General features: G+C 55.8%; 49 protein-coding genes (1 of these 49 running past the window's edge). 29 read left to right on the top strand and 20 right to left on the bottom strand.

What is annotated here, in order from left to right; translation table 11 throughout:
- The 3 genes from nrdR to CSQ89_RS01985 all read right to left on the bottom strand — a co-directional run.
- Positions 1-2: a 2-nt sliver of a transcriptional regulator NrdR gene (gene nrdR / locus CSQ89_RS01995; protein ID WP_099404520.1), read on the bottom strand. The gene continues 451 nt to the left of window position 1, outside the view; only 2 of the gene's 453 nt are visible here; its start codon straddles the left edge of the window (only 2 of its three bases are visible, at positions 1-2); its stop codon lies off the left edge, out of view.
- Between the two features lie 269 nt (positions 3-271).
- Positions 272-1351 carry an aminopeptidase gene (locus CSQ89_RS01990; RefSeq protein WP_099404519.1) on the bottom strand — a complete coding sequence of 360 codons (1080 nt, stop codon included), beginning with the start codon at positions 1349-1351 and terminating at the stop codon, positions 272-274.
- A gap of 38 nt (positions 1352-1389) precedes the next feature.
- The gene (locus CSQ89_RS01985; protein ID WP_199065147.1) at positions 1390-2631 is read right to left on the bottom strand and encodes a benzoate/H(+) symporter BenE family transporter; all 1242 of its coding nucleotides are present in this window, start codon (positions 2629-2631) and stop codon (positions 1390-1392) included.
- Positions 2632-2802: 171 nt separating this feature from the next.
- Between CSQ89_RS01985 and CSQ89_RS01980 the strand changes: the two genes are divergently transcribed.
- Together CSQ89_RS01980 and CSQ89_RS23055 are read left to right on the top strand one after the other, a co-directional pair.
- A complete protein-coding gene (locus CSQ89_RS01980; protein WP_233202935.1) occupies positions 2803-5166 on the top strand; it encodes an esterase-like activity of phytase family protein in 2364 nt (787 codons plus the stop codon).
- Complete coding sequence (locus tag CSQ89_RS23055) at positions 5129-5299, top strand: hypothetical protein (protein WP_233202934.1); 171 nt, start codon at positions 5129-5131, stop codon at positions 5297-5299. Before CSQ89_RS01980 ends, CSQ89_RS23055 begins: the two co-directional genes overlap by 38 nt.
- 240 nt (positions 5300-5539) lie before the next feature.
- Here the strand turns inward: CSQ89_RS23055 and xdp1 are convergent, their stop codons facing one another.
- From xdp1 to tssJ, 5 genes are all read right to left on the bottom strand, one after another.
- On the bottom strand, positions 5540-6352 hold the full coding sequence (gene xdp1 / locus CSQ89_RS01975; RefSeq protein ID WP_099404518.1) for an exosortase-dependent surface protein XDP1: 813 nt from the start codon (positions 6350-6352) through the stop codon (positions 5540-5542).
- Between the two features lie 82 nt (positions 6353-6434).
- On the bottom strand, positions 6435-9254 hold the full coding sequence (prsT, locus tag CSQ89_RS01970; RefSeq protein ID WP_158228867.1) for an XrtA/PEP-CTERM system TPR-repeat protein PrsT: 2820 nt from the start codon (positions 9252-9254) through the stop codon (positions 6435-6437).
- 91 nt (positions 9255-9345) lie between these two features.
- Positions 9346-10125 (bottom strand): type IVB secretion system protein IcmH/DotU, encoded by a 780-nt coding sequence (gene icmH / locus CSQ89_RS01965; protein ID WP_099404516.1) that lies wholly within the window; start codon positions 10123-10125, stop codon positions 9346-9348.
- Entirely contained in the window at positions 10122-11471 is a 1350-nt protein-coding gene (tssK, locus tag CSQ89_RS01960; RefSeq protein ID WP_099404515.1) for a type VI secretion system baseplate subunit TssK, read from the bottom strand. Before tssK ends, icmH begins: the two co-directional genes overlap by 4 nt.
- Before the next feature lie 117 nt (positions 11472-11588).
- The gene (gene tssJ / locus CSQ89_RS01955; protein ID WP_099404514.1) at positions 11589-12155 is read right to left on the bottom strand and encodes a type VI secretion system lipoprotein TssJ; all 567 of its coding nucleotides are present in this window, start codon (positions 12153-12155) and stop codon (positions 11589-11591) included.
- Between the two features lie 160 nt (positions 12156-12315).
- Here tssJ and CSQ89_RS01950 point away from each other — a divergent pair, with 160 nt between their 5' ends.
- From CSQ89_RS01950 to CSQ89_RS01895, 12 genes are all read left to right on the top strand, one after another.
- Complete coding sequence (locus CSQ89_RS01950; protein WP_099404513.1) at positions 12316-12969, top strand: tetratricopeptide repeat protein; 654 nt, start codon at positions 12316-12318, stop codon at positions 12967-12969.
- A 30-nt stretch (positions 12970-12999) separates the two neighbouring features.
- Positions 13000-13509 (top strand): type VI secretion system contractile sheath small subunit, encoded by a 510-nt coding sequence (tssB, locus tag CSQ89_RS01945; RefSeq protein WP_099404512.1) that lies wholly within the window; start codon positions 13000-13002, stop codon positions 13507-13509.
- On the top strand, positions 13510-15000 hold the full coding sequence (tssC, locus tag CSQ89_RS01940) for a type VI secretion system contractile sheath large subunit (protein ID WP_099404511.1): 1491 nt from the start codon (positions 13510-13512) through the stop codon (positions 14998-15000).
- A 372-nt stretch (positions 15001-15372) separates the two neighbouring features.
- The gene (locus CSQ89_RS01935) at positions 15373-15876 is read left to right on the top strand and encodes an Hcp family type VI secretion system effector (protein ID WP_099404510.1); all 504 of its coding nucleotides are present in this window, start codon (positions 15373-15375) and stop codon (positions 15874-15876) included.
- Positions 15877-16222: 346 nt separating this feature from the next.
- A complete protein-coding gene (gene tssE / locus CSQ89_RS01930; protein ID WP_099404509.1) occupies positions 16223-16726 on the top strand; it encodes a type VI secretion system baseplate subunit TssE in 504 nt (167 codons plus the stop codon).
- A gap of 5 nt (positions 16727-16731) precedes the next feature.
- Positions 16732-18564, top strand: coding sequence for a type VI secretion system baseplate subunit TssF (gene tssF, locus CSQ89_RS01925; protein WP_099404508.1), 1833 nt, complete (start codon positions 16732-16734; stop codon positions 18562-18564).
- Positions 18528-19544 (top strand): type VI secretion system baseplate subunit TssG, encoded by a 1017-nt coding sequence (gene tssG, locus CSQ89_RS01920; protein WP_099404507.1) that lies wholly within the window; start codon positions 18528-18530, stop codon positions 19542-19544. The genes tssF and tssG overlap by 37 nt, the downstream gene beginning before the upstream one ends.
- A gap of 69 nt (positions 19545-19613) precedes the next feature.
- Positions 19614-22268 carry a type VI secretion system ATPase TssH gene (tssH, locus tag CSQ89_RS01915; protein WP_099404506.1) on the top strand — a complete coding sequence of 885 codons (2655 nt, stop codon included), beginning with the start codon at positions 19614-19616 and terminating at the stop codon, positions 22266-22268.
- Positions 22269-22416: 148 nt separating this feature from the next.
- The gene (tssA, locus tag CSQ89_RS01910; protein ID WP_099404505.1) at positions 22417-23493 is read left to right on the top strand and encodes a type VI secretion system protein TssA; all 1077 of its coding nucleotides are present in this window, start codon (positions 22417-22419) and stop codon (positions 23491-23493) included.
- Between the two features lie 104 nt (positions 23494-23597).
- A complete protein-coding gene (locus CSQ89_RS01905) occupies positions 23598-26417 on the top strand; it encodes a type VI secretion system Vgr family protein (protein ID WP_099404504.1) in 2820 nt (939 codons plus the stop codon).
- A gap of 32 nt (positions 26418-26449) precedes the next feature.
- Positions 26450-27901, top strand: a complete 1452-nt coding sequence (locus tag CSQ89_RS01900; protein ID WP_099404503.1) for a hypothetical protein — start codon at positions 26450-26452, stop codon at positions 27899-27901.
- A gap of 9 nt (positions 27902-27910) precedes the next feature.
- On the top strand, positions 27911-28843 hold the full coding sequence (locus tag CSQ89_RS01895; RefSeq protein ID WP_099404502.1) for a hypothetical protein: 933 nt from the start codon (positions 27911-27913) through the stop codon (positions 28841-28843).
- Between the two features lie 156 nt (positions 28844-28999).
- Here the strand turns inward: CSQ89_RS01895 and CSQ89_RS01890 are convergent, their stop codons facing one another.
- The 4 genes from CSQ89_RS01890 to CSQ89_RS01875 all read right to left on the bottom strand — a co-directional run bounded on the left by CSQ89_RS01890 (position 29000) and on the right by CSQ89_RS01875 (position 33088).
- Positions 29000-30523, bottom strand: coding sequence for a methyl-accepting chemotaxis protein (locus CSQ89_RS01890; RefSeq protein ID WP_099404501.1), 1524 nt, complete (start codon positions 30521-30523; stop codon positions 29000-29002).
- Between the two features lie 276 nt (positions 30524-30799).
- On the bottom strand, positions 30800-31531 hold the full coding sequence (locus CSQ89_RS01885) for a DUF1353 domain-containing protein (RefSeq protein ID WP_158228866.1): 732 nt from the start codon (positions 31529-31531) through the stop codon (positions 30800-30802).
- A 42-nt stretch (positions 31532-31573) separates the two neighbouring features.
- A complete protein-coding gene (locus CSQ89_RS01880) occupies positions 31574-32362 on the bottom strand; it encodes an ABC transporter substrate-binding protein (RefSeq protein ID WP_139023005.1) in 789 nt (262 codons plus the stop codon).
- A gap of 216 nt (positions 32363-32578) precedes the next feature.
- Complete coding sequence (locus tag CSQ89_RS01875) at positions 32579-33088, bottom strand: substrate-binding domain-containing protein (protein WP_099404498.1); 510 nt, start codon at positions 33086-33088, stop codon at positions 32579-32581.
- Positions 33089-33414: 326 nt separating this feature from the next.
- On the opposite strand from CSQ89_RS01875, the gene CSQ89_RS01870 reads away from it, so the two are divergent.
- Positions 33415-34500, top strand: coding sequence for an MBL fold metallo-hydrolase (locus CSQ89_RS01870; RefSeq protein WP_233202933.1), 1086 nt, complete (start codon positions 33415-33417; stop codon positions 34498-34500).
- 28 nt (positions 34501-34528) lie between these two features.
- Here CSQ89_RS01870 and CSQ89_RS01865 read toward each other — a convergent pair whose 3' ends face one another.
- Both CSQ89_RS01865 and CSQ89_RS01860 read right to left on the bottom strand, forming a co-directional pair.
- A complete protein-coding gene (locus CSQ89_RS01865) occupies positions 34529-35002 on the bottom strand; it encodes an Lrp/AsnC family transcriptional regulator (RefSeq protein ID WP_099404497.1) in 474 nt (157 codons plus the stop codon).
- Positions 35003-35638: 636 nt separating this feature from the next.
- Complete coding sequence (locus tag CSQ89_RS01860; RefSeq protein ID WP_099404496.1) at positions 35639-36421, bottom strand: hypothetical protein; 783 nt, start codon at positions 36419-36421, stop codon at positions 35639-35641.
- A 208-nt stretch (positions 36422-36629) separates the two neighbouring features.
- Here CSQ89_RS01860 and CSQ89_RS01855 point away from each other — a divergent pair, with 208 nt between their 5' ends.
- Complete coding sequence (locus tag CSQ89_RS01855; protein ID WP_158228865.1) at positions 36630-37610, top strand: substrate-binding domain-containing protein; 981 nt, start codon at positions 36630-36632, stop codon at positions 37608-37610.
- An 87-nt stretch (positions 37611-37697) separates the two neighbouring features.
- On the opposite strand, the gene CSQ89_RS01850 is transcribed toward CSQ89_RS01855, so the two are convergent.
- Together CSQ89_RS01850 and CSQ89_RS01845 are read right to left on the bottom strand one after the other, a co-directional pair.
- Positions 37698-38426, bottom strand: a complete 729-nt coding sequence (locus tag CSQ89_RS01850; RefSeq protein WP_099404494.1) for a hypothetical protein — start codon at positions 38424-38426, stop codon at positions 37698-37700.
- A 39-nt stretch (positions 38427-38465) separates the two neighbouring features.
- A complete protein-coding gene (locus CSQ89_RS01845; RefSeq protein ID WP_099404493.1) occupies positions 38466-39269 on the bottom strand; it encodes a transporter substrate-binding domain-containing protein in 804 nt (267 codons plus the stop codon).
- 468 nt (positions 39270-39737) lie between these two features.
- Between CSQ89_RS01845 and CSQ89_RS01840 the strand changes: the two genes are divergently transcribed.
- The 3 genes from CSQ89_RS01840 (at position 39738) to CSQ89_RS01830 (ending at position 42954) form a co-directional block, all read left to right on the top strand.
- A complete protein-coding gene (locus tag CSQ89_RS01840; protein WP_308418106.1) occupies positions 39738-40313 on the top strand; it encodes a GbsR/MarR family transcriptional regulator in 576 nt (191 codons plus the stop codon).
- Between the two features lie 269 nt (positions 40314-40582).
- Positions 40583-41944, top strand: coding sequence for a cytochrome ubiquinol oxidase subunit I (locus CSQ89_RS01835; protein ID WP_099404526.1), 1362 nt, complete (start codon positions 40583-40585; stop codon positions 41942-41944).
- Positions 41941-42954: a cytochrome d ubiquinol oxidase subunit II gene (locus CSQ89_RS01830; RefSeq protein WP_099404491.1), complete on the top strand. Its 1014-nt coding sequence runs from the start codon at positions 41941-41943 to the stop codon at positions 42952-42954. The genes CSQ89_RS01835 and CSQ89_RS01830 overlap by 4 nt, the downstream gene beginning before the upstream one ends.
- Here the strand turns inward: CSQ89_RS01830 and CSQ89_RS01825 are convergent.
- The 3 genes from CSQ89_RS01825 to CSQ89_RS01815 form a co-directional block, all read right to left on the bottom strand.
- Positions 42948-44003, bottom strand: coding sequence for a hypothetical protein (locus CSQ89_RS01825; RefSeq protein WP_099404490.1), 1056 nt, complete (start codon positions 44001-44003; stop codon positions 42948-42950). The genes CSQ89_RS01830 and CSQ89_RS01825 overlap by 7 nt on opposite strands.
- Positions 43990-44577, bottom strand: a complete 588-nt coding sequence (locus CSQ89_RS01820) for an RNA polymerase sigma factor (RefSeq protein ID WP_158228864.1) — start codon at positions 44575-44577, stop codon at positions 43990-43992. The genes CSQ89_RS01825 and CSQ89_RS01820 overlap by 14 nt, the downstream gene beginning before the upstream one ends.
- A 200-nt stretch (positions 44578-44777) precedes the next feature.
- Positions 44778-46430, bottom strand: coding sequence for a DUF342 domain-containing protein (locus CSQ89_RS01815; protein ID WP_099404488.1), 1653 nt, complete (start codon positions 46428-46430; stop codon positions 44778-44780).
- Positions 46431-46599: 169 nt separating this feature from the next.
- Here CSQ89_RS01815 and CSQ89_RS01810 point away from each other — a divergent pair, with 169 nt between their 5' ends.
- The 10 genes from CSQ89_RS01810 to CSQ89_RS01765 all read left to right on the top strand — a co-directional run bounded on the left by CSQ89_RS01810 (position 46600) and on the right by CSQ89_RS01765 (position 56910).
- On the top strand, positions 46600-48501 hold the full coding sequence (locus CSQ89_RS01810; protein WP_099404487.1) for an ATP-binding cassette domain-containing protein: 1902 nt from the start codon (positions 46600-46602) through the stop codon (positions 48499-48501).
- Between the two features lie 286 nt (positions 48502-48787).
- Positions 48788-50020, top strand: a complete 1233-nt coding sequence (locus CSQ89_RS01805) for a SpoIIE family protein phosphatase (RefSeq protein ID WP_099404486.1) — start codon at positions 48788-48790, stop codon at positions 50018-50020.
- 75 nt (positions 50021-50095) lie between these two features.
- A complete protein-coding gene (locus CSQ89_RS01800; RefSeq protein WP_308418105.1) occupies positions 50096-50488 on the top strand; it encodes a DUF1987 domain-containing protein in 393 nt (130 codons plus the stop codon).
- A gap of 66 nt (positions 50489-50554) precedes the next feature.
- A complete protein-coding gene (locus CSQ89_RS01795) occupies positions 50555-51112 on the top strand; it encodes a SiaB family protein kinase (protein ID WP_099404484.1) in 558 nt (185 codons plus the stop codon).
- 23 nt (positions 51113-51135) lie between these two features.
- On the top strand, positions 51136-52275 hold the full coding sequence (locus tag CSQ89_RS01790; RefSeq protein WP_099404483.1) for an HD-GYP domain-containing protein: 1140 nt from the start codon (positions 51136-51138) through the stop codon (positions 52273-52275).
- A gap of 109 nt (positions 52276-52384) precedes the next feature.
- On the top strand, positions 52385-53977 hold the full coding sequence (locus CSQ89_RS01785) for a peptide chain release factor 3 (protein ID WP_099404482.1): 1593 nt from the start codon (positions 52385-52387) through the stop codon (positions 53975-53977).
- A gap of 209 nt (positions 53978-54186) precedes the next feature.
- Entirely contained in the window at positions 54187-55293 is a 1107-nt protein-coding gene (locus CSQ89_RS01780) for a hypothetical protein (protein WP_099404481.1), read from the top strand.
- Between the two features lie 7 nt (positions 55294-55300).
- Positions 55301-55609 carry a (2Fe-2S) ferredoxin domain-containing protein gene (locus CSQ89_RS01775; protein ID WP_099404480.1) on the top strand — a complete coding sequence of 103 codons (309 nt, stop codon included), beginning with the start codon at positions 55301-55303 and terminating at the stop codon, positions 55607-55609.
- 3 nt (positions 55610-55612) lie between these two features.
- Positions 55613-56239 carry an alpha/beta hydrolase gene (locus tag CSQ89_RS01770; RefSeq protein ID WP_099404479.1) on the top strand — a complete coding sequence of 209 codons (627 nt, stop codon included), beginning with the start codon at positions 55613-55615 and terminating at the stop codon, positions 56237-56239.
- A 14-nt stretch (positions 56240-56253) separates the two neighbouring features.
- Positions 56254-56910, top strand: coding sequence for an energy-coupling factor ABC transporter permease (locus CSQ89_RS01765; RefSeq protein WP_099404478.1), 657 nt, complete (start codon positions 56254-56256; stop codon positions 56908-56910).
- 524 nt (positions 56911-57434) lie between these two features.
- Here the strand turns inward: CSQ89_RS01765 and CSQ89_RS01755 are convergent.
- The coding region (locus CSQ89_RS01755; protein ID WP_441302612.1) for a hypothetical protein at positions 57435-57671 on the bottom strand (237 nt) is incomplete at its 5' end.

Below are 57671 nucleotides of genomic sequence, written 5' to 3'. Positions count from 1 at the left end.
ATCGGGCAACTCCAGCGGCTTTAACTGTGTGCATTCTACCTTCACAAGCGCGCCAGATCTGGCTTTGACACATATTTTCCACCCTGGTTGCGCGCTGCGGAACACAAGTCACGGACCGCGGCACACCATTTAATGTCATTTGCATATATTGAAATAGCCTCAAACACAAATAGGGGAAGCACCCATAGTGCGCCACATTGATGACAAGCAGAATTAACCCGTTGTCATAAACAACTCATCTCACAGGATTGGTTGTTGGGCCAACACCTGATCATTCCCGATCAAAACCCTGTTGTTTCTCCCCTGAAAAAACAGACACTCCAAGGGCCGCCAGCGCTTCGTCGCGAGCGGCCCTCTTTTTTTGACTTAGCGCCTTGGCCGCCGCATAGAAGGCGGGAAAGCTGCCTGACTGTGCGAACAATGCCCGAAATGCCGGCACCTTGTCGTGATAAGTCGCCACCGATACCAGATGCGCATTATTTGGCACGGGTTGGAACCAACTATCGTAGCCAATATAACCGCCATGAGCCTCCTTGAGCGCCGCATAGTCTTCCGCCAATTTAGCCATCACAGCCTCTTTGGCGGCCAACTTGTCCGCATCTGCTAACGCACCGGAATAAATGCCCTCCAGTACAATGCGTGCCGACAGAATCAACCCACGAAACGCAGTGCCACGCGCTTCCGCCTGGCGGTACCGAACCGCGGCATCCCCCTGCCCTTCCGCTGCCACCCATCGTTCAAATCCTTCCAGTTCCACTGCTGTTGCAAAGGCTTCGTTGAACGCGCTGTCATCACGGACATACACCACTTGGTGCGCCAGTTCATGGAATATCAACCGCACCAGCGTCGCATCATCGTAACGCACCGTGGAATTGAGCAAGGGGTCTTCAAACCAGCCCAGGGTTGAATACGCTGGAACACCATACTCGTAAACATCCTCTCCCAAAACCCTGCGTTGCTGAGCATAGTCATGTGCAGCCGCTTGGCTGTAATAACCGCGGTAGGCTAGACAGCCCGCAATAGGGAAACAGCTTTCCACCGGCGTCAGCGACAAGGGCAAAGTACTCACGATATTCCACAAGGCATAAGGCCGGCCCAAGTCGGTGTACCGGGTATAACTGGCGTTGTTGGGCAAGTTCAACTCATGCACTGCAAAGGCACGTACGCGCGTCGCGAAAGCCAGCTTGGCGCGCAATTCTGGCGGCGTGGCGGGGTCGGCCAACAATTCATCAATCGGGCGCGCCTTGTTCAGCACCTCAGCCTGCCCATTGGCGGCCTGGCCCACATACGCCATGCTGGCGCAACCGGACAACATCGCCGGCAGTATCAACCACAGCGCCCAGCGCCACATGGCCTTGCTCCTTTCAACCAGCACAGCTTTCCCTCCCATCATCGCGTACGCCCAACCCGCCAATTGAAGACAGCCAGCGCCACCCCACCTGCCAGCAGCCCCCAGAAAGCCGAACCAATACCGCCCAGCGATAGCCCTGACGCAGTCACCAGAAAAGTAATCAATGCCGCCTCGCGTTGATTATCCTCTCGCATGGCCAGCGCCAGACCACTTCCCAACGCACCAAAGAGCGCAATGCCGGCAATGGCCAGCACCAGCTCCTGCGGAAAAGCGGCAAACAACGCCCCCACCGAGCCTCCCAGCAACCCTAACAGCAAATAGAACCCACCAGCCGCAATTGCAGCCCGATAACGCTGGGCGGGGTCGGGATGTGACTCGGGCCCCGCGCAGATCGCCGCGGTAATGGCCGCCAGATTTAACGCAAAACAACCAAAGGGCGCCAGTATGAGATTGACGCCCCCCGTCCAACTGATCAGAGCTGATACCGGCGGCTGGTAACCGCAAGACCGTAATACCGCCACCCCAGGGATATTCTGGGAGGCCATGGTGACAATAAATAGTGGCAACCCCACCCCCACCAATGCGCGCCAATTGAATGCCGGCGTGGTCCAGACCGGTGTAGCAACCGCCAGGCTGAGCGCCTCAAACTTGACTAGCCCCAACGCCCCCGCCAAGACGCATCCCACCAGTAAGACCACCATGACGGCATAGCGCGGCAAGAGACGCTTGAACAGCAAATAGGCCAGGAACATCGGCATTACTACCCAAAACTGACTTTGCATCGCCCCAAATGCCGCCATGCCGAACTTCAGTAGCACCCCGGCCAACATGGCAGCAGCCAACGAGAGCGGTACGTACTTCATAGCGCGTTCAAACCAGCCAGTTATGCCGCACAGGGTAATCAATGCTGCGGAAAAAACAAACGCACCAATAGCCTCAGCCATGTTGTATCCCGCCAGACTAGTCACCAACAGGGCCGCACCGGGTGTAGACCAAGCCGTTGCCACAGGAATGCGGTAACGCAGCGAAAGGCCGATACAGGTAATACCCATCGCGAAGCCCAAAATCATCAACCAGGAGGCGATTTGCGCTTGGTTGGCGCCTGCCGCCTGGGCTGCCTGGAAGATGATAGCTGCGGAACTGGTATAGCCAACCAACACGGTGATGAAACCAGCCGCCAAGGCTGGCAAAGGGATGAACTTGAGCATGGCCAGAAAAAAAGTAGGTATGGCCCGGACAATAACGCGCGCAGCCGGGGAAAGAACCGATACAGATGCCATAACGCCAGCAGAACAGAGCGCAACGACTCAACCCAAAGGAACTGTCTTGAATAAACAACGCAGAAGCGCGAATACTGTTGTTAATCACCCCATAGTAACCTGAACGTCAATAAGGCTTCATAGCCCGGCCCTATCATCTGCGCCACTTATGACTCATTTCAGGAACTTGGCATGCAGTCCTCACATACCTATCAATTCAGCCGCCTCACCGCCCTGGCAATCAGCATAGGGCTCCTCAGCGCTTGCAGCAGCAACGATGCCAGTCCGCCAACACCGGCTGCCCATGCCTCACCTACCATTGTGGGCCGGGCCATTCTGCCAGCCGCCACCTTTGCCGACGGCCCTAGCTCGGGTCACTATCTCGGGGGCAACACCAACGGCCAGACCCTGCCGTTTGACAAACAGCCGGTACAGGGCTTCTCGGCGACGCTTCGCAATGACGACGGCACCTTCCTGGCCATGACCGACAATGGTTACGGCACGATAGAGAACTCGGCCGATTTCTATCTGCGCGTCTATACCATTCGTCCCGACTTCAAGCGCCAGACGGGGGGCGCGGGCGGCATCAAAGTCGAAAGCTTCATTTCCTTGCAAGACCCCAATAACCTCATCCCCTTCACAATCACCAATCAATTCAGCACCGATCGTTTGCTGACGGGCGCTGACTTCGACATCGAATCGATGCAACGCACTCGCGACGGTACGCTCTGGTTTGGCGATGAATTCGGGCCTTTCCTGCTGCATACCGACAAAAACGGTGTACTGCTCGAAGCTCCCATTCCCCTACCCGACAGCGAAAATCCAGGTAAATTTATTCGGTCCCCACAGAATCCCTACAACGAAGAATCCAGCGCCCTACGCATCATGAACGCCGTTCGCGCACATGCGCAGCGCTTCGGCGCTACGCGTGCGCCCGTATTTTCCCCGTACAACGTGCAACTCAAATATGACGTAAACGGGGTGAAATCCAGCGCCGATGCCCACTATGCCCGCGGGACAAATCCACAACCTGGCCTTATGCCGGCCACCAGCGAAGTCTTCGATGTCGCATCACTCAAATCGGCAGGCTATCCAGTGATAACGTGGACGGTAAACGAGAAGGCCCGCATGCTGGAACTGATGAAGGCGGGTGTCACAGGCATCATCTCCGACCGGTCCGACCTACTGCTACAGGCGGTACAGGAATTTGACGCCAACAATGATGGCGTACCGGGCGACTTCCTGCTGCCCGACGGCCGTATTGATGCCAGTAAATTCGATGCCCAAGGCCATCGAGGCAGCCGTAATCTACGCCCGGAAAACACCCTGCCCGCCTACGAAGTAGCACTGGATAACCTGATGACCACGCTGGAAACCGATGCCGGCATCAGTAAGGACGGCATCGCGGTGATCAAGCACGACCCTTACATCGAAGCCCAGAAATGCCGCCGGGCAGACAATGCCCCCTACACCTTTGCCGACGAAGCGTTAATCAAAAACCTGACCGTTGCGCAAATTCAGGCCACCTTTATCTGTGACAAGGTCTTCAGGGGCCCCGAGCAGCTGAATGACCCAGCCCTTTCACCCGTATCGGTGCAAGTCGCAGCCGCCAAAGGGTATATCAGCCCTTATGTCATGCCCAAGGCCCAGGACATGTTCGATTTGGTCAGCGCCTATATCACCTATTACAGCACCGGGGCCGGTGCAGCCCATCCAGATGCCGGCAAGCGCATCGCCAATGCCAAAATTGTCCGCTTCAATATCGAGACCAAACTGAACCCGCGTTCCGACACCGACAATCATGGCAATGTCTACCGCGAACGCACAGTGGGCGTAACCCCCATGGCCGACACCTTGGCGGGACTGATTGTCGCCAATGGCATGCAAGCACGTGCCGACATACAGAGCTTTGACTTCCGCACGCTACTAGGCGTACAGGAGAAATTCCCAGCCATCCGCACCGTCTACCTGTTTGGCGACTTCCCCATCTACCCCAATCCTGCCAGCGACGATGGCACCAATATGCAAGATGAAGGTGGCAGGAACACCCCATGGATGTCGGGCCTTTACTGGCCTTACCGCAGCACCGCCACGTCAATGCCGTTTCGCGCCAAGCAGTCGGGTGGATTCGAAGGCATGGCACTTTCAAGCGATGGCAATAAACTCTATCCAATGCTGGAGCAACCGCTGACCGACCACGATGGCAAAACCCTGCTCATCAGCGAATTTGATATCGCCAGCCGCAGCTATACCGGCAAGCAGTTCAAATACAAAGTGGAGGAGAAAGCCTCCAACATCGGCGACTTCCAACTCTACAACGCCAATGAGGGCATTGTGATTGAACGCGATAATTCCCAGGGGGACTTAAAAGGCTTTAAAAAACTGTTCCAGATTAAGCTGGGCAAGCAAGGTGAATACGTGACCAAAACGGAACTGGTCGACCTGCTAAGTATGAAAGACCCGTACCGGATCACCTCACCATTAAACGGTGATATCGGTTTGGGCGATACCCTTTTCCATGCCCTTCAATACAATCGAGAACGTTGTGGTGATTGACGACACCACGCTGGGAACTATCGATGACAACAACTACCCATTCAGTGTTGGTCGACACATGGGAAGCAAACAACCAGACGATAATGAGTTTGTCTTGATCAAACTACCCAAGGCATTATCCATGAGCCAATAGTTTCAGGTAATAAACGTAAATAAAATGGCGGGACCAAAGTCCCGCCATTTTATTTAGTTAAAGTATGCCAATAAAAACCCAGGCCATAAATGATGAAACAAAAGCCAAACTTTGGTGTAATAAATTATTCATTGCACAAATAAGGCTTTAATTCAAAACATGTTAGCGCCAGTTACGGCCTAGCTAAAAGAAAACGGCGCTTATGGCGCCGCCTTCCTTGAATACATCTGTCAAATCAAATTACTTAGCCTGCTTACGCCTACGCGCTCCCACTACACCCATCAAAGCCAAGCCAACCAAAGCCAAAGAACCCGGTTCGGCCACCTTTGTAATCTTTGGTATATCGCTGGTTACCGACGCTATCTTGATATAGTCATAACTGTTACTTGCGCCCGTGACACTACCGCCCGTGGGGTTGGCCAGTGGGTTGTAAGCCCCTATCAGCCAATACGACGACACCAGATTGCCGGCATTGATCGCTGCCGCCGTGGTGCTGCCAACGTCGGAATAGTTGCCAATTGAAGACCATCCAGCCAACTCAGTGTATTTTTTGCCTACCAGGGTGGGAATGCCGGCGCCGGTATAAGCCATGACCGTAATATCCGAATCATTGCTGAACCAACCCAGTTTCACACCGGTGAGCATGACGGCGCTGGTAAAGGACAGCAGCACCATGTCATAACGTTGCTGGTTATCAATGGCGTGTTCCGGATTGACACCTTCATTGACATCGCAATATGAACCGCTGGTACATGTATCTGCATTCGTGATACCCAAACCGCCGGAATACCAAACCTTGGTTGCCGACTGAATGGTCTGCAACGCTCCATTGTTGGCAGCATTCGCGGAATTGTTCGTCCCACCCGTGTTGGCATAAGCCGAAACGGTCATGCCGGGAGTAGGTGTCGACCCCAAAGTCCACGTTGTGGAAGCAAAGGCAGGGGCTGACAGCAAGGCGGTGGCGCATAGAAGCTTAAGCTGTTTTCTCACGATCAAACCCTCGGTAAGGCGATTGTCCTGCCAGATATAAGCAAAATAGAGGCCAAAGAACAAATTCCCTTTCCCGACAATGACTTATGAAAAATCCACTTACATAAGGAAACGGCGTTGTAAGAAATCCCGACATCCAAATCAGCTAGTTGCCCAGCTCTGCCAACAACCGGTTGACCTCCGCGGTACGCTCCAGCCCGCCCCGGGCCGCCAGCGCAGCTTGCATTTCTTCTTTGGCCTCTGTCTTGCGCCCGGACTTGGACAATGCGTAGGCGAGGTGGTATCGAATTTCACCGTCTTCCGGGCTACGCAAGCGCGCCTCGCGTAAATAACGAAGACCAGCCTCCAGCTGCCCCTGTTGCACCAGAATCCAACCCAATGTATCGGCATAGGCCGGGTTGTCCGGTACCAGCTTAAGCGCACGTTCGGCCATCCCTTGGGCCGATGCATCTTTCAGTTTAAGCAGCAGATTCGCGTAATTGTTCAACGCCACCGCATCATCAGGCTCCGCCTCGATGGCTTTGGCATAGCTTTGTTTTGAAGCCTGTAGCTGCCCGGCACGAAACTGCGCTTCACCCAACGTCTTCAGCACTACCAGATCATCAGGCTTACGCTTGACCCAGCCTTCCAAAAAGGTGATAGCTTTACCGGTATCGCCCATTCTCAAATACGTCTGGGCTACCTTCAATACATTCGCGGTGCTGGATTCGAGTTCCAATGCCTTGCTATAGCTCGCCAACGCCACTGGATACTGATTCCGGACCATCGCCAAATCACCGGTTGCCAATGCCGTCAGCAAATGATTAGGGTATCGTCCTGCCAACGCCTTCAGCGCCTCATCGGCTTTTGCCGAGGCACCACGGCGTATTTCTATTTCCACCAGAAATGCCATGACAGTCGGATCATCCGGGCGGCTCTGCAACGCTTTCTGGGCATCGTAAAACGCCGCATCACTATTGTTCGCCTGTAGCTGCAACCGGCCGGTTTCAAGCAGGATATCTGCGTTGTATTCCGCCAGCCGGGATGCCGACTGCAATGTGCTGCGGGCATTGGCCAAGTCGCCCATGGTCAGGAATGCCCTTCCCAATGCAACCTGCACCGGGGGCGCATCCGGGAACTTGGATGCCAACCGCTTGGCCGAGGTCAATGCATACTGGAATTGCCGCTGTGCGCGGTAAACCTCCACCAAGGCCAAACCCGGCCGTATATCGCTACGCGGAAGTTCGCTGGCTTTCTGCAGATGACGTACTGCCTCGGCGGGCTTGCCGGCACGGAACTCCAACAGCCCCAGCTCGTAGATTGCATCGGAATTATCCTGACGCTTGGCTAAAAAGTCTGTCAGCCGTTTGCGCGCGTCATCCAGCTTCCGCTCACTCACATCCAACTTGGCCATGTTCAACACGGCGGCAGGAAAGAGCGGGTCTTTATTCAGGAGATCCCCAAACACCTTCCGGGCACCCGCGCTATCGCCATTCGCTGCTTTCAACGACCCCAGGAAGTTCATGACGGTGAAATTACCCGGGCTGTTTTTCGCCACCGTCTCAGCAACCTGGATCGCCTTCTTTTTTTCATCGTGCCGCATGTACAGCACAGCCAGCGCCATACCTGCCTGCACATCGGCAGGGTTGGCGGCAAATGCCCGCTCCAGACTGAGACGACCGATTTCCGTCTGCCCCAACCCCAGCTGGCTAAACGCCAAAATACGATTGACCTCACCCGAATTCACCTTGGCTGCCGCCTGGCTCAACAAGTCGGTAGCCAACTGATAATTACGCAACCCCATATGCACCGTACCAAGTAGAAAAATCACCTGTGGGTCACCAGGTACATCGCGGCGCAGGTCGCCCAGCAAGGTCAATGCACGTGTGTAATCCTGTCTTTCCGTATAAATACCCGCCAGCAGCTTGCGCGCCTCGATATTGCGCGGATTGCGTGCAAGCAGAATCGTGAGGTATTCACGGGCTTTTTCCGGGTTGCCCAAACCGTGGTGCGCCAGGGCACCCACCATCAACAATTGCTCGCGGCGAGCCAGCCATGCTGGCCGTAGCGCATCGACCAGCTTGACCACATCCATCAACGCACGGTTGGTGGTGGAAACATCGCCATGCTGGCTGGCGATCAGCGCCCGAAGGTAGGCAGCGCGTGGCTCTTCCGGGTTTTTCTTGGCAAGGTATTCCAGGTCTGCCTTGGCGTCCGCCTCACGCTTCAAATCCAGCAACAAGGCAGCGCGGGCAATCCGCGAATCCACCAATTTGGGTTCGATGCCCAGGGCACGACCATACGCCGTCAACGCTGCGTTCAGGTCCATACCCGCATGCAGTACCGAGGCATACATATTCCAAGCGAAGGCATTGTTTGGTGCGAGTTCGATTGCCTGGCTGGCCAGCTGCTTTGCGCGTTCGAGTTGATTGCTACTCAAAAGCAGCGGGATTTCGGCAATCAGCGGGCTCACTGCGCGTGGGTCCAGCTTACGGGCGGCTTCGAAACTCTGATGAGCCAGCGCAGACTTGCCCAGCTCTATATACGCCGTCCCCCGCATCGACAGGACTTCCACCTGCGTAGGCAACGGCAGCCCCGCAGCGGGCGCGGTTGCAATTACCGCCTCCGGCCTGCCCAATGCCAGGTAGACCTGCCCCAGCATTGGAATGACTTCACTCGGACTGACACCTTGCTGCAATGCCGCCTCAAGCGCCGCCTCCGCTCCTTTGAGATCACCATTTTTCAATAGTGCCTTACCCAACAACAGATGGGCAGGCAGCATCTTGCTGTCCTGCTGTAAGCTGTTTTTAAGCTGGATAATGGCGCCTGGCAGATCGCCACGCTCATACCGCCCCAGCGCATCCTCGAAAAAACGGCCAGCCTGGGCCATATCGGCATAGGCTGGCGAACCCATGGCAATCAACAATGCCAAGACTGCGATCGGTTCACACACCAAGTGGCGACGTACTAGCGCTTTTTTCAGCATCAGCGTCTTCAAACCCATCTGTACGATAGCTGGCGATTTCCCGGAAGAGACCTGCGGCAGAACCTTATCTGAGCTTGCTCGATTCAGGTCTTCAAGGCAGATTGATGGTGATATGTGCAGCCTGCGGCGGCGACTGCAACAGACTATCGAATGGCTTCATTTCGCTGCTAATCCGATGACCCAGCAAGGCTTGCAGCCCCAGGAATGCGACCAATCCCAATGCAGCCATGCCAATCAATATATACGTGAGTGGGATATCGCCCTTCAGCATGTGGTTCACCTTGTCCGGAATCGCCCAGAATGGGGAAAAACCTGTGCGCTTACCGCGCATAAAGGCAATTTCGTCGCCCAGGCGAGCCGTCAACAATGCCAGCTTTTCCGGTGCTTCAAGCATATATTTGCCTTGGAAGCCCAATAACAGACAGTAATGGAAGATTTCGAGCGCTTGCAGTGATGGCGCGCCGTGGCCGCGTAACTGATCCAGCTTGACGAAGAAATTCTCCCCGGCCAACTGGTCACCAAAGAATGCCAGTTGAAGCGGATTCCGACCCCATTCCTCACGAATACTGAACTGCGAACCCAAGACGGTCTCGTCCAACAAGGCGCAAAAAGCATATTTGGCAGCAAATACATCATCCGCACTCGCACTCATGCGCCGCGCGCTCGTCTCGAAGGTATCGAGCAATTCGCGTATCTGGCTACGCAGATGATCGGCGCTATTGGGCACATAGTTGCGCTTTAGCAAAAATACCAGGTAAAAGCCGTCATACAACAGCTCCAGCATGGACTTGCCATTACCCGCACCGGCGCGATGGGCCTGTGGGCTGTCAGAGCCGTCGGCAAACAGTGATGGGTTAGCAGGAATGCTCATTGTATGACCGCCAGAAGTTCAAGTTTGATGTCCTGGAAACCGGTAGGCACATAAATCTGCAAGGATTGAGCTTGCAGCATCCGCTCATAGAGCGAGCCTTTGGGTTCCAGTTCGAAATAGTAAGCGCCTGGCCTGACCGGGATGGCACTGGGCACCGTGGGCGTATGTACCAACCGTACCCCCGGCATGGCCGACAACACAAGTTTTTCCACGTCGTCCGGCGCGCCGATCTTGAAGCGCAAGGGGGCATTCTCCACCAATTCCGCCGCCGGCATGGCGCTCGTCACCGCCAGATAGAAACGGGTCTGCGCATCGATTTTTTCCGAATCAAGCCGCCCCGCCCAAAACGCAGGCTTGACTTCACTGAGGGCGATACTGAAAACACGCGTTGAAATCACCGTTTCCAACAAAGTACGGATGATTTCGTCAAGCTTCTGAAAAGCGCCGGTGAGGTCCTGATGTGAATAAACCGGCAGCTCGTTCAGGCTATAGGCCTTGGTAAAGGTCATCAGCCCACCCGCCAATGTCAAAAGCTGATGAAACAGCCGCTCTGGATGCAGCAAGGGGTGCTGATGGAAATGCAGCAGGCTAGCGTATGCGGTCGAGGCTGTATGCAACAACCAAAAAGAAGCGATATCACCCGAACGAAATTCAATGACATTCTTACCGGGCTCGCGATGATGTCCATAGAGTGCGCTGACCTTGGCTTGTAGAATATCCAGCAAGCGCCGCAAGGTAGATTGCAAAACCGGTGATGCCGCAATGTTGACCAAGGGCGGAATAAACCCATTATCCAGCTCGAACCCCCCTGTCTGGCTACGGCGCACCCGCGCCAAGGGAATGGTGATCCAACCATCAAGCGACTGCATGCTGGTGAGCAGGCGCACTTGCCGACGCAGCACCGACACCTCGGCGGCGGCCGCATTGGTGAATAGATCCAATGTCTCTGCTTCAGAAATAGCAAAACGGGTAGCCCGACGATCTCCGCCCCCTTCCGGCTGCACATTCTGCGCCCCGGCCCGCAATGGCGGCAGACCGGCATAGATCAGGAAGGCATCAGGCAAATCAGGCATGGCATTGAGCTGCAACGCTTCAGGCAACGGGTCGCCGGCCGGGCCCGTAAACGGTTCCCTGTCGGGGAAAACCAGATTGAGCTCTTGCGCCACCAACACACCAGCCGCCAGCGCATCCACATCAAAGCGAAGGCTGCGTACACCCCAACCATAAGGATGTAAAAGCTGGCTGACTTCATTCAACCGGTCATCGTGATATGCGTCTTGCTGCTGGAAATGCTGTGGGCGAAGAAATAAACCTTCACCCCAAAGGACACGCGGGATATTTGACATTTATTTAATTTCGCTTATATGTAAGCCGGCACATACAAATCTATGCTACGCCCGACTTATCATAGACAAGACATTTGTTCAAAACCGAATGGCAAGACAGATGAATAAACCGTAAATTCAATTACATGCTGCGCTACCAGCCCGAGACAACGTCTTTAGCAATTCCTTATCAGACAAGCCCTGGGTAATAGTAAAACTGCAACGGTGTACACCTACCAATAGCGGCTTATCATCCAGCGCGCTCACTTGCAATACGGTGCGCCAGCGGGCTGGCTGAGAACTTTGGAACATCATCATCAAGCCTACGTAACGCGTCCCAGGGGGGAGCAATTCCTCGGCTTGATACTGCTGGCCCGGCGTCAGAATATGCTCCTTGCTGCCGAGCAAATCCTCTTTCAGCCCAGCCGGGGCAACGCCGCCGCTGTCAAATGCCTCACGGCTCAGGGCGAGAAAACTTTCTTGGTTGCGTAACTTGAATACGCGAAGCACGAGCGCATTGCCACGCCCGGATTTATCGCTATTGACACTATCGCCGGCAGACAACACCAATTGCAGTTTTCGGCCGGCCTCCTCTTTCTCAGACATCCCCACGGCCCGCAAGGCAGCTTGGCCGACAGGCGTAGCACAACCAACCAATAGATGTACACCTATTACGGCATATAATATATTTATTGTTGCCCTCATGGGTGAGGCCTCAATTGAATAATCGTTAAAAAAACTAAATATTAGTAGTTATTAACTTTTTAAGTATTCAGGCATTACCGCATTGCACTAAACAGTGAATAGAGCTTAGCATTATCGAATAATTTTGTCATAAGATGACTTACAAGGAGATACATATAATATGAATACTCATTTTGCTTTGCCCCTCACTCGGGTAAAGACCAGTCTGCTTTGTGTGATGTTGGCCAGTGCCTTGGTCGCATGCGGCACAACGCCCCACTCTCCCGGTTCGACCAACAACCTGCTCCAGCAGGCCAATGAAGCGATGAACGCCGGCGCACCGGACAGGGCCGCGGAGTTGCTCACGCAAGCCAGCAAGCTGAATCCAACCAGCGAGCTTGTGTGGGTAAAGCTGGCTCAAGCCCAGTTCGAACGCCAGGACTACCCGAAAGCCATTGACGCCGCCACGGAAGCGCTTGCCCGCTCCCCCAACAGCGCAGAAGCCCGCAGCATCATTTTCGTTTCCAGCATGCGTCTGGCCGTCACCAGCCTGGGTGAAATCCGTGCCGACACGCCGCTCAGCGACACCAATAAATCCGAAGCGGAGACCTTGGTGAAAGAGCTGCGAGACACCTTAGGTGAAGCCATACTGATCCCCGGCGTGAAGCCTGCCAACCGGCCAGCAGCGCGTCCTCGGCCCCGTCCCACTGTGCCCACAACAACAGCCAAGCCACAAGCTGACGCGCCCACGCCGCCCGTAGCTTCAAAACCACAGCCTGCTGCAACGCCAACACCCAGCACTACCTCCAGTGATCCGTTCGGTGCACTAAGGTAAATACTTAATCTGGTTATAGGGATTCTCATCATGGCAAAACGTGAAAGCACTCAAAAGAAACTCCAGCGTGTCCGGCCTCCGCGCGTACAGCTGACCTATGATGTAGAAGTTGGCGATGCAATCCAGCAAAAAGAGCTGCCTTTTGTCATGGGCGTCATTGGTGACTTTGCAGGTGACTCGACGGTTGCCCAACCCAAGCTCAAAGATAAAAAGTTTGTCAATATCGATGGCGACAACTTTGATGAAGTGATGGGCGCCATCGAGCCTCGCGCCAAGTTCCGCGTAAGCAACAAGTTATCGGATAAGGGCGGTGAATTTGCCGTGGACCTCGCTTTCCGTTCGATGGAAGACTTCCGCCCCGAAGAGGTGGTCAAGCAGATCGACCCCTTGAATAAGCTGGTTGAAGCGCGTACCAGACTGGCGGATTTACGTAACAAGATCGCCGGCAGTGAAAAGCTGGAAGACGTACTCAATGATGTGCTGCGCAACACAGAAAAACTCGAGAAGCTCGGCCAGGAAACTGGCAGTGAGGAGAAATAAATGAGCGAACGCTTGCAACAAGCACATTCTCAGGCCGGCACGGCTGATGCCGAGGGCAGCCTGCTTGACCAGATCGTTGCCGACAGTCGTGTCGCCAAATCCGACTCTGAACACGAGCGCGCCAAGGATTTGATTTCCGAGCTGGTCAAGGAAGTCATGCAAGGCACTGTCGTGATGTCGGACAACCTGTCCGCCACGTTGGATGCGCGCATCGCCCAAATTGACGAGCTGATCTCTGCCCAACTGAGCGTGGTGATGCATGCGCCTCCCTTCCAAAAGATGGAGGGCTCCTGGCGGGGGCTGCAATATCTGTGTCGCGAAACAAGCACGGGCCCCTCGCTCAAGATCAAGATGCTCAACACCAACAAAAAAGAGTTGGTGAAGGACTTCCAGACCGCCATTGATTTTGATCAGAGCACCTTGTTCAAAAAGGTGTACGAAGAGGAATTCGGTACGTTTGGGGGCTCGCCCTTTGCCGCGTTGGTTGGCGACTTTGAGATTTCCCGCCAGCCTACCGACATGTACTTTCTCGAGCAGATGTCACACGTTGCCGCCGCTGCTCACGCGCCTTTCATTTCCGCAGCATCGCCCGAACTGTTTGGCCTGGATACCTTTACCGACCTGGGCAGGCCGCGTGATCTGGCCAAGGTATTCGATACATTGGAATACGCCAAGTGGCGCTCCTTCCGGGAATCGGAAGATGCACGCTATGTCGGTTTGGCCCTCCCGCATTTCCTTGGCCGCCTGCCTTACGACCCGAAAGATGGGACAACGGTGGAAGGCTTCAACTTTGTGGAAGAAGTGGATGGCACCGACCACAGCAAGTACCTGTGGGTCAACGCCGCCTACGCCTTTGCCGCACGGTTGACGTCAGCATTCGAGAACTATGGTTGGTGTGCTGCTATCCGGGGCGTGGAAGGCGGAGGGTTGGTAGAGGGCTTACCAACGCATACCTTCAAGACCGATGACGGTGAAGTCGCCTTGAAGTGCCCCACCGAAATCGCCATCACCGACCGGCGCGAGAAAGAACTGAGTGACCTGGGCTTTATCCCACTCGTGCACTGCAAGAACACCGACTACGCCGCATTCTTCGGTGCCCAGTCTGCCCAAAAAGCGAAGAAGTACGACAGCGAGGCCGCCAATGCCAATGCGGTGCTGTCTTCCCAGCTGCAGTACATCATGGCCGTCTCCCGGGTAGCCCATTATCTAAAGGCAATGATGCGGGACAAGATCGGCAGCTTCGCCTCGGCGGGCAACGTGCAGGACTTCCTTAACAAGTGGATTTCCCAATACGTGCTGCTCGACGATGGCGCCTCGCAAGAAGCCAAAGCGCAGTTCCCGCTGCGGGAGGCATCAGTGGAAGTCGCCGAGGTACCCGGCCGACCGGGTGTTTACAAGGCTGTCGCCTTTTTGCGCCCTCACTTCCAGCTCGATGAACTCTCGATTTCGCTACGGCTGGTAGCCGAACTACCGCAATCGGCCAACCGATAAGACACGCTGCAGACAGTGAAGAGGGGTAACGCCCTCTTCAAAGCGGCCGGGCGAATGCAGACCGATACAAATCAGACTTAGCTGCCGGAAAGCATCGGCGGCGCTAAGAGCGTGTTAATTATCTGTAGCCAGCAGCTAAGCAGGTGCGCGTAGTAAGACTGACTAGTAAACCAGGTGCTTTCAGGGGAGAAGGTACTAAGCTTGCATGTGGGGGCGTTGTACTCGGTTATTAGTACCGTGCCTACCCCTCCAGAATCCGTTATATGGCTTGTGCTGTTTAGTTTGGTTGGCGAGCGGTGCTTTGTTACAAACCTTTTAAATTAAGTGCTTAGGCACTTAAGTGCTTAGGCACTTTCCAGGAGCTAGGGAAACATGAAAGATATTTACGTTAAGTTCAGCGGCAAGTTCAAAGTTGACGGCGAGTCAGCTGACAGCGAACACGCAAAATGGGTGGAAGTTGATAGCTGGGCGCATCAAATCATGCAGCCACGTTCCGCTACGGCCTCCAGCGCTGGCGGGCACACTGCTGAACGCTGCGAACATGGCGACATGCAGTTCGTTAAATCAGTTGACCAGACCAGCCCGAAAATGTGGGAAGCCTGCTCGGCCGGCCACACCTTTGATGAAGTCGTTATCGACTTCATGCGTGCTGACGGTGGCAAACGCGTGAAATACCTGGAAATCAAACTAAAGCACGTACTGGTTTCCAGCGTTGCACCGCATATCGCGGGCGAAGGGGTGCCAAGCGAAAGCTTCTCCCTGAAGTACGCCGCCATTCAGTGGACCTACACCGCCCAAGGTATTGCCGGCGGCGCCAAGGGCAACACGGCAGGGGCATGGAGCTTGGCCAAGAACACGAACAAGTACGAAGCCTAAACGCTGCACAGTTCACTGTTTGTAGCGCGCGTTTGTTATCGGGGCTCAGGTGCTGCTGTTTCTACGCCTTTCCCCATTTGACTCAGCGCATTACATACTTTGAACACCTGCTGCGTTTCTTAGAACCAGTCTAAAGGCTCGCGCGCTAGGGCAAGACAAGGCGAAAACAGCCGAGGAAGCGGAGTTTACACGCGGTAAATGAGCATTCCGAGGGTGTTTTCAACGCCGTATTGCTGACGTACAGCAGACTTTAGACAGGTTCTTAGATAGTGAAGGGGCGGGTCCTGCGCCGCCCCTTTTTGCGACAGCGGTATTCACCCTTGCCGGGTCAATACGGAGAAATTCGATGCTCGATCGCAGTCTATCGCGTGGCTTTGCGCCCACCTTGTTTGAGAAACTGTTCGACGACAACCCCAAGGGTCAAAGCGAAGCAAACCCCTTACGCCGGCTCAATATCGAGCAGCTCAAGGAATCGGTTGCTAACGACCTGGAAGCCCTGCTGAACAGTCGGCGAGGCCCAGACGAAGCATTGGCTGACTTCCCGCTGGCGAATCATTCCATTCTCAGCTTTGGCATATTGGACTTCGTCGGCATGAGCCTATCCAACCCGGCTGATTGTTACCGTATCTGCCGTACCCTGGAAGAAACCATCCTTTGCCACGAACCGCGCCTGAAAAATGTGCGGGTCCATCTCGAAGCCGATCAAGGCTCCACCAATTCACTCCTGTTCTCCATCAGCGCCCTTCTCGTTGTCTACCCAGCCCAGGAGCCAGTGAGTTTTGACGCCATGTTGCAACCCACCATTCAGCAATACTCGGTCAATCAAACCCGCCGAGTGAAAGCCACCTAAGTACCATGGAAGAGTTGCTCCCCTATTACGAACGCGAACTGGCAGTGCTTAAACGCCACGCACGCGAGTTCGCCGAGCAATACCCCAAGATTGCAGGCCGTCTGCTCATGTCGGGCGAGGCGGTAGAAGACCCACATGTCGAACGCTTGATCCAATCGTTCGCCCTGCTCGCCTCACGCGTCCACAAAAAACTGGATGACGAATACCCGCAGCTTACCAACGCGCTGTTTCAGACACTCTATCCGCAATACCTACGCCCCTACCCTTCTTGCTCCATCGCGCGACTGGCCGGCGCAACCGCGCAACTGACCACCCCGGTGAAGATTGCCCGCGGTACTGCCATGCAATCGCGGCCGGTAAAAGGGATTGCGTGCAAGTTTCATACTGCGTTTGATGTCACCTTGCTGCCTGTCAGCATCGAGGAAGTCGTCTACGCCACCGACTGGACACCCCCCGGCGGCACGCAAATTCCCAATACCGCAACTGCCATGCTCACGGTGGGCATCAACGGGTTAGCAGACCAACTACCCTTAAACCAGGCGTTACAGCAACCGCTGCGCATCTTTCTGGATGCCGAGCCCTCCGTGGTTGCGCTCTTGCGAGAAGCCCTGTTCCAGCGCTGCATTACCGTGGCGGTAGACACCGGCTTTGGGCCCTGGAAGCTGATTCAGAAACCACTGGTGCAGTCTGTGGGTTTCGCCGCCGACGAAGCCTTGGTGGAAGACGATGCTCGCAGCCATTCCGCCTACAGGCTGCTGACTGAATACTTTATCTTTCCCGAGAAATTCAATTTCATCGACCTGGACCTGGCACCGGTAGTGACAACCATGCCCGGTGGCCTGCGCAAGCTGAAGCTGCATTTCCTGCTTGCCACAGCGCGTGACGACCGCCGGTTTGACCGCCTGCTCGATAGCCTCAGTACCGCCAACTTCCAATTGTTCTGCACCCCGGTGGTCAACCTGTTCAAGCAGCATGCCGAACCCATCCGGCTAAGCCACAAGCAGGTGCAGTACACAGTACTGCCCGATGCACGCCGGCCTCAGGCTTTCGAGGTCTATGCAGTGGAGCGCGTCGCCCAGGTGCGGGAAAATGCCGATGGCGCCGTTGTCCATGCGTTTTACCCGTTTTATTCGCTCAAACACGGTACGCCAACGGCTGATGGTCGTTATTGGCAGGTGATCCGCGATGAACACCTAATCGAACGCAGCCCGGGCTTTGAGTACCAGATCACCGTCGTCGACCCGGATTTCAACCCCGCTGCGGAAGATGTGGAAACGCTGAGCATCGACCTCACCTGCACCAATCGCGACCTCCCCGCCCAGCTGCCTATTGCCCAGGCTGGGGGCGACCTGTTTGCAGAAGGTGTGGCGGCCGTGAAATCGATTCAATTGCTACGCAAGCCGACTGTACCGGCCCGCTTTAAGCACACGGGAGATGGCGCTTGGCGACTGGTGTCACAACTGACGTTGAATCATTGGTCGGTCAGTGACGATGCTGGCGATGGCCTGCGTGAATTGCTGACCCTCTATGACCTTGCCCGCTCCAGCCAAAACCGCCGCGCTATTGATGGCGTCGTACGCGTCAGCAGCTCGGCTTGTTCCGCACGCATGGCAGGCAATCCCTTCCCGACCTTTATCCGGGGGATGGAAATCCGCATCGCGGTACGCCCCGACTACTTTGTCGGCAGCGGTATATGGCTGTTTGCCGAACTGCTTTCACATGTATTTGGCTTGGCTGTGAATCTCAACAGTTTTACCCGGATCGTGCTCGAAGATGCCGAAACCGGAGAGGTGCTCAGAGAATGTCTGCCGCGCAACGGCCTCCGACCTATCGTCTAATCGATAAGCTGCTCCAGCAGCCGCAACAGTACCAGTTCTTCCAGGCGGTACGCGTCCTGTCACGCCAGTTGCAGCACCAAGAGGGTGCGGATCCCGATCGGCTGGTTGGCGAACGCATCCGCTTTGGCAGCTCGCTCAGCCTGGCCTTTCCACCCAGTGAAGTGGAATCATTGGAAAGCCCAAGCGCCGATTCAAATGGCGCTGCACCCTATCGGCTGGTGCCAGCCTTTATCGGTATGACCGGCCCAAGCGGCGCCATGCCGCGTTTCTATACCGAAAAGTTGGCCGAACGCCTGCAAGTACATCGTGATCCCACCGCGTGCGCCTTCATGGATGTGTTCAACAACCGCATGGTGGCCTTGTTCTATAAGGCATGGCAGAAATACCGTCTACCATTGCGGCATGAAAGCGGCAAGCGGTTCTTGCCCGAATTACTCAGCCTGTCGGGCAAGCAACTAGGGTTGGAAAGTCCACCTGCCAATACCGAATCGATCGAGCCCTATGCCGCCTACGCTGGGCTACTGCGCCACCAGCCTGTGTCGGCTGATAATCTGCGCCGTGTATTGGCCGATTACTTCCAAACCACGGTTGAGGTGGAACAGTTCGTCGGCCAATGGTTTGATATTCCCCACACGCAGCAGACCCGCCTGGGGGGCAGCGTGGCGATATTGGGCGAAAGCGCCTGCTGCGGCGCACGGTTATGGGACCGCCAAAGCCGGCTGCGCCTGCGTTTCGGCCCTTTGCGTTCCGCTGCGTATCGATCGCTGCTACCCGATGGTGCCGGCGCCAGTGCATTGCGCAGCCTGTTGCAGTACTGGTGCGGTATCAGCGTCGAATTCGAGGTGCAACTGGTATTACACCGCGATGACGTACGCGCAGCCCGCCTGAATGGCAGCAGCGGCCAACTGGGCCGTGATGCCGTGATTTGCAGCCGTTCGGTCCCCAAGCATATTGACGAGGCGCGTTACCTTTTAAATTGAAGCTGTCTTTTAGTCCGAATCCGATACAAAGTTATTCATAAACATATTTGGCAAATTTGAGGAAAAACCATGGCAAGCAATCTCAAAGCGCTGATCTCCAAGCTCACCCCCACTGCTCGCTTGGCTGCCGAACGTTCCGCCAACCTCTGTATGACGCGGGGCCACTATGAAGTGGACCTGGAACACCTGTTCCTCGCTCTGCTGGAACAGCCCGGTTCTGACTTGCTACAGCTTTGCCAGCGGTTTGATATCAGTCCCACCCAGCTTGAGCGCGACCTGAACCGCGAGCTGGAAAACTTCAAGACCGGCAATAGCCGCACCCCTGTCTTTTCACCGCACCTCCCTACCCTGCTGGAGCACGCATGGCTGCTGGCCTCGATTGAAACCGGCACCTCGTTGATCCGCAGTGGGCATATCCTGCTGGCGTTGCTGACAGCGCCCGACCTGGCGCAGATAGCGCGGCGCGGCTCGCCCTTGTTTGCGCGCTTCCCGCTCGACACGCTCAAACACAAGCTGGCCGAGCTGACGACCAAGTCAGCCGAAGCCGGCGAAGCCATCCAAAACGCGCCGCAAGCCGATGATGCCGCCCCGGGCGACACCGCCACCAGCAGCATCGCCAAAACTCCCGCGTTGGATCAATTCACCAGCAACCTCACCGCACGCGCGCAAGAAGGCAAGATCGACCCGGTGATCGGGCGTGAAACCGAAATCCGCCAGGCCATCGACATTCTTACCCGCCGCCGGCAGAACAACCCCATCCTGACGGGCGAAGCCGGCGTCGGCAAAACAGCCGTGGTAGAAGGCCTTGCTCAGAAAATCGCCGCGGGCGATGTACCGCCACCGTTGCAAAACGTCGCTCTACATGTGCTTGACCTGGGCTTGCTGCAAGCCGGGGCCAGCGTGAAGGGCGAGTTTGAGAACCGTCTGAAAAACGTCATCGACGAGGTGAAGAAGAGTCCGCACCCTATCATCCTGTTCATCGACGAAGCGCACACCATGATCGGCGCTGGCGGACAAGCCGGCCAGAACGACGCCGCCAATCTGCTCAAACCTGCCTTGGCGCGGGGTGAGTTGCGCACCATTGCCGCCACAACCTGGGCCGAGTACAAAAAGTACTTCGAAAAGGACGCGGCCCTGGCGCGGCGCTTTCAGGTCGTCAAGGTGGATGAACCCAACCTGGAAGTCGCTGCCAGCATGTTGCGCGCCATGGTAGGGTTGATGGAAAAGCATTTCATTATCCGGGTATTGGATGAAGCGATTGTCGATGCCGTGCACCTTTCCGCCCGCTATATCACGGGTCGCCAGTTGCCCGACAAAGCCGTCAGCGTGCTCGACACCGCCTGTGCCCGTGTCGCTCTGGCCCAAAGCGCTAAGCCCGAATCGATCGAACTGGCAGAAAAACGGTTGGAACGCACCGATGTGGAAATTGCTGCGCTTCAACGTGAAGTCGCCTCAGGCGGCAGCCATACAGAGAAGCTAAAGGACCTACGCGAAAGCCGTGCGGCGCTGGCTCGCGATATCGAAAACCAGAACAATCGCTGGCAACAGGAACTCGGTTTGGCGCGGCAAATAGGCGAATTGCGCCACACGCTGGAACAAAAACACGCGGCCGATCCAAACGCCGAACTCAAAACCGAGCGCGCCGAGCTCGATCGCCTCAAGACCGAACTCAAAACCCTACAAGGCGAGTCCGGACTGGTGCCAACCTGTGTGGACAGCAGTGTTATCGCCGACATCATCTCCGCCTGGACAGGTATTCCGGTCGGCAGCATGGTCAAGAACGAAATCAAGGCTATCCTGGGTTTGGCCGATACCCTCAAGCAACGGGTGATCGGACAAGACCACGCCATGGCTGCTGTTGCCCAACGTGTGCGCACTGCCCGCGCCAATCTGGAAGACCCAAACAAGCCCAAGGGCGTGTTCCTTTTCGTCGGTCCCTCCGGCGTGGGCAAAACCGAAACCGCGCTTGCTCTGGCTGATTCGCTCTACGGCGGCGAACGCAACCTTATCACCATCAACATGAGCGAATACCAAGAGGCCCATACCGTCTCATCGCTCAAAGGTTCGCCCCCCGGCTATGTCGGATATGGCGAAGGTGGTGTGCTTACCGAGGCGGTACGGCGCAAACCCTACAGCGTGGTGTTGCTCGATGAAGTCGAGAAGGCCCACCCCGATGTGATGGAGATGTTCTTCCAGGTCTTTGACAAAGGCGTGATGGAAGACGGCGAAGGCCGGGAGATCGACTTCAAGAACACGCTGATTATCCTGACCTCAAACGTCGGCTCTTCCACCATCATGCAAGCCTGCCTCAACAAAGCGAGGAGCGATCTGCCCGATGCCGATAGCCTCGCCGAAATGATTCGCCCGCAACTGTTCAAGGAATTCAAACCCGCCCTGTTGGGCAGGATGAAAGTCGTGCCGTTCTACCCGATTTCGGACGATGTGCTCGAAGCCATCATCCGCCTCAAGCTCAACCGGGTCGCCAGCCGCGTCGCCGCCAACCACAAAGCCGCTTTCGTTTACGACGACAGCCTTGTAGATGCAGTATTCCAGCGCTGCACCGAAGTAGACAGCGGCGCACGTAATGTCGACCATATCCTTAATGGCACCATCCTGCCCGAAATCGCGGGTTCGGTACTGGAACGGATGGCAGAGGGAGAAGCCATCCAGAAAATCAAAGTGGGCGCCACCAAAGCCGGCAAGCTCACCTACAAGGTAAGCTGAACCGCCCATCAACACCCCTCAAAACGCAGGTGAACACGGCCATGCACGCGCAAGCGGTGGCCGTGTTTTATGAATAAAGCCAGTCGCCGTACAGGTATCAAGAAGACCGGGGGGCATAACATGCCAACCCCAGGGAGAGGAAAGCATCATGCAAGACAAAGACACCCTACTACAGCCGTTATCGGGGCCCGGGGGTTGTGGAGAAGACCTGAGTTTCTCCACCGAGTTCGACAGCATCCGCGAAGCGCGCCGAGAAGACGACGCTAGTCTGGCCCAAGGCGACTGGGTAGCCGCCATCAAGCTGGCTGACTGGGATGCCGCGTCCGACCTATGCACCGAACTGCTGGCCGAACGCAGCAAAGACCTGCGCGTGGCCGGCTGGTATGCCGAAGCCGAAGCCAAGCTGTATAGCTTTGCCGGTCTGACTCACGGTTGCGAGGTGCTCAGCAGCCTGATCGAACAGTATTGGGACAATATCTACCCCGAAGCGGAAGACGGCGACCAGGAACTGCGCATTGGCACGCTCACCTGGTTTGTCACCCGGTCGGTCGAGTTGATCCGCCAGGCACCGCTAACCAAAAGCGCAAAAGGCAATTTCAGCCTTGCCGACCAGGAATCGGCCCGTGCGTTTGAAAACGCCATGGAGAAAGACCCCGACCTGCGCGACAGCATTCCCGACGGCAAGCCCACCGTGGCCCTCATCAGCGAGGCTCAACGCAATACCCCCAAGGACTTCTTCCGCAGCCTGCTGGCCGACCTGCAAGCCGCCCGCTCCGCATGGGATGTGCTGGCCGCCGCCATCGACGCCCGCCTGGGAGTGGATGGCCCATCGTTCCGGGAAATCTTCGATGCCTTTGACGCCGTGGACAACCACGTCCAACGCGTAGCGCGCGAGCAAGGCGTACTGGCGGGGGGTAGCCCAGTCGCTGCCGACACCACCACAATATCATCGGGCGGCGGTGGTGCTGCCGCAGGTTTTGCACCCGCCGCCATGATGATAGGCGGTGCTATCCAACATCGGTCCCAGGCGCTGCAACAACTACGTCAGGTAGCCGACTTTTTCGAGCAGACCGAGCCGCATAGCCCTGTCACCTACCTTGCACGCAAGGCGGCCGACTGGGGTGACATGCCGTTACACCAATGGCTGGCGGCCGTGGTAAAGGACGATAGCGCATTGTCGCAACTCAATGAATTGCTTGGTGTACGTACCGAGCAAGATATGTAGCCCCTGTTCCTATGCGCATCGCGCCCTGCCCATTGGGAACAGGTGGTACCCACGGCAGGCACTTCGGCTGAACTTCCGCTTTTTAGCGCTAGCCACTGGACACCATGTCACCACGCCCCTTTCCTTCAAGCCCTACCCTGTCCCCACTGGGCAGCCTTGCCAACAGCGCCGTGGCAGACAACATCAGCAAGCTGCTCGGCAACCTCAGCTTGCAGCAGCATGCCCGCCTGATCCGCCTCGATGGCTCGCCGGTTCCGGTGCTGGTGGAACGCTTCGAGGGACAAGAGGGGCTTGATACGCTGTTTCGCTTTGACGTGGATGTCATTGTCGAAGTGGCTGGGCTGGCCATGGCCGACTGGAACAACAAGGAATTGCAGCTGAGCATCATCGACGCCAGCGGCAAGACCCACCCCCGCCATGGCCGTGTGGTGGCGATGAGCGAAATCGGCAGCGATGGCGGCTTTTCCCGTTACCGCATCACCTTGATGCCCTGGGCCGCCAAGCTTACCAGCCGGCAGGATAGCTGGGTGTTCCAAGACAAGACCGTACTCGACATCGCCACCGAGCTGTTCGCCGACTATCCCGAAGCCAACTGGCGCAAGTCGGTGACACAGCCATTACGCAAGCGCAGCCTGTGCATCCAGTATCAGGAAAGCGACTGGGCCTTTATCTGCCGCCTGTTCGCCGAAGAAGGCCTGAGCTTTGTCTTTGATCACCTTGATGCCGCAGGCGGGACCGACGGCGATAGCGCCCTCTCGCGCTGCCGGCTGCATGTGTTCGACCATAAAGCCCAGCCCGACGATGCCGGCGCATTCCGCTTCGGCCAGGTCAGCGCCGCCATGGCGGATGACCGCCTGACTGCCTTCACACACCATGTCCAGGCCCAACCCAACAGCGTGCAGCGCAGCAGTTGGGACTACCGCAAGCTGCACGCCCCGGCCGGTAACGCCACTTCACGCCAGCGAGCGGGTGACCTGCCCGATCTGGAAGACTACGACGGCAGCGAGGCGTATCGCTTTGATGATGCCGAGCAGGCCGAGCACATCGCCAACCTGCGCCAGCTGGCCCACGACAGTGCCGCCGAGCGCTTCAGTGCCGAAGGGGCCGTGCGGGCCTTGCGTCCTGCGCAGGTGTTTACCTTGCTTGATCATGCCGACTACGCCAACCGCCGCTTTGTGGTGCGCAGCATCACGCACCAGGGCGCGAACAACCTGCAAGCCAATGTGGCCGACTGGCAAACCGCCGCCCGCATCGAAGCCGGCAGCTATCGCCACCAATTCACCTGCCAGGCGGTCGAACGCCCCTTGGTGCCCATGCCCGGCCCCAAGCCCATCGCCCCGACGCAGACCGCGCTAGTGGTGGGGGTGCCCGACAGCCCATTAAGCAGCGACCGCCACCATCGCATCAAAATCCAATTCGGCTGGCAGCGCGGCAAACAGCCCAATAGCGGCGGCATGGCCCACCCGGTCGGCGACAACGCCCCCGGCAACGACGCTGGCTTTACCTGGGTGCGGTTGGCCGAGTGGTTGGCCGGGCCTAACTGGGGCACCCACTTCACCCCGCGCGTGGGCGACGAAGTGCTGATCACGTTTATGGACGGCGATATAGACCGCCCCTTGGTCACCGGCAGCGCCTACAACGACCAGGCCACCCCACCCTACGCCGCCGGCCACGATGGCCCCGCCAACCATGCCGGCCACCTCAGCGGATTCCACAGCCAGTCCCTGGACGGACCCGACTACAGCCGCTGGGTGATGGACGACACCCCCAGCCAATTGCGCAGCCAGCTCAAGACCAGCCGCCAAGACACCGAACTCAACCTCGGCCACCTTGTTGCCCAGCCCCCCTTTGCCGCCCAGCGTGGGCGCTATCGCGGCGAAGGCGTGGAACTGCGCACCGATGGCTGGGGCAACCTGCGCGGTGAAGCCGGTTTGTTGTTTAGCAGCCATAACCAGGCCCAGGCCAACCAGACCCAGCTCGCCGCCCACGCCACCCAGGCGCAGACCAAGGGGGCGGAAACGCTGATCCAAACACTGGGCGAAACGGCCACCACCCACCACGCCTTGGCGATTCACAGCCAGGACGCTATCAAACAACTGCACCAGCAAATTAACGTACACACGGATGCGGTCAACGGCCACGCAGCCCAACAGCCCGACCCTGAAGGCGACGGCCGCAAGCTCAAAGACCCGGTGGAAACCCTGCAAGACAGCCCCGCCGTACTCGAAACCCCCAGCGCGCTGGCCGCCATCACCGAAGGCAGCGCACTACTTTACGCCGGTGGCGACCTGCAAGCCTCAGGCCGTAACGATGTCCAGCTTACCGCCCTGCACAACATTACCGTCCAAGCCGGCAACCGCGTCGGCCTGTTCACCCACCACGGCGGCATGAAGCTGATTGCCGCCGAGGGCGACCTGCACCTCGCGGCCCATACCAACCTGCTCCACCTCGCCAGCGAACAAGCCCTCACGATCACCAGCACCGACGACAGCATCGAAGTCACCGCCCAGGACTGCGTCACCCTGTTTGGCGGGGGTGCATCCGTGGAATTGAAAGGCGGCGATATCACCTTCAAAGCCCCTGGTGAGTTTCTGGTAAAGGGGAATTCGGGGGCGTTTATGGGGGGGATGGAGAGGGGCACACCACTGGCGTTACCGGAAGGGAAGTTTGCCGAGCCGCCAAATTGGATTGCGATCGAGCACTTCGACGCTGACGGCCAACCCATGGAGGGTGTTGGTTACAGCATTCGTTTTGCCAGCGGTGCAGCTCTGAAAGGCAAGCTCGACAGCAGTGGCAAAGCACGGCACGAGGGAGTGCCCAACGAGCAGGCTACCGTTACCTACGAGCCTCGCGAACCCGAAAAGGATAAGCCTTGGGACCCGCTGCAAGACTTAGTGAAAGCCGCCAAAAACAAGCTGCCCTGATTTAGCCCGACAAGCACAAGCGAGAAAACGGAATGTGGGAAGAACTTGAGAATGCGCTGGCTTGGTATGGCAGTGCGCCAACGCGCTGGACACAAAGCGCCAAGCAAGACTTGTCTGCCGCGGCAGAATGGATTTGGGAGGTATTACAAGGCGATTTCTACGACGACCAGACCACCGCCCAAGTCATCACCGGCACCGTCATCTCCATGATTCCCCTGGTGGACCAGATTTGCGATGTGCGCGATGTCGTTGCCAACTGCAACAAAATCAACCAGGACAGCAGCAACAAGGTCACTTGGCTGGCGCTGGGTTTAACCCTTATCGGCCTGATTCCCCTACTGGGCTCCCTCTTCAAGGGCTGCGCCAAAGTTCTCTTCAGCTATGTGCGCAGAGGTCTCTTGAAGGGCGTGGTCAAAAGCGTCGATAGCAATTTATGGAAGGCGACCACCCCATTCGTTGAAGCCAGCATCGCCAAGCTCAACGTCCACTTGGCATCCCCCGCAGTACGCAAAACACTGGCCCTGCATAAAATCGACAATGCCTACAAGGAGCTTGCGAAAGCCATTCGGCAACTGAAGGGCAAGGTCAGCACAACCGCCATGCTCAAGGCGTTCGACCAAATCATTGCCGTATTGCAAGATTTGGCGGGGCTGATGGACAAATGGGGTAGCGCAGCTTTAAAGACCAAAGCTGGCCAGATGCTGCTTTCGGTTAAGCGGGTGCGAGACCAAGCCAAAGCCGGGTTGGATAGCATTACCAAGCCGTTACAGGATTGGTTGGAACGGCTGGCGCGGCGGCTGGATGTTGAAGCAGACATGGTGTACCGCGGCAGCCCTAAGACGTTCAATCTGCACCCATTGGTGCGCCCCACAAATGAAGCGGAGTTGGCTGCGTTTCGGAAGGAAAAGCCGGAATGGGTAAGTAAACCAACCAAGAAGCTAAAGTTTAGTCCATTAGATGATCCCCCAAAAAAAGAAAACTGGCCCGATTTAAACCCTACTGTTGAGCCCGGCAAGCGGCACCCACTGAAAGAAGCCTATTTAACCTTTCATGATGCAAAACCAGCATCGTTTCCACCCGGCACAGTGCTTTACCGCGTGCTGGACCCCAACTCTGGCGACAACAGCATCTGCTGGATGACCAAAGAAATGTTTGAGTCACTAAAAAGCAAAGCAGACTGGCGTGAACGCTTGGCTGTTTGGCGGCACTGGAACAGCAATGGTGAGTACGTGACTTATACCGTCCCCCCAGGCGAACCCTTGCGTGCCTGGGTCGGCCCGGCAGCAACCCAGGAATTCAAAAACGAGAAGAAAGTCGTTGAATTCACCCTGAAAGGCGGCGGTGAACAAGTCGTGCTCGACCCGGCCCACCTCGACATGAGCTATATCAGCAAACGCAAGCCAACTGGGTGGGACTATGGTGACACCACACATAAGCCCGATCTTACGGGTGTGCCCCAACTCATCAGCAATTGGTTCAAATAAGACAAAACCATGCCTACGCCACTCATTCCGCAAGAAATCTACCTGCTCGAACGCTATAGCTCGCTCGCCTATTACGAACCCATGCGCGACGCCTGGGAGGCCATGCTTAAGCATGTTGAAGACTGTATGGACCGCTTTATGCGCCAACTGCCGCCCGATTACCGTAACAGGGCACAGCACCATCAGCCCGATATTGGTTGGGGGACGGTGTGCTTACCGAACTTCCGCAGCACAATGCAAAGCCTGAATGAAGGCTACATTATGCTGACCCATGGCGACCTGCATGGTTTAGGCGGGTATGGGGGCGTGCCAAATGATGTTAAAGGACAGCGCGACTACGACCCAACCTGGATGGATGAAGTTGAACCCGGCGCTGCGGCAAAGTATGAGGAACTACTTTATAGAGCAAGCCACTTTGCCAGCAATATTCAAGCTACAACTGGCGGATACTGGAAGCCTGGGTCATTAGTAATCCGCTATCGGGAGTCTGTCAGGGGCCCGCTAAATCCCCCCGAAACTTGGCCTATCTACCGCCTGAACAATATAGTGCAAGTTAAGACCGATGACATTGTTAAGCAAAGCGGCATTTACTTGCCTGATGTCGATGACAGTTGTGCTGCACTACTTATTGAAGGCGATGAAGCTACAACTGCAACAGTTGGCTACAACCCCGATACTATGCAAAACATTTCGGAAGAGCCCACAACTTGGACACTGGTTGAGCGCATTGCCGATAGTGGTGGTGGCGAAACCTCCCCAAGCGAGCAGCTAGACCGTTTGCGCTGTGAAAGCGACAAGCCCTGCCCCAAATCCGGTTACTGGTGGACGCCCGCAGCCGGCCCAAGCAGCCGCAAGCAGTTCAAACAAGGCGAGACCATGCCGGAAATTAAATCGGGATACGGTGCAACCATTTGGCAGTGGGATGCAAACCAAGCTGATTAAGTAGCCATACCTACCCCGCTGATTCCGCAAGAAATCTACCTACTCGAACGCTATAGCTCGCTTGCCTACTAAATAGCAATGCGCGGAAAACCATGATGCAAAAGGTACGATCTAGATAGGGTATGAACCCTGGCTTTCCATTAGAAACCATCGGCCTCAGTTCGGTAACCGGGACGCGTGGGTGGGCAGGCGGAAATAAGCGCTCAACTCGTCCAGCTGTTCCGCCTGTGCTCTCAACTCTTCGGCGCTGGCGGCCAGTTCTTCCGAGGCAGCTGCATTCTGCTGTATGTGGTTGCTCAACATGTCGATAGACAGTTTGATCTGATTGACGCTGAGTGACTGGTCGTCCGACAAAACGGCAATCTGGTCGACAAGGCGCGATGTTTGGTCGATTGACGGCACCATGCCATCCAATGCCTGGCCTGCCTGCTCGGCCAGTTTAACGCTGCTGCCGGCGAGGTTGCCGATTTCATGCGCAGCCGCCTGGCTGCGCTCGGCCAACTTGCGCACTTCACTGGCCACTACCGCAAAACCTTTGCCTTGGCTGCCGGCACGCGCCGCCTCAATGGCTGCATTCAATGCCAGCAGATTCGTCTGATAGGCGATATCGTCGATGATCGAAATCTTCTGCGCGATGCACTTCATTGCCCGTACGGTCTCCGCCACCGCGCGCCCTCCCACGCTGGCCTCTTTGGCGGCTTGAGTGGCGACGCCATTGGTTACACCGGCGTGCTGGGCATTCTGCATGATGGAAGTAGCAATCTGTTCCATGGAGGCCCCTGTCTCTTCCACATTCGCCGCCTGTTCCACCGACGCCAGCGACAATGCCTGCGAGGTCGTCGCTACCTGCTCGGAAATCTGATCCAACAGTTTGGAAGCGCCTTGAAGCTCGGCAATCACATGGATAAGCCGATTGATCATGTTTTGCATAGCCTTTAGCAAGCTACCCACTTCATCTTCACGGTAACGATCAATTTCCACCGTCAAATCACCTTCCGCAAGGCGGTTGGCAGCGTCCATGGCGGAGGCCAGGGGCAGCGTGATGCTGCGCGTAACCAACACCGACACCAAGGCTGCCAACACAACAGCGGCGATTGCCATACTCAACATCAAGAAGCGTGCCTGGTTGTATATCGAACCCGTCTGCTTGGCATAATAGGACATGGCTTCCACTTCCAAGCGCTCCAGCGCCAGGATCTCTGCGTCATAAGCAGCAAACGTTGGCTGTAAATTGCCAAATAGCGCCTGACGCGCCCCTTCCACGTTGCCTGCTTGCAGGAGTTGTATGTATTCGTCGGACATGCTGCCATAGCGCGGAGCCAGTACTGCCAAACGGTCGAGCGAGGCGATGACCTGAGGCAGGTAGGTAATGCGGCGCAATGCATCCAGCATTTCGACAATCTTTTGCCGCTGCGCCGGGATGCCAACCAGTTCGGCCTCCCATCCAGGGGCAGGTGCCCGCAGTAAAGCATTGCGCAATCTACGGTTGACCAAGCTGACTTGATCGTGCACCTCACGCGCGCGGACAACTTTCTGATAGCGGTCGTCCACCACAACATTCAGCGCCGTCTTCAACTCCGCCAAACTATCGATGCCAAGCCAGGCAATGGCGATAAGCAAGGCCAGTACAGCGCTGAAGGCCAACATCAGTCGCTGTCCGATCCTCATACGCTTGAACATAGGGACATCCTTTGGTGGCTGTCAGCCGGTTTCGCGTCCGCTATAGGCAAAAGTCGTTTCCCTATTCATGGCATTGGCAACGCGTCCAATGCATGCGCTGCTTAGAATCGAAATTCTAGAGCCTGCCATGAACAATTTCGCCCCGACTTTGCGCGTCGCGGCAATAGATATCAACGGAATACCCGATACAGCGAACCAAGCCACTCTCCAGCCCCTCTACTCAATAGCGGTGGCGGGTATTGCCACCCAGCGCTTATGCAGACTGAATCACTTTATTTACGGTGGTAGTGCATCAGACGGGGTGTAGTTTTCGATTTCAGTTAATGGAATATCTTTGGCTTGTATTTCAGCCTTAAGCGCATCGAATTGTTTCTCGCTAAGTTTTCTTGGCTTGGGAGAAGCGAAGGTCATGATTATTTCTGCGGCATTTTGTGAAGTAGAAGTGCCAAAATCTGGATGTGGTGCACGTATAGATACCCAAGTATTCATAAGCCTCTCATCTTGCGATGCAAGGCGAGATATTGCTTGGATCTGCAGATTTATCTCAGCAAGAGGTACTTGCCGCGGGTTAACTATGCGGTCCCAATGCGGGCCAAAGTAAATCACGGCCGCGTACATAATTTTGGCTTTTGTAGCGTCAACCCCCGATGCACGCATCGCAGTATAAAAAGCCCTGTGGACTTGTTGCCAGATGCGACTTTTTTGAACGCAGGCAACATCGTGAATCACCGACGCTTCACGGTACTTCCCCTCAAAGGGGCCCCCTATCATTGTCCAGGCAATGCGAGGGATAGACGCGCCATCGACAACCGACCCTTCGGGCGCTTCCCAACGCGTATCTCCCGGGCTGATGTAGGCGAAAGGCTGGGTCAACTTCATGTCTCGCCCATTCGGGAGCCATTCGACCACCACCTTGCCAACATAAGTGCCATAGTCATCTGCCTGGGCAGCGGCGACAAGGTGGGCTACCAGTAGGGCGCAGAAAAACCATAGTCTGTGACCACGCATAGGTACTCCTCGGCTTTTCATGCAAAGTCAGCGTTCTAAGCGCTACTTCTTCACCTTGGGCCTTGGAATGGCCTCCCACTTCTGACGCACATCATCGAAATAGTCTTCCAGGCCATAGCGCTTCCAGATACTGCGCAGCGATTCGGCAAACAACCTCTCTGCCAATGCTTTACGCAATTTGTTTGCCACGGCAGGGTCGGTTTGGTTGTTGCAAGCCACCCAGCGCTCGAACCGGGCCAGCGTAAAAACACGCGTTACGTTGGAAGCCTCTGTCGTGGCGAATTCCGGCAGCGTATCGCTCAGCAATAGGTCAAAGCGATTGGCGACCAACATTGATAGTCCGCGGCTGGCTTGGTTTAGCGGCTCGTAGTTTATCCCCGCTATATCGAGTAAATCGCGCACTTCGGCAATGTCGATGGTGCCAACGCTATAGCGCCGGATATCCTCGATATTGTTCAGCTGCCCGACTTTGCCTTGCTTGGCAAAAACCGAGACGGTGACAGGGGCAACCCGCCCAACAAAACTCAGGGTTTCGGCCAGCCCTGGCGAGAAGTGCAATGCCAAGCCACAGCTATTGGGTTGTCTTTCCACCACCTGCAACACTCTTTTGATGGGCAAGGCTGTGTAGCGGACTTCAATACCTTGCTGCTTTACCAGCACGGCAAAAGCCTCGGCGTAGGGCCCCGTAAGTTCGCCATTCTGTTCCAGCAAAAAGGGTGGGTACACATCGCCATATATTGCCAAGCGCTCAGCACACGCTATCTGGCTACCGAACATAGCCAGTACTGCGAAAACCAGCAGGTGTGCGTAAACCCCTGGCAACTTGGTCATTTGCGTTTGATAAGCTGTACGGGCGTCGGAATGAGACTGGGCAAATCCGCCTGCTTGGTGCCGGCGGCCAAGGCCTTGAGCGCAAGGTCAAGCGCGTATTCGGCTTGTTTGGCCGGGTACTGATCTGCCGTTGAAAAAATGCGCCCTTCCTCAATGTAGGGACGAATAGCCGGGATGTGGTCGTACCAGCCAATGGCACAACCTTCTCCTTCATGTTCAAGGCTTCCACCGCCCCTCTATTAAGCCAATATTGCTACCGGCGGGCAGCCCCTGCACCACATAGGCGCCTACGCTTTTCGCATCATTGAAATTGCTTGGCCCCACAAAGGGAATATTCAGTTGTGCCGCGGCCAATGATCGATCATCAAGCTTGTTGTCCATATTGATGACCAACATGCCGGACTCTGCAGCGCGGATAAGAATAGGGAGCAAGTCGATAGAATCCGCCGGTACGACAATCAAGGCAGCCACTTGCTTCGCCATCAGCTGCTGAATGATGGCTTCCTGGCCTTTGACGTCGGTTTCTTCCTGTACACCGACCAGCAGCAATTCATACTCGTGGTGTTGCCGCTGGTGTTCTCTAGCCCCATCCGCCATTTGTTGGAAGAACTCATTACGCATGGCCTTGAGCACCATGCCAACCAAAGGCTTTGGCGCGGCCGCAGCAATAAGAAGGGGTGACAGCGTTGTATAGAGTGCGGTCTGGGTAAATTGACGCCTGTTCATCGCAATCTCCACGCAAGATGCCAAGAACTAACGAGGACCTGTCAGCAGTAGTCGCTTCGCATTGTGACTTTCGCCCCACATGGCTAAAGGCGGATTCACGGCAGTCGTACATGCTTTTCTAGAACGCCAGAGAGCCAGCGGCCGCTTCTGGACTCAGCATTTGCCGGGACTAAAACGATTGAGCGTGCCAGTAAGCTCATCATTGTTTTGATATAACCACACAATAGTGATCAGATGAAACTCACCCTCCAGAAACTGCAAAAAATCGGTAGTCGGCTAGAGAATCATGTTTAGATTGCCACTACTGTTTACCAGCCCACCCACCTATGCCTATCCCCCGTTCATTTGCCTTTGCACAGCTGCTAGCCGGCTTGCTTGCCATGACCGTATTTGCCGACGAAAAACCGAGCAACCCGGATTACGACGCCAGCAAACCGCACCACACTCCCACCGGCTTTAAAAATAACTACCCATTTGACCAGCCCGGTACAGGCGGTTTATTACGCTGGCAGTGGGGCCGCTTTACCAAGCCGGCGATTGTGCATGCGCTTGATCAAATACCCAGGGCAAAACCCGACCTCGCCTATTTGGCGGGAAATCGGCAAGACACGACGGTTACCTGGATAGGCCACGCCACCGTATTGCTGCAACTGGGTGGGCTCAATATTCTTACCGACCCGATTTTTTCAACGCACGCTTCACCCGTTTCCTTTGCCGGCCCCGAACGCAAAGTGCCTTTGCCGGCCACGCTGGCAGAGCTGCCGCGCATTGATGTCGTACTGGTATCGCATAACCATTATGACCACCTGGACCGCGCCACCATTGCCGCGCTGAATCAGCAAGCAGACGGGCCGCCGAAGTTCATTGTACCCCTGGGTATGGACCGCTGGTTTCGAAGCGAGGGTGTGCATTCAGCGCAAAAACTGGACTGGTGGCAGCATGTAACGCTGCAAGGCCCACAGGGTGAAGTGGTGATCAACCTCGTGCCTGCCCAGCACTGGAGCAAACGCAATCTCTGGGGTGGTGAAAACACTTCACTTTGGGGTGGTTTTGTACTGGAGCATGCCGGGCGTAAGCTTTACTTCGCCGGCGATACAGGATACTCAAAAGACTTCCAGGATATCGGCAAGCATTTCGGCAGCATCGACTTCGGCATGATCCCGGTAGGCGCATACGAACCGCGTTGGTTCATGCATGCACAGCATGTCGACCCGATCGAAGCTGTACAGATACACAACGACATTCATGCCAAGCAATCGATGGGGATCCACTGGGGCACGTTTGAGCTGACGGACGAGCCACTGGAACAACCGATACGCGATCTGGCCAAAGCTAAAAAGCAAGCCGGGCTGGCAGACCAAGACTTCGTACTGTTCGCCATAGGTGAAACACGCCGCCTATTCGCCGACTAGGCCGCTACGTCTTTGCAGCAGATGCCTATCAAGCCTGCACCGAAGCTGAAAATTTCATGCAGCGCAGGGCAAACATAGACCTGCTGTGCCGAATGCCGGCAATGCGATACAACTTTTCGCGCAAGAACCGCTCGTAGCCTGCTGTACCATCCACCGCCACTTTCACCAGATAGTCGTATTCGCCAGATACCAGGTACGCTTCCAATACCTCGGGCAATGCTGCCAGCTCCTCGCCAAAACGCGCCAAGGCATCATCTTCATGGCGGTCCAGCGTTACTTCCAACAATACCGTATCGGCCATGCCCAGTTTTTGTTGGTCAAGCAGCGCCACATAACCACGGATATACCCATCCCCTTCCAGCTGACGCGTGCGATTCCAACACGCTGTGGTTGACAGGCCTACCAACTCGGCCAGTTCTGCGTTGCTGAGGCGGGCATTCTTTTGCAGCTCTTGCAGGATCTTACGATCCTGGCTGTCCAATAGGCGGTTCTTAGTGCTCACGATGATTACCCTGGATAAAATTTCATGTAATTTAGCTTATGCAGAAAAATATTCCAAAAATAAGCAAAAATACTAGGTAAGTCAAAAGCCTATTCAGCAAGGAGGGCGGTATATTTTTCTTACGTTTTCCCACTCCCTGCAACGGCCTTCAGCCACAAGCTGGAAGGAAAGCCAGCAGCCCTACCTCTGGCTGCTGGTCCCACGCTGGCCCATTCATGGCCACCCCGGGTAGGCCTAGGCGTAACAAACGCTGGGGGTTGTCCCGCAGGAAGCTGTTCAACGAGCTAGACCTCTGCTGAGTAGCAGACTTTGAACAGTTTCTCAGGAGTAGGAAAACGACCCCACTTCTTCGATAGACCCCGCAACAAGCAAATCAGCACGGCCTGGCATAGAGGGATAATAAAAACCCGCGCCCATTTATTAGGCGCGGGTAAGGTACCCGGTATAGCACTGAAGTAAGCAGGGGGTTATTGCACCAGCGCTTTATGCACGCCTTAAGAACCTGTCTGAAGTCTGCTGCGTGTCGGCAATATGGCGTTGTAAACACCCTCGGATGCACAATTACCACTTGTAAACTCCGCTTCCTCAGCGGTTTCCGCCTTCTCTTGCCTTATATCGTGAGACTTTAGGTAAGTTTTAAGCGAGCAGATCCACCCCGCCTGCCTTTTTATTATTGTCCCCTGTCGCTTGCGGCAATAGGTCGAGATAACGGTCGCCATCAGGCAAGCCCAGCAGACGCATGGCCAGATCACCCCATAGTGGCGTGGCGTTGGTATCGGTCTGGTTTGGCTGCTGTACTTGGAATGGCATGCGTACGGGTTCACTGCGCAAACGGTCGAGTAGATCAGCCGCGGTGCCGAGGAAATGCGTGACATCGGGCAGTGCGTAGCTATCTTGATTACCCACTTTTTCCTGACCCTGGCCCTGGCTTTGCTGACCATTGCTGCTTTGTGTCACCGCAGAAGACTCAATCGAGGCGCTGTATCGAATTTCCATTTCAAATTCAAAGCTACGGCCATCGGCCGTTGTAATGGTGCCTTTGCCTTTGAACATACTGGCTTCCTGCAAACTAAAACCAGCCGCATCAACCCGCCCATTCTCATCTTGCTGGCTCATACTGGTCGCGCCAAAGCGGGACATACTCGCCAACGAAGCCTCACTGAAGCTTATTTGTGCACCCTCTGCGGCATCACCCAGCAATAAACCGGTGAACCCTTTCACCAGCCGTTGTGCCATATCTGTCATGCTGGTGTTGAGTTGCTCAATCCGCTTAGTTACCAAGTCGTCCAGCTTGTCGAGCGAAAGTGGGGACTTCTCCTGTCCCCCATTCTGACGCTGCATGGCGGTACGCTGAGCCGTATTAGCTGCGCCATTGAGCGCAACGGGCAAAGATGAATTATTGCTTGTGTTGATATTCATGGCGGATTCCCCCTTGTTGTTCGTCTTATCGGCCCGGTAATTAACCCACTTTAGACGACTGTGACGAACGGTTGCAGCTAGATGGCGCAGTGTTGCGCTCAAACAGCAAGCACCGCTACACGCACCACCCACTTCAATTTGGCAGATTCGGACTAGAATCACTTGGGGTCTACCACAGGCTTGCAGCGGCATAATGGGAGCATACGGAATGCAGGTACCCATCGCTCGTTTGGCACTACTATTGGTAATGGCAGCCGTTCCCGTTTCTGCCCAGGACATGGTTTTCGGCTTCGCCGGCAAGAGCCTGGACGATGTGAATTTCTTGACAGCCTTTCAGGGTTTTGAAGATGAAGCCAAAAAGAATGGCGACCGGGCCATCAATATTGGTGAGAAGGGACCCGAGCATTTCCGTAAGCAAAGCGAATCGCTGGCCACGGCCATTACACAGAATCTGGATGGCATCGCGTTGTCGGTGACTAATTCGGACTGGTTGGTCGGTGAAATCATACCGGCGGTAGCCGCAAAGAATATCCCTGTGATTACCTTCGATTCCGACTTTGAGCCCAAACACAGCCGTTTTCGAAAAAGCTTTATCGGCCCCGACAATGTAGAGATCGGCCGTGACATGGCAAAGCTGGCCAAGCAATTTCTGCCCAAGGGGGGCACGTTGTCGCTAATGACAGGAGGACAGCATGTCGCCAGGCAAAATCCCAACCTCATTGATCGCATGAGCGGGGTACGCCAGGAATTAAGCGGCAACAGCGCCCACCCCAAAAACCAACCACTTCACGGGGAAGGTGGCTGGACAGAAACAGTTGATAGCCCTTGGTATACCAATGACGAAGAGAAACTCGCCATCAAACAGGTAAAGATGACCGTACTCAATCCAAAGGTGGATGTAATGATTTCAGTCGGACATTGGCCCGTGGTAGATGAAGCAGCCTATCGAGCAATGATGACCTCGGCCCTCGCCAACCTTAAAAAGAAGCCAATTATTATTGTGGCCGTTGGTGCGATTTCACCAGAGAAGAAAATGCTGATGGACGACAAGCTGATCCACGGCTATGTATCGCTTAATTTTGACCAAATGGGGAGGCTGTCCTATCAAAATCTACGTAAACTAGCCAATGGCGAAAAAATTCCCGCCCGCATATCTCAAGAAAATATCGTCGTGCGAAGCAGTCAATAATGTTGTCGCACTTCACCCTTTAAATAAGCAGCGAGGGCATGATGTTGCCTGATTGCATGGAAAAAAGCATGACCACACCATGACAACTCAGATTACGCCTTTCTCAATACGATGTGCCTCATATATCGCCCACATGGCCGCATCATCCACCCAAGGCGGATTGACTTCTATCAATTTGAAATAAAACTTCAATCGCCCGGCAGGGATCCATGCCTTACGATTCCTGTAGCAACAGCGTAATTCGGATGTCGTAATAGGAACATGTCCCGCATGTTTTACTTTGGTGACAATTCCCAGGCTATCAATACGGTTACCAGGAACAGAAAAATATTCCGGTACATCCAATACAAAATGGACAGTTCTTTGGCGTTGCTGGATAACAAATTGCAAACCAAATTTACACGCTCTCCGAAAGATTAGGTCCTCAGTATTTTGATTTCCCTTTTCCATCAGCTTATTTATTTTTGTTTTTACAGTCTCAAGCGGGGCATAACGGGTGCCTTTCAAGGCATCGTAATATTCTTGCAACGCCGCCTTTTGCAATGGATTTAGATAATCCACTTGCTGATGATGCGCCAGATTAGTCTTGATGCTGCGCTTACTGTCGGGCGACTGACCGATACCAAAGTCGTTCGTTGGTACGCGGCCAAACGTCCGATTATTGAATTCATCACAAATCAGAAATTGCCCTACCGCACGCAGATGATGCGCTACCGGTGGCGGCAATGAGTTTACGTAAGGAGATCGGGCCTGGCTGATGCCATAAATGACATCGCCTGCTTTAAACTGCTGACTAAATGATTGTCCAATAGCCACGACCCACTCACTCCTAGGTACCCTCTACAGTAAAGAGGCTTATTTCGCACTAATCTGAAACATACGTAGCAAAGGCGCATTGGTGCCCGGACCAAACCACCGCTCGAAAATCTTGCCGGCTTCTCCAGACTCTTCCATGCCGATAATGGTCTTATTCACTTCCTTTAGTAAGCGCTTTTCACCTTTACGTACAGCAATGGCATATACCTCAAATGAAAGGCTCAGGTTTGGAATCTCAAAATTCTTTTTATTGGGCATCTTATTCCACAGGCCCGCCAAAATTGGCTCTTCGGCACTGACGGCATCAAGCATGCCTTTGTTCAATGCAGCAAACGCCTTGTCATGATCGGAGAATAGAACGATATTAACGCCTGGTATTTCACGGCGTAGCTGTTTTTCTGTAGTGGAACTCGTTACCGTGCCAATAGTCGTACCCGCCAAGTCATCAAGGGTTTTGACTTTATTTTTTGGCGCAACAAATTTTTGCCAGGTAACAAAATAACCATGGCTGAAATCCATCTGCTTCTCGCGCTCAGAATTCTTGGTCATGGTTGCAATAATCATATCCACATCCTTTTCATGCAGACTGGGGATACGCTGTGCAGGCTCCAAACCTTTGACCATAATCTTTACACCGAGCTGCTTGGCAATCGCCATGGCAAAATCCACATCGTAACCCGATATGGTATTGCTTCTAGGATTCAGCTCCCCAAAAGGCGGTGTCGCTTTCTTAACACCCACAATCAACGTACCGCGTTTCTTAATTTCATCAAGATCATCAGCAACTACCGGGCTCAACAAAAATAGGCCAAACATGGCCGAAAGTATTGTGTTCAACTTCATTGTTAATTATCCAAAGCAAAAGGCAATATTACTTGCAATTGACAATTATATGCGCCCGTCCTACACCTTGGATATTAGGCATTATGCTAGTTGAGGTAAGCCCTATTAGAGGAAGTCGCATCGCGGATTTCCCGAACACCTCAATGTGCGGCATCACAAAATAATAATGTCTATTAAATAGACATAAATATAATCCCGCCACGTATTCAATCCACTATTTAAAATAGGTATCCCATACAACCAGTACCCCAGTAATAAATAGACGAAAGCACGACCAACGCCACCACCTTACAGCCTTGTCTGGGCGCCTTTCCACATGGCCCGCAGGTACTACCTTGCCTCGCTCACCAGCCACGCCAGCGATCGTTTGCCATAGGTTCGCTATATCAAAATATTCACATTCAGCTTGATGTAAGTTAAGATGTTTCAAGAATTACTGAAAATTCAGGAAATGCAACAAGTATGATTATGTCGCCACTCATCCAAACCTTTGTGCTGCATTTCGGTGAAATGGGCAGCCGCTGGGGCATCAACCGTACTGTGGGGCAAATCTATGCCCTGCTATTTGTGTCTGAACGCCCGCTAAATGCCGATGAAATGGCGGATGCGCTGGGTTTTTCGCGCTCGAACATCAGCATGGGTTTGAAAGAGCTGATGTCCTGGCGGCTCGTGAAGCTACAGCACCTCCCGGGCGATCGGCGTGAATACTTTTCCGCTCCGGAAGATATCTGGGCCATCTTCCGCACCCTGGCAGAAGAACGACGTAAACGTGAAATCGACCCAACCTTGTCGATGTTGCGTGATGCCCTGATGGCCAAGCCTGCGACCGATGCAGAAAAACACGCGCAGGCGCGGTTAAAAGAAATGCATGACCTGATCGAACTCACTACCGATTGGTTTAGCGATGTACAAAAACTGGATTCGAAAACCCTGGCCCAACTGATGAAGATGGGTGGCAAGGTAACCAAGCTTCTGGAAATCAAAGACCGCCTATTGCTCGGTTTGGGTGGGAAAGGGCCGGAAGAACAAGAAACTAATGGCTAAGCACCTGTTCGAAAGCCGTAATGGACGTTCACTAGCGGACTTCGCAAAGGAACCCACAGTAAAAGCCGCGAACAGGTACTGATCAAGTTTTAGCGATATGCAGGCCATCGTGGCGCGGGGACGCTGCGAGCGCCTCTCCCCTTTCGCTATCACATTTTGCCAGTCGTAAGCGCTCGTCCTGGTAATGCTTTGACAGCCTTCAAGCTATGGCTCCACCGCATATGAACCAGTCGGGCAAAACCGCTGTTCTTACAATTGAGGCACGCATCATGGACCCCCTGCTGCTGGCGCGCATCCAATTTGGCGCCAATATCAGTTTTCATATTCTCTTCCCCACAATCAGCATCGCCCTCAGTTGGGTGTTGCTCTTCTTCAAGGTGCGTTACAACCGCACTGGCGATACCAAATGGATGGGCGCGTATCGTTTCTGGGTCAAAGTCTTCGCCCTCACTTTTGCGCTCGGTGTCGTCAGCGGCGTGACCATGAGTTTCCAGTTCGGCACCAACTGGCCCGGCTATATGGAAACCGTCGGCAATATCGCCGGGCCATTGCTGGCATACGAGGTGCTAACCGCGTTTTTCCTGGAAGCCGGCTTTCTGGGCATCATGTTGTTCGGCAGCAATCGCGTATCGAACCGGGTGCATACCTTGGCAACCTTCCTCGTTGCCTTTGGGACCTCGATGTCTGCTTTCTGGATCTTGGCACTCAACTCCTGGATGCAGACGCCGGTGGGCTTCGAGATGATCGATGGCAAAGCGCACGCAACCGACTGGCTGGCCATTCTGTTCAACCCATCCATGCCGTACCGCCTTACCCATATGTTGCTAGCTTCCGGCTTGACGGTTTCGTTTCTGGTAGCAGGCTTATCGGCCTACCGATGGCTGAAGGGCGACCGCGCACCCAACGTCATGGCGGCAATGAAGACTGGCATTTATCTCGCCGCAGTGCTGATTCCATTGCAAATTATCGTCGGCGACCAGCATGGTTTGAACACCCTGCAGCACCAACCCGCCAAAATTGCCGCCATTGAAGGCGTTTGGGAAACCGAACGCGGTGCGCCACTGCTGCTGTTTGCCCTGCCCGACAAAGAAACCAAGAGCAATCAGTACGCCATCGGTATTCCCAAGCTTGCCAGCCTGATCCTCAAACACGACCCAAATGCCGAAATACAGGGTCTGAATGAGTTCGGCGACAAACATCCACCCGTGCCGCCGCTGTTCTGGGGATTTCGCATCATGGCAGGTGTCGGCATGCTGATGCTTGCCGTCAGTTGGCTAACCAGTTGGCAATTGCGCCGGCGCGGCGAGCCAATGCAGTGGCTGGCAAAAGTGTTGGTCGCGATGACTTTCTCCGGTTGGATAGCCACCCTGGCAGGCTGGTATGTCACCGAAATCGGCCGGCAACCCTATCTGGTCTATGGCGTACTTACGACCGCCCAGGCGGCGAGCAAAGTACCCGCAGGCATGATCGCCACCACGCTGGTCGCTTACCTCACACTGTATGTAGCGCTGATCACCGCTTATATCTCGGTTCTTTTTTATCTGGCGCGTAAAGCCAAGTATACGAAGTACGAGAAAGATGACGTCCCGCTCCCTGCGGCGCCGACCCTGGCCTTGAAGGAATCGACATGACACCCGACCTCTCCACCCCTGCCGGCTGGCTACCCGTGGCCTTCATGGCGTTGATGGGCCTGTCCATGCTGGCCTATGTGATCCTCGACGGCTATGACCTTGGCGTCGGCATTCTGCTTCGCCGTGCAAGTGACGCCGACAAAGACACGATGATTGCATCGATCGGCCCCTTCTGGGATGCCAATGAGACCTGGCTGGTATTGGGTATTGGTATCCTGCTGGTAGCGTTTCCCTTTGCGCATGGCATTATTCTCACGGCGCTTTATCTGCCGGTTACGCTGATGCTTTTCGGGCTTATCCTGCGCGGCGTGGCATTCGACTTCCGCGTGAAGGCGCGCGATCACCACAAACCCTGGTGGAATCGCGCCTTTTATGCCGGTTCGCTCCTGGCAACGCTGGCGCAGGGTGGCATGCTGGGGTTTTACATCGTTGGTTTCGAATGGCGCTGGGAATCGGGCGTGTTCGCCCTGTTCACTGCACTGGCTCTGGCATCAGGCTATGCCCTGCTGGGCGCGACGTGGCTAATCATGAAAACCGAAGGCGCGCTACAAGCCTTGGCAGTAGGTTGGGCGCGGAAAAGCCTTTGGTTGGCCGCCGCCGGGGTTGCCGCTATCTCAGTCGTCACGCCCATGGTCAGCTCCGACATCTACAACAAATGGTTCTCACTGCCCAACGCGCTGCTGCTGGCGCCCATCCCACTGATGACGGCAGCGCTGTTTGTAGTGATTCAACGCAGCCTGACCCACTTACCGGCCAGTCATGACCGCTGGTGTTGGGTACCCTTTGCCTGCACGGTAGGCATCTTCATTCTGGCCTTCCATGGCTTGGCGTACAGCCTGTTCCCTTACTTGGTGGTGCAACGCATTACTGTCTGGCAGGCAGCCAGCGCAACCGAGTCGCTAATGATCATGTTTGTCGGCATCTGCATTGTGCTGCCTGTCATCATCGGCTACACCATCTTCGCCTACCGGGTGTTCTGGGGTAAAGCACGGGCGCTGAGCTACTACTGATTTGGCACGGGTGGACAACCCAATTGCAGCAGTTGCTGCCGGTAGGTAGGGCGGATCTGTTGATCCAGACCGGGCAGCTGCTGCCGCAGATCGCACCACCGACCATGCGCCTGACCCACCTCGCCCTGGCTCATCAAATGCTCAATCTCTTCAGCCAACGTATCGAGCGGCACCGGCAGCGATACCGGTGCACGCATCAACTTAGGCTGGGGAATTGATTCAACTTGGCGGTCAGCCTTGTTGTACATAGGTGCTGAAGCCGGCTGTGGCGGCATAGCCAGTGCCGCTGCCGGCGATGCTTCTTCGCGCACGGCATCCACCGTGGCAGCAGGTGCAGGCAGCGCCATCCGAGCAGCTGACTTTTGCCGTGGTGTCGCCTTGGCGGTAGCGACAGGTGCATCAGCTGCAGCACTCAATGGTGGCGTGGATAGCACCGGTATGGCAATCTCGCTTGACGTCACCACCGTTGCGCTGTCGCCAGTATGCATATCGGCCTGTACGTGGTTGGGGGGAGGCAACGCAGCCGGCGGAGTAGCCCATGTCTCGTCCAGCCCTGGCTGGTCGCTGTTCTGTACCTCCAACAACACAGACAGGGCGGCCGCCGCAAGGGCAAAGCTGGCCAGCATCAGCTTGTCATAGCCTTGCAACAGACCCGTCAACCTGGCCCAAAAACCGGCCTTTTCACCGGGATGCACCGATGCTGCGGGCGTGTTTGGCATCGCTTGGTCCAATCGATTCAGCAACTGTTTCATTTGCTGGTCCAATACAGGGGGTGGATCGAACTGCAGCGCCTCTTGCCGCAGCAGGTTTTGTAATTGGGTTTCTTCCAGCTTGGCCAGCCACCAACGCAGGGCAGCGGGCGGCAGCTGCACTTCGCCAGCTTTCAGTTTGGCAATCGACTGGGCGCGTAACGGCGCAGCATCGCGGTGCAGTTGATCGAGCAAACCTGCCAGATCGGCCGGCAATGCGGCCACACCATCCTGCGTCAAACGGCAGGCGGGGCCAAGTAGATCACCCCAGGCAGTGTCCTTGCGTTCAGGCTGGGTCATGGCTGGATTCCAACAAAGTCCGCAACTGCGCTTTGGCGTAGCGCAGACGGGTACGGGTGGTTTCAAGCTTCTGCCCGGTCAGCTCAGCAACTTCTTCCACGCTCATGTCCTCCATATAACGAAGTATCAACGCCTCGCGATAAATCGGACTCAGCTGGTACAGCGCGGCCCTTACCTGTTCGGCATCTTGATTGGCCCGCAACAACGCATCGGGCAGCGGGCCTTCATCCGCCAGTTCCATCGACTCTGGCGCGGTTTCGTCATCCCAGTTTTGATTCAGCGATATCTGCTGGCGACTGCGTTCTACCCGCAACCAATCGATGAAGGTATTGCGCGCAATCGTATGCAGGTAGGTCTTGAACGCAGCCCGACCCACAAAACTGCCCGCATTGGTCAGGACTTTTTCCCACACCCGTTGCGTCAAGTCAGCGGCGGTATCACGATCACCCTGTGTCAGGTAGGCCAATCGGTTGAACAAGGCGCGCTGGTGCCGCAATACAAGCTCGCGCCCTGGCTCGGCCACTTCGCCCAGCGCAATCAACGCCATCAGCGCCTCGTCGTTTAAGGACTCCAATGTATCCATCGTAAAAAGACGCAGGCCCGAATGAGGTAATGATCAATTGAAACCACCTCATGGTCTGATGTACCAGACGATGGTGCAGTCAATTTAGGGTGAAATCAGCTAAGAACCTGTTCAATGTCTGCTGCGCGTCGGCAATACGACGTTGAACAACTTCGAAGAAAACGACCGTCAAAACCCAGCACCAATACACTCTAGCTGACCCAGTCGCTTATTATTTCGCCATGTTCGTCCAACCGCCAACTGCCGCCCGATCCGTCATCCCTGGCTTCCCAATGCTTTTGGCCGATATGAATGACAACGCCGGCATGGACATGCTTGCTGACCACCACCATGGCCCCATCGTTCACTTCCATCTGCGCATTCAGCTGTAGGAGTGTGGCGTCCAGGGTATGGATATCCCCTTCGATGGCCGCCAACGTGTGCTCGGCCTTTTCCCGTACACCGCCCTCCCCCTTGGCGGGATGATGGTCGAGAAAGTCCAATAACTGGCGAATCTTCGCGAAGTCCTCCAACTTTTTCTTGCGCTGCGCTTCCGTGCTGACTTTTTCGCGATTCAGGTACGGATCAAACCCCACCTGTATATGCGTGGGGGTTTCCGAGCTGGCACCCAATGTACCGGTTCGGACCGTCAAACCCGCCCGCACACGCCCACCCATGATGTGGCCGCTGCCCGACGCCCCCACCGTTACATTGTGGCCAGCGCTGAGTTCGCTCTGCCGCACCGCCCGTTCGATAAGGATATCGCCGCGCGCTTCCACCACGCCATGTTCGACAAACTTGGCTTGTACGCTCCCTTCACAGCGGATGGTGGCCGTTTCCACACCGCCGCCCTGAGCGCCGGTCTGCACATCGGCCCGGCCAACGATGCCGCCCTGGACCACAACGTTGCCACCCGCAATGATCTCTGCCGCCTCCAGCGTGCCGCCGATGACGACATCACCGCGCGCATGGATGTGCATGCCGGCTTTTACGTCACCTTTCACCTGCACGGTGCCATCAAATTTCACATTACCCGTTTCGATATCAATTTGGTCCGCCTCAACCAAGGGGTTCACATCAACACCATCGCTGCCGGGCACGGGCTGGCCGTCAATCAATGCCACCAACTCATTGCTGTCGTTTGCCGCGGGTGCAGACCCCTTCAGATTGGCGGAAAATGGCGGGTCCGATACTGGCTTGGGCGGTACGCTGATACCGAATACATCAGTACCCGGCACCCCCAGCACCGCCGGCGTACGGCGCATCAGCGGTGTACCTGCGTGGATAATCAACAAATTGCCTAAGTCGTGATAATCAATCGCCGCGTCCTCAGCGACTTCCCCCTCGACATGGCCATGCGCCGCGCGAAGGGCTTCGATCAGGCTATCGAAATGGGCAGACTCCCCCTCCTGCGGCGGTATACCAACGGCAATCAGCACCTGCTCCCCCTGCCCTGCAGCCAGGGTGGCCGCCAATGCCTCCTCCTGAATGCCGAACACGATGCCTTGCGCCTGCATTGCCGGCCGCACTTCATCCGCCATCGACTTGCCCCCCTGCGGAGCAACCAGCGTCAGCAGCACATTCATTTTGTCGAGGGAAACATCGAGTTTCAAACTGCCATCACGCCGCTCACCCACGATGGCTGCCAACGGCTCGGCGCCCGGTGTTGCAGCAAGCACACCGGCCTGTTCCAGAAATTGCGCAATGGCGGTTTCATCGAGATAGAAACCGGTCCAGCCCTTTATCGCCAACTCCGAGTCAAACGCCGGCCGGTCCGGTATCTTCGCGCCTTCCTTGGGGTCGAAGTTGGCCTGCAGTTTATTGCTGGCAGCAGCAAAAGACAGGCTGAATGCAATGCGTTCCATCTCCGTCCATCCACTATCTCTTATCTTATAAAGACCATCATAAGTCAGAATTTTTTAATTTTCTTCAAACACTTAGCTCGCTTTATTCAGGCAACTTCAGAAGCATGAACCATTCGGAAATCGGCCAGCATCGGTATACTCCCCACCCTTCGCTTACTGTCTGCTCATCATGCCCGTATTGATTGTTGAAAACGCTTGCCTGGCCTTTGGCCACGTTCCCTTGCTCGACCATGCCGACTTCGTGCTGGAGCCCGGCGAACGGGTAGGCCTGATTGGCCGCAACGGTGCAGGTAAATCCTCGCTGCTCAAAGCCATAGCTGGGACGATCAAACTGGATGACGGCATCGTGCGGGTGTCCAATAGCCAGCGTGTGGCCTATGTGCCGCAGGAGCCACCGCTTGACCCGGATGCAACCGTATTCGAAGCAGTAGCCGCCGGCCTGGGCGACCTTAAACAAATCCTCACCGACTACCATGCCGCCGCCGTGGCCGCCGAACACGACCCTGCCGCGCTGGAACGCATGATGGATTTGCAGCATGAACTCGAAGCGCGCGACGGTTGGCGCCTCGATTCGCTGGTCGCCAGCACCCTCACCACGCTTGGGCTACCGGCCGAAAAGAAGGTTGCCGAGCTATCGGGCGGCTGGAAAAAACGTGTAGCCCTGGCACAGGCATTGGTGTCGGAACCCGAACTGTTACTGTTGGATGAACCCACCAACCATCTGGACCTATCGGCCATCGAATGGTTGGAAGGGCTGATCCGCAACTTCGCCGGCGCAGTGCTGCTAATCACCCATGATCGCCGCTTCCTCGACAATGTCTCCAACCGCATCATTGAGCTTGATCGCGGCCGGCTGTCGAGCTTCCCGGGCAACTTCACGATCTACCAAGAGCGCAAAGCCGAGATGCTGGCGCAGGAGTCAGTCGAAAACGCCAAATTCGACAAATACCTGGCCCAGGAAGAAGTCTGGATACGCCAGGGCATCAAGGCCCGTCGCACGCGTAACGAAGGCCGTGTGCGCCGCTTGGAACAGTTGCGCCGCGACCGTGCAGCCCGGCGCGAACGTGTCGGCAATGTGCAGTTCTCGCTTGATGCCGGCGAGCGCAGCGGCAAACTCGTCGCCGAATTGGAAAATGTCAGCAAAGGCTACGCGGGCCGTACCCTGATCCGCGACTTCACCACCCGCATCCTGCGCGGCGACAAGATTGGCTTGATCGGCCCCAATGGCGCGGGCAAAACCACGCTGTTGAAGCTGATCCTGGGCGAATTAGCACCCGACAGCGGCAACGTCACCCAGGGCAGCAAGCAGGAAATCGCCTATTTCGACCAGTTTCGCTCTGCTTTACCTGAAGACGTTGCAATTTGCGATGTCATCAGCCCGGGCAGTGACTTCGTGGTGATCGGCAACGAAAAAAAGCATGTCATCAGCTACCTGGAGGACTTCCTGTTCGCGCCAGAACGCGCGCGCAGCCCTGTCAAGTCGCTATCAGGCGGAGAGCGCGCCCGTCTCTTGCTGGCGCGGCTGTTCACTCAACCAGCCAATATCCTGGTGTTGGACGAGCCCACCAACGACCTGGATATCGATACCCTCGAATTGCTGGAAGAACTGCTAGCCAATTACAACGGTACGGTATTTCTGGTCAGCCATGACCGAACCTTCCTCGACAACGTCGTCACCCAGGTGATTGCCTTTGAAGGCGATGGCAAGCTGATTGAGAACCCCGGTGGTTACGACGACTGGATTATCGCGCGCAATCGCATGCTGGCCGCCGCCAAGTCACCCGTCAAACAAGAGACTCCCAAGCCCGCCGCCCCGGCCGACCGCAACAACCGGCCGGTAAAGATGAGTTACAAGGAAAGCCAGGAGCTGGGAAATCTGCCCAAGGAGATCGAAACCCTGGAGCACGAACAAGCGGGCTTACAGGAAAAACTACTGGACCCTAACATCTACCGTAATGCGCCATTGGATGCCGCAGCATGGCAAGCACGCATTGATGAGATTGATGTGCTGGTACTGGAAAAAATGGCGCGCTGGGAAGCCCTCGAAGCGAAACAACTCGGCGCCAACTAACCCTCCGCAGTATACGCCGCCGGTCATTGCAATGACGGCGGCGCACCCTACATATTCTGATTCGCCACCTCGTCTGGCAACTAGACATCGGCGATGCATCTGCACCAAGCACTGTGGTACCCAAGGTTTTCACCCAACAAACTTCGTGCCTTGCGCGCTTTGCAGCCTCCATCGTCCCCTTGGCTTTTTCAGGCCATGTCAGCTATATAAAATTCTAGTAATGCGTGGGCGACACAGCTGTCGTCTCTCCGTCTTTGCGGTAAGCGCCACGGACCTTTCTGCCTAAATGGATCTACCCAGCGTCGATTATTTCAAGCGCCAGACCGTACATCGACTCCCGTACGCCGGTGGGATATCGACCGAGATCGCGCCTGTATCACCCGAAACGACCAATATCGCGGTGCTCAATCGTTTTGCGCGCGACCGTGATCTGGTCAGCCTACCGGTGGTGTCACTGGGTGTGCCTGTCGGGTTGATCCACCGCAATACGTTCATGTCCGAGATGTCGACGCCGGAAAGCCAGGAGATGTACGGGCCGCAAAGCTGCGTGACTTTCATGAACCGCGACCCACTGATCGTCGATGAAAAGCTCAACCTGGAGGTGCTCTCCTTCCGGGTGGTCGATCATGGCGAACAGACGTTGGCAGCGGGTTTTATCGTCACCCGTGATGGCTTTTACTCTGGCGTGGGCTCCTGCTTGCGGCTGATGAGGATGATTGCCGACCTGCAAGCGGAAAAAAACCGCCAAATACGCCATTCCATCGAATACGCCGGCGTCATCCAACAGGCCTTGATGCGCGCTGCGCGTGAAACCTTGGCCAAGACTTCGAACGACAGCGAACTGGTGTGGGAACCCCGTGATGTGGTGGGCGGCGACTTCTACCATTTCGCCCGTTTCCAGGATGGCTGGTTCGGCGCCGTCGCAGACTGCACAGGGCATGGTGTGCCAGGCGCATTCATGACCCTGATCACCTCGTCGCTATTGGTGCAAGCCATTGAGCATTGCAGCCCGCAAGACCCAGCAGCGATCTTGTCGGAACTCAACCGCGCCATCAAGCGCCTGCTTGGCCAAGCTGGGCCGCGTGAAGACCTTGGGCAATCGGACGACGGGCTGGATGGTGCTTTTTTCTGGTTTGATGACGCCAAACGCACCCTGACCTACGCGGCAGCCAAGACGCCGCTGTTCGTCTTGAACCAGGACAGCGACGACTTTGTGGTGGTGGATGGCGACCGGATGGGCGTGGGCTATGTCGATACCCCCATGGACTACCAATGGCGCACCCAGGTGATTGACGCCCCGCAAGGTACGCTGATGTTTGTGACAACCGATGGTCTGGTGGACCAGATAGGTGGGCCCAAGCAAACCGCCTTTGGCAAACGCCGCATCAGGGAGTCTATCCTGGCACAGCGTAACGAGCGTGCCGATGTGATCGGCATGTCGGTAATCAATGCTTACAGCCTTTGGCAGGCCGACCAGCCGAGGCGGGATGATCTGACCTTCCTATGCTTTCGACCTTGAACCACCGATGCCTTACCACCCACAAAACGCACCGCGGCAGGATGTAGTTTGCAGCGCCATGTCAAAGAGGAACACATGATGGAAAACCTGTTCATTGCCGCCACACCCAGCACGCCGGAAGTCGACTTTCGCTTCGACCAGCACATGCTGGCCATGAAGGGTGAGTCCTATCCGGAAAATGCCACGGCTTTCTACGGCCCCATACTCGAACGGGTACGGCAGTATCTTTCCAGCTGCAGCCAGACGCCAATCCAGATCAATGTGTCGCTCGCGTACTTCAATAGCTCCAGCACCAAGTTGTTGTTTTCCATGTTTGATGCCTTCAATCAGGCAGCTGCTGCAGGTAACAAGATCACCCTCAATTGGTTCCATGATGCTGATGACGAAACCTTGTTCGAATTCGGTCAGGAAATACACGAGGATTTCCCTGTTCTGAACTTTGTCGATATCCCCGTGAATACCGATTAATCTCATAAACCGAATTGCTTGCACCGCAAGGCCAGCCCTGGCGGCAACCACTGGGAGCACAGCCCCATGCTTGATGATGTGTTCGATCAATTTGGCGAGCTCTTCACCGCCGGAAATGTCTGCTTCTTCTACAGTGGCTATCTGTCGCAGCCTCTTTTGACAGCCATGGTGGAAGGCTTCAAGGTGAAACTAGAACGGGAAGCGGTCAGCACCCCGGTGCGACGGCGACTACTTTCGTCCCTGGTAGAGATGACGCAGAACATCATCCACTACGCTCGGGACACTTTGACGCCAAATGACCAGAACGACCACCAATTACGCTGGGGCAGCATTTCCGTCACCCTTACGCAAGGCCACTATCTGCTGGAATGTGCCAATCGGGTAGATATGGAACAAGCCTTGTTCCTGCGTGACCGCATTGAACCGCTGCGGTTGATGACCCATGCCCAGATCAAGGAAGGCTACGCCCAGGCGATACGCCAGGAAACGCCCGACGGCAGCAAAGGGGCGGGGCTGGGGCTAATGACTATCGCCCGTGATGCCCAAGCCCCTCTAGCCTATCGAATCATTGAGGATGCCACCCAGCCAGGCACAGCCATATTCCTGCTGAAAGCAACGATCTAGATCCGGCAACGGCAGGGCTAATCATGAGCCAATCACGGGTTCGACACTCCGACATTGAAGTCGGCAAGGCGCTACCTTGGGATGTCTGCGATGAAAAGGGCACTTTGCTGCTACGCAAGGGCTTTATCGTCTCCAACGAAGGCCAGGTCGACCGGTTGGTCGCCGTCGGCGTTTTCGCAGACAGCAAAGCCTTGCAACAATCCCGCCTGGAACAACTGGAAGCACAGGAAGAAGACGAAAAGGACAGCGGTAATTTCGCGCAGGACTGGATGGATCTGCGCAAGAAAGTGGAGCTCGTCTACAGCCAGTTGGAAGCCAATATCCAAAGCGGCCAGTTTATTGCCCGCATCACCGAAATCGCCAAAGACGTCGATGCGCTGGCTTCCGTCAAGCCAGAACTCGCACAAGCCATCATCAGCCTGCGGCAAGAAGGGCGCTACAGTACCCGCCATCTGCTCGATACTGCCACTATTGTCAAACTGGCCGCCCGCGCGCAAAAGCTATCCCCCGCCAAGGAAATGGGCTTGATTTGCGCCGCCTTGACGATGAATCTCGGCTCCATCGACTTTCAGGACGAAATTAAATCCCAGGTCTCGCCCTTGACCGATGAGCAAAGGGAACAGCTGCACCGACATCCGGAAGAAGCCACTGCCAAGCTCAAGTCCATCGGGGTGAACGACCCTATCTGGCTACGGGCGGTGCTGGAACACCACGAACATTTCGATGGCAGCGGCTACCCCAATGGCTTGAGCGGCACAGAAGTCAGTGCAGAGGGCCAGCTGTTACGGCTGGCGGATATGTACTGCGCCCGAATTACCTTTCATGAATATCGATCCGCCGTGCCCTTGACTGTCGCCTTACGCGGCATCCTGCTCGAACGGGGTAAAACAGTCGACCAAACGCTGGCAGCACACTTCATCCATGCCTTGGGCGTTTTTCCACCAGGCTTACAATTGCGTCTGGCCAATGGTGAAAAAGGCGTGGTGGTGCGTGCAGGCAGCTCGCCCAACCATCCCATCGTGTGCAGCCTGATCGGCGCAGACGGCGAACCGATGTCACCCCCCGAGTATCGAGACACCCAAATCAAGATATTCGGCGTAGGTGAAACCATCGACCCGGCCACCTTCAATGCCTACGTCGATCTGGATATGATCTGGGGTTGATTGCAACGTAACCGGGCCAAAGGCAGGCCGAACACGAGGCTGCATCGACTTTAAACTTCCGCTGGCCTACAATCGCGCCCTTTTCTCAAAGAATTCAAGGCGCTTGACCATGTCGCCCATTGCTCAGGAAGTCGCCCGCCGACGCACATTCGGCATCATCTCCCACCCCGATGCCGGTAAAACAACGTTGACCGAAAAACTGCTGTATTTCTCGGGCGCCATCCAGATGGCTGGCACGGTGAAGGGCAAAAAAACCGGCAAGTTCGCCACCAGCGACTGGATGGAAATCGAAAAGCAGCGCGGCATCTCGGTGGCATCTTCGGTCATGCAGTTTGACTACCGCGACCATGTCATCAACCTGCTCGACACCCCGGGCCACCAGGACTTTTCGGAAGACACCTACCGCGTGCTGACTGCCGTCGATAGCGCACTGATGGTAATCGACGCCGCCAAAGGCGTGGAAGAGCAGACAATCAAGCTCCTGAATGTCTGCCGCCTGCGCGACACCCCCATCGTCACCTTCATGAACAAGTACGACCGCGAAGTGCGCGATTCGCTTGAGTTGCTCGACGAAGTAGAAAGCGTGTTGAAGATTCAATGCGCACCCATCACCTGGCCGATTGGCATGGGCAAGACCTTCCGCGGTGTGTACCACATCCTGAATGACGAGATCCTGCTGTTCTCACCAGGCGAAGACCGCAATATCGATGAAGTGGAGATCATCAAAGGCATCGATAACCCGCGCCTGGATGAGTTGTTCCCGCTGGAGATCGAACACACCCGCATGGAGTTGGAACTGGTACGCGGCGCGTCCCACCCGTTTGAACTGGAAGCCTTCCTCGCCGGCCGCCAAACCCCAGTGTTCTTTGGTTCCGCCATCAACAACTTCGGTGTACGCGAAATCCTGAACGCCTTGATTGAATGGGCACCCGCACCGCAGCACCGCGATGCAACCGTGCGTGACGTCCAGCCAGACGAAGAGAAGTTCTCCGGCTTCGTGTTCAAGATCCAGGCCAACATGGACCCCAAGCACCGCGACCGCATCGCCTTCCTGCGTGTCTGCTCGGGCAAGTTCGAACGTGGCATGAAGATGAAGCACTTGCGCCTGGAACGCGATGTGGCGGCGAATTCCGTCGTGACCTTCATGGCGTCCAGTCGTGCGCAGGTGGAAGAAGCCTACGCCGGCGATATCATCGGCGTGCCCAACCACGGCAATATCCAGATCGGCGATAGCTTCAGCGAAGGTGAAAAGCTGGCTTTTACCGGCATCCCCTACTTCGCGCCGGAATTGTTCCGTACCGTGCGGATTCGTAACCCGCTCAAGGTCAAGCAATTGCAAAAAGGCTTGCAGCAGTTAGGGGAAGAAGGCGCAGTACAAGTGTTCAAACCCTTGTCAGGTGCGGACTTAATCATCGGCGCAGTAGGCGTGTTGCAGTTCGAAGTGGTAAAAAGTCGGCTGGAAAACGAATATGGCGTCGATGCCATCTTCGAAAACGCCAGCGTCCACAGCACACGCTGGGTGAGCTGTGAAGATGCCCGCATGCTGGCCGACTTCGAAAAAAGCCTCATATTGAATCTGTCGCGCGACGCAGCAGACAATCTGGCCTACCTCGCACCGAATCGGGTCAACCTGGAATTGGCGCAGGAACGTTGGCCCAAGGTGCGCTTCCACGCCACGCGCGAGCACTCCGCCAAACTTTGATAGCGCTTGGTATCCAACACAACACCCCTTCGCTGATCACATAGCGAAGGGGTGTTTGTCTACTGGGGTAACACCACAGCCACAGCATTGTTGGCTGTACGCCCCATTCAAGTTGGCTTCATCACAACCGGGATGCCTTATAGATCAAACCAAGCGGAGGGGATGCCCGTATAATTGCGACTTTGCCGCAAGCCACCTACCGATACGCCATGCACGCTCTCGCCCCCCTGCCCGATCCGCGCTCCTATAGCGGCACCGCCACCCATTCATTGCACCACCTCGCGCATGCCCTGCTGGGCGAACGCAATCTTGGCCACCTAGTTGCCAAGGAAGCGGCGCTGGACACCGAGTTGAAGCGCCTGCTGAGCCAAGGTGACGATGCTGCAATCGCCGCCGCCCTGGCCACTGCACCAGACCTCGCAACCCTCAGGGTGTTGAATGAGCGCCTTCGCGCCAACGTGGAACATGCTGTGGCTGGCCAACCCCAACATGCCGTGATTTTCGCCCTGCCCGTCGTCTTGGTTGCTGGTGTCCGCGGCAAGCACACCATTGCCGGTAAGCTGCCCGATATTGGCGCGGTACAAGCACTATTGGTGCAGCATGGGGTTATTCAAGCTGGGGCGGACATACAGTTGTCGAGCAAGTTGCTTGATCATGACCAGTTACGCGGCATTCAACCCAGCCAACTAGCGCGTTGGCGCGACGCGTTGCAATATGCCTCGGGTGGCTTGCCGCATGACTTCACGGAAGCGCCGGTCAATGTCGATGGTGATGGTGTTTTCCTGCGCTATATCGTCGGCATCGCCATGCAACCGGCAGATGCAACACCGGTGGTGCAGTTGAACGCTGCACCGGGTCAATGGGCGCTGGCGCTGACCAAACTGCTTGGTGACCAACTCGAACACGACGCCATGACCTTATTTCCCCTGCCCCGCGCACCGCAAGCGTGGCTGGCCGCATTGGATGATGGTCGTGTCGCTCAACAGGAAATCCGCTTCCAGGTTTTCGCCAGCAACACGCTGCGCAAGCTTAGGGAGACCGGTGAAACACCGGTCGCCGTACTGTCGTGCCACGAAGGCGCAGAACTGCGCGTCACCCTGGGGGCTGAGAAAAACGGCGAAGAATGGGCAGGTTTTATCTGGCCATTAGGCCAATTCGATCGGGTGGAGGCGCTCCAGCAAATGATGGTGGAGCTACTACGCGAATGCCATCACGACGATATCCGCGTGCTGGGCGAAGTGCTGCCGCAAATCAAAGACAACCTCCCCTACTTCCCCCTGCCGACCGAGTTGCCGGCGGCCCTTGCCCGCCACTGAGGTTGCCATGAGTTACTTCAAACATCACGTTTTCTTTTGTACCAACCAGCGCCCCAACGGCGAGAGCTGCTGCAACAACCTGGGTGCCAGTGACATGCACACCTACGCCAAGAAACGCGTCAAGGAATTGGGCTTGGCCGGAGAAGGCAAGGTGCGCACCAACAAAGCCGGCTGCCTCGACCGCTGCGCGCTGGGGCCCGTGATGGTGGTCTATCCCGATAACGTCTGGTACCAGTATGTGGACAAAGAAGATGTCGAGGAGATCATCCAAGAGCACCTGATCAAAGGTAAGGTTGTCGAACGTCTGAAGGTTTGAGCCATGCGTGCACCTCAATTCGAATCTCGCTTTATCGCCGGGCCGGCAGGCCAGCTTGAGACGCTGGTTCTGGGCAGCGCGCTCGATGGCCGCCCGGTGGGCATTGCGCTGGTTGCACACCCCAACCCCCTTCAAGGCGGCACCAATACCAATAAGATTGTCCATACCCTGGCCAAATTGCTGTCCCGCCGTGGCTATGTGGCCTATTGCCCCAATCTGCGCGGTGTAGGCAAGAGTGATGGCGAACACGACGCCGGCTGCGCTGAAGTGGACGATATGGCCGCCGTGTTGGCTGCCGCACATAACGAGCACGGTGCGTTACCGCTTGTATTGGCCGGCTTTTCCTTTGGCACCTATGTGCAAAGCCAACTCGCCGCACGCCTGCCTGAGGGCGAACTCAGACAGTTGATCCTGATCGCGCCCGCCACATCTAAATGGGCATATCCCACTGTGCCTGCCAATACCATCGTGGTACACGGCGAACAAGACGAAGTCGCCCCGCTCACGGCAGTATTTGAATGGGCTCGGCCGCAAAGCCTGCCCATTACCGTTTTGCCCGGTGCAGGGCACTTCTTCCACGGCAAACTCACCCAGCTGGCGGATATCGTTAATCGCGCACTGGGTAAGTAACGCCCTGGCCCGACATGAATCTGCGTGCGGAGGCCTTTTCCAGCGAACTGCTCGTGGTCGGCAATGTGCTGGCCATCTGCATACTGTTTTGGCGGATGCGTAAAGTGGCCTGGGTGGCGTTGAGCCAGTCCCAGCTCACTGGCTGGTTAGGCGCCAGCACACTGATTGCCGTGCTTTGGCAATTACAGACCGGCATCAAACCCGGTCTTAGTTTTCACCTGCTGGGTGCTTCAGTCCTCACCCTGGTCTGTGGTCGTGACAAAGCCTTGGTTGGCATGGCGGCGGTTGTGTTGACCAACTGCGCCTATGGTCAGGCTGACTGGCTGGCGGCTGGTTGGAGCTGGCTGCTTGGGCCTTGTGTCGGCATTGTGATTGCCGACCATATCCTGCACTTAAGCCAAGCACGCCTGCCCGCCAACTACTTTGCCTATTTCTTTGCCAATGGCTTTTTCGGTGCAGCCATCAGTTTTGTTGCCGCAGCGCTTTGCCTGCTGGGCTTTCATGCCTTGGCCGGCACCTATAGCGCAAGCTATCTGCTGGAAGAAGCACTCCCCTACTATTTGCTTTTTTCCTGGTCGGAGGCCTTTACCAGTGGCCTCGTCATCGCCGTACTGGTGATCTACCGCCCCCAGTGGGTGGAAAGTTTTGATGACAAGCATTATCTAAAATAACAACTGGGCATGTATAAAAGCCATCAGTAAACGAATTGCCAACTGGATTCATTATCAAACCTCTGAAATTGAGCTGCAGCAGCAATTTAAGTCAATGTTGGTTTATCTTTTAAACGAAAAGGACTGGCTGAAAAAGCAATACCCCGAGAAATCGCAACAAATCGAGGATGCCATCAGTGCGTCCAGATATATGAGTATTGTTGGGGATTTGGCAAACACGGTGAAGCACAAGGAGCTAACAAGACCGCCTCGCTCTACTGTCGACCAAACAGATTGTTATGGGATAGTTACCGTCTCCGGTGGAGCTGGGCGGCGTATGTACTACTTCCTAGAAAATGGGAAGCCCATCGAAATGATGGACATTCTTAGCAATGGCATAACGGAATTCGAGCAACTCAGATTAAGACTGCTCTCAGACTCACTCCACGATAACTAATCGGCATAGGGGCGGCTAGATTACCTGGCTGACCCCTGCCACACCACCCGGCATGCGGGTCCGCACCGGGCGGTTCGAGAAGTTGAGGTTAGGCGAGTCTTGGAACTCCCAGGCGATCGAAATAGGCGATCGGCAGCGCACGATTCAGCACGCCGTAGCCATTACGCCACCAGCGTCTGGCATTGCTCGCTATCCTCGTCGCGTCCGTTCCGCTCGCCCCGAGCGCTTTCAGCTCCCGATACATGCTCCTGCCCCGCTTCCACTGTTTCAGATGCAGGGTGCGCAATCGGTGACGCAGCCATTCGTCCAGCCCTCGAAACACCGT

Origin of the sequence: Chitinimonas sp. BJB300 (assembly GCF_002735695.1) — a bacterium.
GTDB lineage: Bacteria > Pseudomonadota > Gammaproteobacteria > Burkholderiales > Chitinimonadaceae > Chitinimonas.
This window is presented reverse-complemented; position numbering and strand designations above follow the sequence as displayed.

Excerpts from the sequence above, each read along its gene's own strand:
- CSQ89_RS01990 (WP_099404519.1), bottom strand. The coding sequence starts at position 1,351 with ATGTGGCGCTGGGCGCTGTGGTTGATACTGCCGGCGATGTTGTCCGGT.
- CSQ89_RS01985 (WP_199065147.1), bottom strand. The coding sequence starts at position 2,631 with ATGGCATCTGTATCGGTTCTTTCCCCGGCTGCGCGCGTTATTGTCCGG.
- CSQ89_RS01980 (WP_233202935.1), top strand. The coding sequence starts at position 2,803 with ATGCAGTCCTCACATACCTATCAATTCAGCCGCCTCACCGCCCTGGCA.
- CSQ89_RS23055 (WP_233202934.1), top strand. The coding sequence starts at position 5,129 with ATGCCCTTCAATACAATCGAGAACGTTGTGGTGATTGACGACACCACG.
- prsT (WP_158228867.1), bottom strand. The coding sequence starts at position 9,254 with ATGCTGAAAAAAGCGCTAGTACGTCGCCACTTGGTGTGTGAACCGATC.
- icmH (WP_099404516.1), bottom strand. The coding sequence starts at position 10,125 with ATGAGCATTCCTGCTAACCCATCACTGTTTGCCGACGGCTCTGACAGC.
- tssK (WP_099404515.1), bottom strand. The coding sequence starts at position 11,471 with ATGTCAAATATCCCGCGTGTCCTTTGGGGTGAAGGTTTATTTCTTCGC.
- tssJ (WP_099404514.1), bottom strand. The coding sequence starts at position 12,155 with ATGAGGGCAACAATAAATATATTATATGCCGTAATAGGTGTACATCTA.
- CSQ89_RS01950 (WP_099404513.1), top strand. The coding sequence starts at position 12,316 with ATGAATACTCATTTTGCTTTGCCCCTCACTCGGGTAAAGACCAGTCTG.
- tssB (WP_099404512.1), top strand. The coding sequence starts at position 13,000 with ATGGCAAAACGTGAAAGCACTCAAAAGAAACTCCAGCGTGTCCGGCCT.
- tssC (WP_099404511.1), top strand. The coding sequence starts at position 13,510 with ATGAGCGAACGCTTGCAACAAGCACATTCTCAGGCCGGCACGGCTGAT.
- CSQ89_RS01935 (WP_099404510.1), top strand. The coding sequence starts at position 15,373 with ATGAAAGATATTTACGTTAAGTTCAGCGGCAAGTTCAAAGTTGACGGC.
- tssE (WP_099404509.1), top strand. The coding sequence starts at position 16,223 with ATGCTCGATCGCAGTCTATCGCGTGGCTTTGCGCCCACCTTGTTTGAG.
- tssF (WP_099404508.1), top strand. The coding sequence starts at position 16,732 with ATGGAAGAGTTGCTCCCCTATTACGAACGCGAACTGGCAGTGCTTAAA.
- tssG (WP_099404507.1), top strand. The coding sequence starts at position 18,528 with ATGTCTGCCGCGCAACGGCCTCCGACCTATCGTCTAATCGATAAGCTG.
- tssH (WP_099404506.1), top strand. The coding sequence starts at position 19,614 with ATGGCAAGCAATCTCAAAGCGCTGATCTCCAAGCTCACCCCCACTGCT.
- tssA (WP_099404505.1), top strand. The coding sequence starts at position 22,417 with ATGCAAGACAAAGACACCCTACTACAGCCGTTATCGGGGCCCGGGGGT.
- CSQ89_RS01905 (WP_099404504.1), top strand. The coding sequence starts at position 23,598 with ATGTCACCACGCCCCTTTCCTTCAAGCCCTACCCTGTCCCCACTGGGC.
- CSQ89_RS01900 (WP_099404503.1), top strand. The coding sequence starts at position 26,450 with ATGTGGGAAGAACTTGAGAATGCGCTGGCTTGGTATGGCAGTGCGCCA.
- CSQ89_RS01895 (WP_099404502.1), top strand. The coding sequence starts at position 27,911 with ATGCCTACGCCACTCATTCCGCAAGAAATCTACCTGCTCGAACGCTAT.
- CSQ89_RS01890 (WP_099404501.1), bottom strand. The coding sequence starts at position 30,523 with ATGTTCAAGCGTATGAGGATCGGACAGCGACTGATGTTGGCCTTCAGC.
- CSQ89_RS01885 (WP_158228866.1), bottom strand. The coding sequence starts at position 31,531 with ATGCGTGGTCACAGACTATGGTTTTTCTGCGCCCTACTGGTAGCCCAC.
- CSQ89_RS01880 (WP_139023005.1), bottom strand. The coding sequence starts at position 32,362 with ATGACCAAGTTGCCAGGGGTTTACGCACACCTGCTGGTTTTCGCAGTA.
- CSQ89_RS01875 (WP_099404498.1), bottom strand. The coding sequence starts at position 33,088 with ATGAACAGGCGTCAATTTACCCAGACCGCACTCTATACAACGCTGTCA.
- CSQ89_RS01870 (WP_233202933.1), top strand. The coding sequence starts at position 33,415 with ATGCCTATCCCCCGTTCATTTGCCTTTGCACAGCTGCTAGCCGGCTTG.
- CSQ89_RS01860 (WP_099404496.1), bottom strand. The coding sequence starts at position 36,421 with ATGAATATCAACACAAGCAATAATTCATCTTTGCCCGTTGCGCTCAAT.
- CSQ89_RS01855 (WP_158228865.1), top strand. The coding sequence starts at position 36,630 with ATGCAGGTACCCATCGCTCGTTTGGCACTACTATTGGTAATGGCAGCC.
- CSQ89_RS01845 (WP_099404493.1), bottom strand. The coding sequence starts at position 39,269 with ATGAAGTTGAACACAATACTTTCGGCCATGTTTGGCCTATTTTTGTTG.
- CSQ89_RS01840 (WP_308418106.1), top strand. The coding sequence starts at position 39,738 with ATGTCGCCACTCATCCAAACCTTTGTGCTGCATTTCGGTGAAATGGGC.
- CSQ89_RS01835 (WP_099404526.1), top strand. The coding sequence starts at position 40,583 with ATGGACCCCCTGCTGCTGGCGCGCATCCAATTTGGCGCCAATATCAGT.
- CSQ89_RS01830 (WP_099404491.1), top strand. The coding sequence starts at position 41,941 with ATGACACCCGACCTCTCCACCCCTGCCGGCTGGCTACCCGTGGCCTTC.
- CSQ89_RS01825 (WP_099404490.1), bottom strand. The coding sequence starts at position 44,003 with ATGACCCAGCCTGAACGCAAGGACACTGCCTGGGGTGATCTACTTGGC.
- CSQ89_RS01815 (WP_099404488.1), bottom strand. The coding sequence starts at position 46,430 with ATGGAACGCATTGCATTCAGCCTGTCTTTTGCTGCTGCCAGCAATAAA.
- CSQ89_RS01810 (WP_099404487.1), top strand. The coding sequence starts at position 46,600 with ATGCCCGTATTGATTGTTGAAAACGCTTGCCTGGCCTTTGGCCACGTT.
- CSQ89_RS01805 (WP_099404486.1), top strand. The coding sequence starts at position 48,788 with ATGGATCTACCCAGCGTCGATTATTTCAAGCGCCAGACCGTACATCGA.
- CSQ89_RS01800 (WP_308418105.1), top strand. The coding sequence starts at position 50,096 with ATGATGGAAAACCTGTTCATTGCCGCCACACCCAGCACGCCGGAAGTC.
- CSQ89_RS01795 (WP_099404484.1), top strand. The coding sequence starts at position 50,555 with ATGCTTGATGATGTGTTCGATCAATTTGGCGAGCTCTTCACCGCCGGA.
- CSQ89_RS01790 (WP_099404483.1), top strand. The coding sequence starts at position 51,136 with ATGAGCCAATCACGGGTTCGACACTCCGACATTGAAGTCGGCAAGGCG.
- CSQ89_RS01785 (WP_099404482.1), top strand. The coding sequence starts at position 52,385 with ATGTCGCCCATTGCTCAGGAAGTCGCCCGCCGACGCACATTCGGCATC.
- CSQ89_RS01780 (WP_099404481.1), top strand. The coding sequence starts at position 54,187 with ATGCACGCTCTCGCCCCCCTGCCCGATCCGCGCTCCTATAGCGGCACC.
- CSQ89_RS01775 (WP_099404480.1), top strand. The coding sequence starts at position 55,301 with ATGAGTTACTTCAAACATCACGTTTTCTTTTGTACCAACCAGCGCCCC.
- CSQ89_RS01770 (WP_099404479.1), top strand. The coding sequence starts at position 55,613 with ATGCGTGCACCTCAATTCGAATCTCGCTTTATCGCCGGGCCGGCAGGC.
- CSQ89_RS01765 (WP_099404478.1), top strand. The coding sequence starts at position 56,254 with ATGAATCTGCGTGCGGAGGCCTTTTCCAGCGAACTGCTCGTGGTCGGC.